Below are 57,671 nucleotides of genomic sequence, written 5' to 3'. Positions count from 1 at the left end.
GACAGAGTATTGGCACATGCCGATATTAAAGCGCAGCTAAATGCATTAGTGCATAAAGGTTTTGTTCGTGAGGTGGGGCTGCAGCGTTTAAGTGATTTACAGCGTTACCTAAAAGCCATTGAGCGACGCTTAGAAAAACTAGCCATCGATTCTCATAAAGATAGATTGGCGCTACAACAAATCGAAACCGCTACCGAACGTTACCAAGAGTTGGCGTTGCCGGTTTATAGCCAAGAAGGGCAAGAACTGCGCTGGATGATTGAAGAGCTAAGGGTGTCTTTGTTTGCCCAACAATTAGGTACTAAATATCCAGTATCATTGAAGCGGGTGCTTAATCATATTAGCGAATTGCAAAAAAGGAAGTAACGGTAGTGGAACAGCAAGACTTAGTGTTACCCAAAGTTGAGATATATTACTGCAGTTTATGTGGGTGGTTATTAAGGGCTTCCTGGCTTAGCCAAGAGCTGTTAACAACCTTTTCGCAAGAGTTATCGGAAGTCGCGCTTAAACCTGCTTCAAGTGGGCGTTTTCAGATTTATCTGGATGGTGAATTAATTTGGTGTCGAAAGGCCGACAATGGATTTCCAGAGGCAAAAATTCTTAAGCAGCGGGTAAGGGACAAAATTGCACCTGAGATGGACTTAGGTCATAGCGATAGCAAGTAAGTTGCTAGGGCCTGTTGATCTTTGGTGTCGAAATTTTATTCAAGATAAGCGGGCTTTAATCGCGGCGAGCACTTTGAAACCTAGTGGGCTAAGTGAAAAGTATTCAACGAAGAGTAAAGTTCGCTTATCTGAACCCTTCGGGCAGCATTTCTTAGCCATTTATTCACCGTTAGCGAGTGATTATTAAGCCCACTTAACTTCACACTCACTGCCTTGCCTAAATGGCTAAGAAATTGCTGTAAAAACCATCAGCAAAGATCAACAGGCCCTAAACATTAAGCATAAAAAAGGGCGCATTAAGCGCCCTTTTTACATCGCTAGCTTTTATGCAAAGTTAGCTGAAGCAAATTCCCAGTTTACTAATGCCCAGAAAGCATTTAGGTAATCAGGGCGAACATTGCGGTAATCAATGTAGTAAGCGTGTTCCCATAGGTCACAGGTAAGAAGCGGAGTTACGCCTTCATCTGTAAGTGGGGTAGCAGCGTTGCTAGTGTTAACAATGGCTAGGCTACCGTCAGCGTTTTTAACTAACCAAGTCCAGCTAGAACCAAAGTTGTTAATCGCGCTGTCGGTGAATTTAGCTTTGAACTCTTCAAAAGAACCGAAGCTAGCATCGATAGCAGCTGCTAGAGCACCAGTTGGTTGGCCACCAGCATTTGGCGCTAAACAGTTCCAGTAGAAGGTGTGGTTCCAAACCTGGGCTGCGTTGTTAAATACGCCACCAGTAGAAGACTTAACGATCTCTTCTAAACTTTTTTCTGCTAGGTCAGTGCCTTCAATTAAACCGTTTAGTTTTACTACGTAGGTATTGTGGTGCTTACTGTAGTGGAAAGACAAAGTCTCAGCTGAGATGTGTGGCTCAAGTGCGTCTTGTGCGTATGGTAATTCAGGTAATGTAAATGCCATGTGTTTCTCTCCTTGTAATAATTGGCTTTATTAGCGCAATCTTTTATATAGTAAAAACTTTACAAAAGAGTTTAGCACTAGTGCTTTATCACGCAAAGCAAAAATACTAAAAAAAATTGATCTAGAGCAAAGTGGTGAAATTGGCAACTATTGTTGCTAGGATACGCCCAACACCTAGAATAGACTTAGTGCAAAAATTAGAGAAGTTTAAAATGGAAACGATTGAAAAAATCAAACAGCAAATCGCTGAAAACCCAATTCTACTTTACATGAAAGGTTCGCCAAAATTCCCAAGCTGTGGTTTCTCTGCCCAAACAGTTGAAGCTGTAATGCAGTGTGGTGAGCGCTTTGCTTATGTAGATATTCTACAAAATCCAGACATTCGCGCTGAGCTACCAAACTACGCAGATTGGCCAACCTTCCCACAACTATGGGTTGAAGGTGAGTTAATTGGTGGTTGTGACATCGTAATGGAAATGTTCCGCAGCGGTGAGCTACAACCTTTAATTAAAGAAACTGCAGCTAAGCACCCAGCGCCTGAAGCAGAATAGAAATTTCTTCTATACTAAAGAAAACAAACCGCTCGCTAGAGCGGTTTTTTATTGGTCCATATCAAGATGGTCAATGTTTTTCTATAAAAAGCTAAAATCAATGAGACTTTTTGTGATCAAAAGCGTATAGTGCGCATCCTTTAAATAATTGTGGGCCAAATATGACAGAATCCAGCAGTTCAAGTTTTGAGCAATTCGCTCTACCTGAAACGATTTTAAACGCTATTTCCGAGATTGGATTTGAGACGCCGTCTCCGATTCAGGAAAAGACCATTCCGTTACTGCTGGAAGGACATGATGTACTTGGCTTGGCACAAACTGGTACCGGTAAAACGGCCGCGTTTTCTCTTCCTTTAATTGCCAAACTTGATCCAAAGCTTAATGCTCCGCAAATGTTGGTTCTTGCACCAACGCGTGAGCTAGCAAATCAAGTTGCTGATGCAATTAAAGACTTTAGCCGCAATATTCCTGGTTTACGTGTATTAGCTATTTATGGCGGTGCAGATTACGGTCAGCAAATTAAAGAGCTACGTCGTGGCCCGCAAATTGTTGTAGGTACGCCTGGTCGTACTATCGACCACCTAGATCGCGGTAAGTTGAAACTAGATCAACTTAAAGCCTTAGTATTAGACGAAGCTGACGAAATGCTTCGTATGGGCTTTATTGACGATGTAGAACGCATTATGCGTGATATGCCTAAGCAGCGCCAAACAGCGTTGTTCTCGGCAACTATGCCGCCGGCAATCAAAAACATCACCAAAAATTACATGTCTGAGCCAAAAGAAGTAAAAATTGCGGCTAAGACTCAAACAGTATCAAATATCGATCAGTTCTACTGGCATGTTGCCGGTTTAAACAAGATAGAAGCGTTGGCCCGCATTCTAGAAGTTAACTGTGATAGCGCTTCAATTATTTTTGCTCGAACTAAAACGTCTACCACCGATATTGCAGAACGCCTAGAAGCAAAAGGCTTTAGTGTTGCCGCATTAAACGGTGATATGAACCAGAGCATGCGTGAGCGCACCATTACACGCTTAAAATCTGGCAAGTTAGACATTGTTGTCGCTACGGATGTTGCTGCACGTGGCTTAGATGTAGAACGTATTGGTTTAGTGGTTAACTTTGACATTCCTTACGATGCAGAAGCCTATGTTCACCGTATTGGCCGTACTGGTCGTGCTGGACGTAGTGGTAAAGCAGTCATGTTTGTTGGTTACCGCGAGCAACGTTTGTTACGCAATATTGAACGTGTAACTCGTCATAAAATTGAGCAAATGCAGCTACCTACTCGTGAAGAAATCGAGAAGAAGCGCGTTTCTAGCTTCCAAGACAAGCTAGCAGCAGCGGTAGAAAATGCCAAGCTTGAAGATTACCAAAGCATTGCATCTGAACTTGCGACCAACCTAGGCATGAGCGAACTTGAACTCGCTACTGCGTTGTTGTTCCAAGCGCAAACAGCGCGACCGTTCAAATTACCTGCTGATCCAGAGCCTCGCTCTGCGCGCTTTAGCAAAGATAAAGAACGTGGTCACCGAGGCCAACGCGGTGAGCGTGGCGAGCGCAACCATCGCGGTCAACGTGGCGAGCGCAACGAACGTGGTGAAGGCGGTGCTAAACGCAAACGCCGTACTGCAGACGTGGAAATGAATACTTACCGTGTTGATGCCGGTAAAGAACACGGTGTGCAAACTAAGCATATTGTTGGTGCTATTGCTAACGAAGCAAACATTAGCAGTGATTACATTGGTAGTGTTAAGTTGTTTGATAGCTACTCAACGGTTGAGCTACCAAGTGGAATGCCTGAAAAGACATTTAATCACTTAAAACGCAGCTTTGTTCGCCAACGTGCGATGCGCTTAGAGTTAATTGCTCAGTAAGCGATTAACTTAGCAAAAGAAAAGGTGAACTTAGGTTCACCTTTTTTTATATACTCGGCATATTGTTTATTAGAGTTTGGCAACTATGCGGGCTATTGTTAGATTTTCAGCTTTCCTTTCTATTGTTCTTACACCCTTTTTTGTCCATGCGATCGTTGAGCCACCTGGTGCCTTGATCAGTTTTGTTAGCCCTGATAGCTCACAACATGCTGATTTACTGTTAACTCCCGCCAGCACACTTAAAGTAGTAACTGCAACCGTTGCCCTTAAACAACTAGGTAAAGATTACCGCTATACCACTAAGTTGAGCATTAAGCCTAGTGATAAAGGCATGCATCTTCGCTTACACATGCGCGGCGATCCGAGTTTTACCAGCAAAGATTTAGTTACACTGCTGAATAAAGCTAAAACGCGTTTTGGTTCTAAAGTCGCGTCTATTCAAGTTGATGACAGCGAGTTTACAGGCCATAACCGAAGCCAAGGGCAAGTATGGAATGACATCGGAATTTGTTTTGCTGCGCCAGCCAGTTCTTTAAATATTGATAACAATTGTATTAACGGTAATTTAAAGCCGGGCAAGGTAGGGCAGTTAAGCCGCCTACATATTAGTGATTCAAGTTTACTCAACATCGACAATCAAATTATTACTGTGAGCCAAAATCATCCCGATTGTGAGCAAAACCTGCGTGTGGGTGATCATAACCAGTATTCGCTGCAAGGCTGTATTAATGCGGATAGCGGCATGATGCCATTACGTTTTTCGATTAACGATGAACAGCGCTATTTTTCAACGAAGTTAAAGCGAAGCTTGGCGAGAGCGGGCTTAAGCTTTAAAGGCAACATTTTGTACCAGCAGCAACTTAGTCCTTATTCTGAGAGCGTTAATCACCTCTCTGCGCCGTTACTTGAGTTATTAGAGTATATGCTGGTTGAATCTGACAACTTAACGGCAGATAGCGTATTTAAAACTTTAGCCAGAGAGCAGCAGCGCGCTGGTACCTATCAGCAAGCCAGTAAAGTTGTAGTTGAACAATTAAGCGCTTTGGGGCTTGATTTAAGCCGTGCACAAATTCGCGATGGTTCAGGCTTATCTAGAGAGAACCTGATTAGTGCAAACCTGCTTTATCAGATTATGCAGTTATGGCAATCAGATCCACAGTTACAAGCCTTAATTAAACGCCTACCTATTGCTGGAAAAACCGGCACCTTAAAGTATCGCCGTAGCCTGACTCGTGCGCCTTTAAAAGCGCAGGTGCTGGCTAAAAGTGGTTATGTAAATGGGGTAATCAACTTAGTTGGCTTTATCGAAAAAGGTGATCAGTTAAGGCCATTTGTATTGATGGCAAATGGGGTTTCTTTAAACGAACAAGAAGCAACTGCAGTAAAGAAAAGACAAACCTTACATCCCATACTACGCTATGAAAAGGAATGGTTAGAGCAACAGTGGCAAGCGTTTAATTGATGTTTAATGCAATAGTTCAGAATGACTATTCAGGTGGATTAACTTGTTGTTGAGCTATTTGTAGATTGCTTGTGCCGACAGACCGCATAATTTCAGCATAAAGATTCATTTTGGCTGTAATTTTCCCTTTGTTTATGCTTATATTGGCGCCCTAAAATCATGGACGCAATTAGCAAACACAATATAAAAGAGAAAATCATGAGTAATAACACTTCGGTGAGTAATCGCTGGTCAAGTAACTTTGCTTACATTTTGGCTGCCACCGGCGCAGCTGTAGGCCTCGGTAACATTTGGAAATTCCCTTATATTATGGGTGAGAACGGCGGTGGTGCCTTTGTTCTTGTCTATCTTCTTTGTATTTTATTCATTGGTATCCCAGTGATGATGGCCGAGGTTTACTTAGGTAAACAAGGTCGTTCTACTCCTGCCAACGCGGTCGCTAAAGTTGCTATAGAAAATGGTCGTTCTAAGAACTGGGCATTTATTGGTGGCATGGGCGTATTAGCGGGCTTTTTGGTATTAAGCTTTTACATTGTTATTGCTGGTTGGGCAGTTGCGTATGTATTCAAATCTGCGGGTGGCGATATTAGCGCTGCAGCGGGTGACGCAAAACAAATTGGCGCTTTATTCGACGCATTAACCTCTGATCCTAAGCAGCTTGTTTTATGGGCTACTTTGGTAATTGTGGGCACTGTAGTTGTTTTAGCTAAAGGCGTAACCAAAGGTTTAGAGCGCATTGTTACTTTACTAATGCCTGCACTGTTTGTATTGCTAACCATCATTATGATTTATGCAGCAGTAACCGGTGATTTTGGCGCTGCAGTTAGCTTTATGTTCAGCCCTGACTTCTCGAAGTTGACGATTAATGGTGTGCTTATGGCACTGGGTCATGCATTCTTCACCTTGAGTTTGTCATCGGGCATTATGATGGTTTACGGCGCTTACCTTCCGGAAGGTGCTTCAATTGCTAAAACCTCTATTTACATCGCAATTGCCGATACCGTTGTGGCGCTAATGGCTGGTTTGGCTATTTACCCAATTGTATTTGCCAACGGTATTGAGCCAAGCGCAGGTCCTGGTTTACTGTTTGTATCATTGCCAATTGCCTTTGGTACGATGCCACTAGGTGGCGTAATTTCTACGGTATTCTTCGTAATGGTAACCGTTGCTGCCTTTACTTCAGCCTTGGCGTTGCTTGAATCAACTTCTGCTTACTTAGTAGAGCGTAAAGGTTTCCGCCGTAACGTTGCTGCAGTTGTTTCTGGTAGTGCGGTTTGGTTATTAAGCTTAGGTACTATTGGCTCATTTGCTGGCTGGGAAATCTTCCAGTTTGAAGAAAGCCCAATGGGTAAAAACTTCTTCGAAGTTTTAGATTACATTACTGCTAATATTCTACTGCCTTTAGGCGGCTTGTTTATTGCTGTATTTGTTGGCTGGATTGTTCAAGCTGACAAAGTGAAGCAAGGCATGGGCTTAGAGAGCCAAGCTTTCCAAATGTTCTCGAAGAGCGTTCGCTTTATCTCACCAATTGCCATTGCGGTAGTTTTCTTAAATGCGATTGGCTTATTATCTTTTTAAGCTGAACGTATCTAAAAGCCGGCTTAGGCCGGCTTTTTTGTTTTTAAAGCAGCAACAAAGCGTTAGCTGCGCATACTATTATCTTTTACAATAAAATCTGCTTACAAGAATTTCTCTTTTCTCAAATAAGGAAGTGTCATGGCCGACTCATCAGCTCAACCTACAGCCAAGTACCGTTCAGATTATCAAGCGCCTGATTACACTATCGAAAATGTTGCCTTAGAGTTCGATTTAGATCCTAGTGCTACCAAAGTTATCGCTGTATCAAGGGTGGTTAGGCAGACAAATGACATTACCGACCTAGTGCTTGATGGTGAAAAACTGGAGCTGCTGAGTATTAAAGTTAATCAGCAAACTCATGATGCTTATCAAGTGAGTGAAGGGCAGTTAGTTATTAGTGAATTGCCAGCGCGTTTTGAGTTAGAAGTAGTGACTCGAGTTAACCCTAAAGAAAATAAAGCCTTTGAAGGTTTGTATCAATCGGGTGATGCTTTTTGTACTCAGTGTGAAGCCGAGGGCTTTCGCCGAATCACTTACTTTTTAGACCGACCGGACGTGTTGGCCACTTACAGCACTAAAATTATTGCAGATAAAGCCCAATATCCATTTTTGCTATCGAATGGTAACAAGGTTGATCAAGGCGAGTTAGCCGATGGGAAACACTGGGTAAGCTGGCAAGACCCATTCCCTAAACCAAGCTACTTATTTGCTTTGGTTGCTGGTGATTTTGACTTGTTAGAAGATAGTTTTGTTACCCAATCGGGCAGAACTATTGCGTTAGAGCTATTTGTTGATAAAGGCAATTTAGATCGTACCGAACACGCTATGGCATCGCTAAAAGCGGCAATGCGTTGGGATGAAGAGCGCTTTGGCTTAGAGTACGACCTTGATATCTATATGATAGTCGCCGTCGATTTCTTCAACATGGGCGCAATGGAAAACAAAGGCCTAAACGTATTTAACTCTAAATACGTACTAGCTAATAAACAGAGCGCCACAGACAATGACTTTTTAGGCATTGAAGCGGTAATTGGTCATGAGTACTTCCATAACTGGACCGGCAACCGTATTACTTGTCGAGATTGGTTTCAGTTATCCTTAAAAGAAGGTTTAACGGTTTTTCGCGACCAAGAGTTTAGTTCTGATTTAGGCTCGCGAGCAGTAAATCGAATTAAGAATGTTCGGATATTACGCAGTCACCAATTTGCTGAAGATGCTGGGCCTATGGCGCATCCCATTCGCCCAGATAAGGTGATTGAGATGAATAACTTTTACACCTTAACAGTGTATGAGAAAGGCTCGGAAGTTATTCGTATGCTGCATACCTTGCTAGGCGAAGAGGGTTTTCAAGCGGGTATGAAAACCTACGTGGAGCGCCACGACGGCCAAGCGGTAACTTGCGATGATTTTGTGAATGCGATGCAAGATGCTAGCGGCAAAGATTTAAGCCTGTTCAAACGCTGGTACAGTCAGTCAGGCACACCGGTGCTTAAAGTTAAAAGTGAATACAATGAAGCTAAACAACAATACAGCTTAACCATTCACCAGCATACACCAGCCACCGCTGAACAACGCGAGAAACACCCATTGCATATTCCAGTGTCTGTAGAGTTGTTAAGCAGCAATGGCGAAGCCTTAGGGCTTAGCATGAATGGGCAAGCTGTTTCTCCAGTATTAGAGCTTACTCAGCAGCAACAAACCTGGCACTTTGAAGGCATTAGTGAGCAACCTACATTGGTAATGCTGCAAGAGTTCTCAGCCCCTGTAAAACTAGATATGGAATACAGCACAGACCAACTGTTGTTAATTATCAACCATGCCAGCAATACTTTTGCGCGCTGGGACGGTATGCAAAAGCTAGTTAGCGCGTGGATGAAACAAGCCGTAGCGCAAGTTCAAGCAGGTAAAAATCTGCAGCTAGAAGAGGCGATTGTAAATACCTTTAAGCTGCTATTAGAAGATACCTCAATTGATAAAGGTTTATTAGCAGAGTTGCTTACCATTAGTGGTGAGAACGAAATTGCTGATGGCTTTGCCCAAGTAGATATTGATGCAATTGCTCAAGCTCGAGACTTTTTCATTTATAGTTTAGCTGTTGCATTGCCTGAGCAATTTGCAGCCTTAGAGCAAGCTTGTGCAAAAGCCGATAAACAGAGCTTGGCCCATGATGATATTAATTCACGCTCGCTACGTGCCGCATGTTTACAGTATGTGGCGCATACTCAGCCAGAGTTAGTTTCAGCTGCATATTTTGATAGCCCAACTATGACTAATAAATTGGCTGCTATGTCGGCTGCTAACAATGCTGGTATCCAGAAGCGTGATGCAATGTTTAAAGACTACGAGCAAAACTGGCAGCATGATGGCTTAGTGATGGATAAGTGGTTTGCTTTAGAAGCCAGTTATGCCAAAGATGGCAGTTTAGCCAGGGTTAAAGCTTTGGCAGAACACCCAAGTTTTAGTATGGAAAATCCTAACCGAGTACGCTCTTTAATTGGTAGCTTCGCTAACAACAATGCGCGTCACTTTCACGCAAAAGATGGTTCTGGTTACCGCTACTTAACCGATATCTTGTGTGTACTAAATACTCAAAACCCGCAAGTTGCATCGCGTTTGATTACCCCGCTGATCCAAACAGTTAAACTGGATGATGAGCGTAAAGCGCTCATTATTGAGCAGTTGCAGCGCTTAGCTGAGCTGGAAGACCTCAGTAAAGATCTATTTGAAAAGGTAACAAACGGCTTGCAACAACTTAAGGCCTAAGTGCAATCGAGCAATGAAGCAGTACTTTTTTAATATTCACATTTCTTATCAGGAGTTTGAGCGGGTATACCGAGGAACAGCCCGCTCTATTATTGCTACCGACAGTAATGGCATGCGCATTCAGATCCCTGCTTTGCGCTTTTTGCCTTTTTTAGACCGAAGCGGAATAAATGGTCGTTTTGTCCTGTCTACTGACAGCAACAATAAATTTCTGTCACTTCAAAAAGTCTAGTCATCTATGTTGTAAATATGTAAAAACGTGGTTTAATTGTTTGTAAGGTGAAAGTGGTTGTTTTGTCGATTATTTTCTAAAGCCAACTACACTGAAATAAACAATAAGCCATTGTTTTACACAATAATAATATTACTCTACTAGGATAAGGAATGCGTTATGACAAGAGCGCAGCAACATGCCTCCGTACTGCTTAAAAAAGTCTATCAAATCGTAAATCAAAAACTGGATAAAACGGCTGCTCCCTTGGCCGAAGAATTTTTCTCACGACTGTTTTCAGGCATGGGCAGTGACGATTTAGCCAATCGCAGCGACAGTGATTTATATGGAGTGGGAGTAGGGCTTTGGAATGCCCTTAATCATACTTCAACCTGCGAACGCCACATTAAGGTTTATAACCCCGAACTGAGCCGCCATGGTTGGCAATCTAGCCATACTATTATCGAGATAGTGGTGCCAGATTCGCCGTTCCTGGTTGACTCCATCCGCATGGCTTTAGGGCGTAGTGGCATTAATACTCACTTGTTAATGCATCAACCGATGCGCTTAGATCGAGATGATAATAACAAAGTGACGGCCGTTCATGATGTAGAGCATGCCCAGCTTGGCAATCAAACAGTATTCATGATTGAGATTGACCGCCAGAGCGATGAAAAAGCCTTACGACGCCTAAATAAAGAACTTAACACGGTATTGGATGAAGTTAACGTAGTGGTGAATGACTGGCAACCGATGCTCAAAAAGCTAAAGTCGGTGGCAGATGAATTGGCTAATAACAGTGGCGCAAAAGACGATCAATCTTTGGCCCAAAGTACCGCTTTTTTGTCTTGGATGTCGGATAACAACTTTACCTTAATGGGCTATCGACACTATTCACTTAAGCAAGTAAAAGGCGATTTGCAGCTAATACCTGATGAAACTGGCAGTTTAGGTTTGTATCGAGAATACGTAACCAGCCAAGTTGTCTCATTGTCTTCTTACACCACCGCAGGGCGAGATTTAGCCACCAACCAAGTCCCTTTGGTGTTAAATAAGAGCAACCACAAGTCACGGGTACATAGACCAGCCTATATTGACCATGTTGGGGTTAAAGTTTTTGATAAAAATGGCAAAGTGGTTGGCGAGCACCGTTTCATTGGTTTGTATGCCTCTTCTATCTACAACCGTAGTGCTCTAGAAATTCCACTGATTAACCAAAAGCTAGCGAAGATAATGGTTAATTCAGATCTTCCTGCCGGCTCTCACGCTTATAAATCTTTGCTAAACATCATGGAAACTTATCCCCGTGATGAGCTTATTCAGGCCACTGAAGAAGAATTACTCAACATTGGCTTAGGCGTAGAACAAATCCAAGAACGTGATTTGGTGAAGTTGTTTGTTCGTAAGGATATATACGGACGCTTTTATTCTTGTTTGGTGTATACCACAAAAGAGCGCTACAACACCGCTTTGCGGATCCATAGCCAGCAAATTCTTAAGGAGCATTTTAAGTCTAAGGAAGACGTGGAGTTCTCAACTTACTTCACCGAAGGTTCAATGGCGCGAACCCATTACTTGGTGCGTGTAGAAAATAACGATCAGGAGTTTGACTTGAGCGACCTACAAACCAATCTTATTGAAGCCGCAAGAACCTGGGAAGACCGCTTAGTTGATTCACTTATTTCTAATTTTGGCGAAGAGCGAGCCATTCAGCTTAGTAATAAATATCAAACTGCTTTTCCTCGTTCTTATAAAGAGAATGTATTACCGGGCTCTGCGGTAGCCGATATTATTCAGTTTGAAGATCTTGATGACGAAAATCAGTTAGGCATGCTGTTCTATCGACCTCAAGAAGAAAACATCGATAGCAACCATGTTCGTTTAAAGCTGTTTCACCTAAATGAGCCTTTGCACCTGTCTGATATTTTACCCATGTTAGAGAACATGGGGTTACGAGTAATAGGTGAAACGCCTTATCGACTTACCACCAGCGATGGAAAAGTATATTGGCTGCTGGATTTTGCTATGACCTTTGTAGCTTCTCAAGAGCTAGATATTGAAAAGAATCGCGATAACTTCCAGCAAGCTTTAGCACAAATTTGGTCTGGTAGTTTGGAAGATGATGGCTTTAACCGTTTAGTCTTGGCTGCTCAGGCGTCTGGTCGAGATGTTGCGTTGTTGCGTGCTTACGCAAAATATATGCGGCAAATCGGTAGCAACTTTAGTCAAAGTTACATTGAAGAAACTTTTGCTAGCTACCCAGATATATCGGTTCTGCTGTTAGAGCTATTCCGTCGTCGTTTTAATCCAAGTCTTAAACGCTCAAATAAAACAGAAGAGAAGATTGAAGCTAAATTAATTTCGCTGTTAGACGCAGTAGAAAACCTTGATGACGACCGAATCATTCGTCGCTATTTAGAGATGATTAAGGCCACCTTAAGAACTAACTTCTACCAGCTAAATCAAGATAAGCAGGTAAAAGATTATATCTCTTTCAAAATGAACCCGAGTGCAATATCAGACATGCCACAACCGGTGCCTATGTTTGAGATTTTTGTTTACTCTCCACGGGTAGAAGGGGTGCATTTACGGGGCGGCAAAGTGGCGCGCGGAGGTTTGCGTTGGTCAGATCGACGAGAAGATTTTAGAACCGAAGTACTTGGCTTAGTAAAAGCTCAGCAAGTTAAAAATACGGTAATTGTGCCAGTTGGAGCAAAAGGTGGGTTTGTATGTAAACGCCTGCCAAGCCCAAGTGATCGAGATGCGTGGTTGGAAGAGGGTAAAGAGTGTTACCGCACCTTTATTCGCGGTTTACTCGACATTACCGACAACAACGTAAAAGGTGAGATTGTTCCGCCTAAGCAAGTGGTTCGTCGTGATGAAGACGACCCATATTTGGTTGTAGCGGCAGATAAGGGTACTGCTACTTTCTCAGATATTGCCAATAAGCTGAGTGAAGAATATCAATTTTGGATGGGGGATGCTTTTGCTTCCGGCGGCAGCAATGGATACGACCATAAAGGCATGGGCATTACTGCACGTGGTGCTTGGGAGTCGGTTAAGCGTCATTTCCGTGAAATAGGTATTGATTGTCAAACTACAGACTTTACCTGTGTGGCTGTGGGCGACATGGCTGGCGATGTATTTGGTAATGGTATGTTGTTATCCGAACATACCTGCCTAGTGGCAGCATTTAACCACATGCACATTATCATCGACCCAAGTCCTGATTCTGCCTCTTCTTACAAAGAACGTAAGCGCTTGTTTGAGCTACCTCGTTCTTCGTGGGCAGATTACGATAAGGGCTTAATTAGTGAAGGTGGTGGCATTTTCCTTCGTAGCGCTAAGTCAATTTCGCTTACACCTCAAATCCAAAAACTGCTAAATACAAAAGAGAAGAGTGTTACACCTAACGCGCTTATTAAACTCATCTTGTGCTCGTCTGTAGACTTGTTTTGGAACGGCGGGATTGGCACATACGTTAAAGCAAGCTCAGAGTCTGACTCAGAAGTTGGTGATAGAGCTAACGACGCGGTGCGAGTTAACGGTAAGCAGCTTGGTGCCAAAATTGTAGGTGAAGGTGGTAACTTGGGTATCACCCAATTAGGGCGAATAGAAATCGCATCTAACGGTGGCCGAATAAATACTGACTTTACCGACAATGTGGGTGGCGTAGATTGCTCAGATAACGAAGTTAACATCAAAATCTTACTAAATGGTTTAGTCAGTAATGGTGATTTAACTGAGAAGCAACGTAACAAACTACTGGTGGACATGACCGAGAACGTTAGCGAGATTGTTTTAGATAACGCTTATCGTCAGGGCCAGTCTATTAGTATTTCTGAACAATTAGGCGCCGCTACCGTTAAGGAAGTTATCCGCTTTATGCATGCTCTAGAGCGCGACAGTCTGCTTGATAGAAATCTAGAGTTTTTGCCCAGCGACGAAGAGCTAATAGAGCGCCAATCTAATGGCCAAGGTTTAACGCGCCCCGAGTTAGCGGTATTAGTGGCCTACGGTAAGATGGTACTTAAAGAGTGGTTTAATGTTGAAGAGGTGACTGAAGATCCCTATTTGAGTCAAACACTCATTACTTCATTCCCATTGTTGTTGCAGCAACGCTACGTAGCCGAGATGCATCAACATCCTTTAAAACAAGAAATTGTGGCAACTCGTTTAGCGAACAAAGTGGTTGACGATGTAGGTTTTAACTTTGTTACCCGTTTAGTTGAAGAAACAGGAGCTACCCCTGCTGAGATTTGTAACTGCTATGTCACGGCCTGCGAAGTGTTTGGTGTGTGGGAACTGTACGAAAAAATTGAAGGCTTAGATAACAAAATCAGTGCTCAGCTACAGCTGAAAATGATGGATAACTTGCGCCGCATTATTCGCCGTGCAACTCGTCGCTTCTTAACCTTGCGTGACCGCTCACTGGGCATTGCTCAACAAATAGAACGCTATCAGCCTAGCTATTTACAGCTGCAAAAGAATCTTATGGATGTATTAGCCGCTGAAGAAGTTAAGCTGGTTAACGATGAGTCTAAACAGCTGCAAGACCAGCAAGTACCTGCAGAAATTGCTTGTGCAATGGCTAAAATGAACTCGCTTTACTCAGTGTTAGACTTAACTGAAGTAGCAGAGCAAGCTGAACAAGACATTGTAGCGGTAGCTAAGTTGTACTTTAACTTAGGGACTAAAATTGGTTTGCATTGGTTCTTGGATCAAATCAACCTACAAAGTGTTGATAATCATTGGCAGGCATTAGCTCGATCTTCTTTTAGAGAGGATCTTGATTGGCAACAGCGTCAGTTAACGGTAAGTGCCTTGAAATGGGCCAGTAAAATGGAAAGCAATGATCCCTTAGATGATTGGTTAGCAGCCCACGAGCCTTTGTTAGACCGCTGGAATCACATGTTAGCTGACTTTAAGACCGGAAATACCCACGAGTTTGCAAAATTTTCGGTTTTATTGAGGGAATTGAACCTATTAAATTTAAACTGCTCCGTAAATTAGTATAAAATACTGCCCCCGAAGCCCTGCATCTTCGGGGGTCTTATACTAGGAGTTCAAATGTATTACCCACTTGCTCGAAAGCTTATCTTTCAACTTGATCCAGAACGCGCACACGATCTTACTATTGAGATGTTCAAACGCACTGGTGGAACCTTATTAGATCGTGTTTACCGCCAGAATATCGTGCCTAATCCGGTAGAGTTGATGGGCTTAACTTTCCCTAATCCAGTTGGTTTAGCGGCAGGGTTGGATAAAAATGGTGAGTGTATTCAAGCCTTTGATGCCATGGGTTTTGGTTTTGTAGAAGTTGGTACTGTTACACCGCGTCCGCAATCTGGGAATGATAAACCAAGAATTTTCCGAGTATTAGATGCCGAAGGTATTATTAACAGAATGGGTTTTAATAACTTAGGGATCGACAATTTAATTAATAATGTTGAGCAAAGCCAATATAAAGGGATCCTTGGGATCAACATTGGTAAAAACTTTGATACTCCGGTAGAGAAGGGTAAAGATGATTATTTAATAGGCATGAATAAAGCGTTCCCGCATGCTTCTTATATCGCTGTTAATATTTCTAGCCCAAATACTCCTGGTTTACGCACACTTCAATATGGTGAAGCATTAGAAGATCTATTGAAGGATCTAACTGAGCGTAAAGATCAACTTTCTCAGCAATATAATAAACATGTTCCTTTATTGATCAAAATAGCGCCAGATTTATCAGAAGCTGAAATAGAACAAATTAGTGACTCTTTATTAAAATATAAGCTCGATGGTGTAATTGCTACTAATACAACGTTAGAGCGCTCAATGGTAGAAGGCATGAACCACGCTAGTGAAGCTGGTGGTTTAAGTGGACGTCCTTTGCAATTAAAGTCCACTGAAGTTATTAGAAAATTAGATCATTACTTAAAATCTGAGATCCCAATTATCGGGGTTGGCGGAATTGATTCAGCAATGGCCGCTAAAGAAAAAATGGATGCCGGCGCAAAATTAGTTCAAATATATAGTGGCTTTATTTATAAAGGCCCAGAATTAATTAAACAAATAGCCAAGGCTGTATAAATTTTAATTAATTTAATTTGTCTTTGTTGAGTTCTCGTAGTACATTTGTTTATTAAGTGAACTCAACATGGACAGTTTTTCTTTTTAGCAATGTTAATTCAACCTAATAAACAATGGCACTGGGTATTTGATACTAACAAGGGAGTAATGACTCTTGAGTTAGGTGAAAATATGCTGTTTGTGTCTAAGTTGTGTAAAAAGCGTTGTGTTCAACATGCTCAAGAAGATGGTCCGTTTACTACCGAGCACACTCAGCTCTATTATCAATTTCTCGAGCAGTTAGAACCCTTTAATTGGTCTGATCCTATTAAAGTGCAGATTTGTCTAAATGCTGTTGCTTCAGCTCAGTTCTTAAAACCGTTAATGCCGCAAAGTTGGTTTTTTACTAGTACTGCAAGTACTCATCAAAACCTCTTACAAGTCGGCGAACTAGCAGTATTGCAAACCGAAAACGCTCAAGCGCGTTGCGTGGTGGTAGAGGTGAGTGAGCAAACTTACACCTTAATGACGATTGAAGGTGGCTTAGTACTGGATGAGCGAAAATCGCTAAGCCAGTTCGAAGCCATTAAAGTGATGCAAGATCGGGTTGTTCCACTTTCTCAGCTATTACAAAACGCTAACGGCTTTGCCCAAACCGGCTAGCCGGCGTTCACTAACTCCTTTAGTTGTTCCCTCATTTTCTGACTGATAAGCGGTTGAGCTTGTTGGTTAGGATGTATTCCATCGTTTTGCATCAGTGACGAGTTAGTGGCTATTTCTTCAATAAAAAACGGTAGATAGTTAATCTGTTGCTGCTCTGCAATTTTGGGGTACAAACCTTCAAAAGCTTGTCGATAGCGTTTGCCGTAATTAGGTGGGATACGAATTTGCATCAACGCAATCTTGATGTCGTTTTGTTTAGCCAAGGCAATAATCGCGTTTAGATTGTTTTCAATGTTGGAAGTAGGGTGGCCTTGTAAACCATCGTTACCGCCTAGTTCAATCAATAACCAGTCGATCTTATGCTGTTGAATCAACGAAGGTAATCGTCTTAAACCACCTGCTGTAGTTTCGCCACTTATACTGGCATTAATGAGATCGATAGCTTGGTCTGTTTCGTTGTAGTATTGCTGGGTTAATGAAACCCAAGCCTGTTCTATTGGCATGCCATATCCAGCACTTAAACTATCACCTAGGATAAGAATCGACTTGGTATTGGCAAAAGCCTTTGAACTCAATGTAAAAAAGAGTAAAACAGATAGTGTAACTAGCGTTAAAACTTTATTTTTGTGTCTAACCATCATTTTTGAGCACCTACTATATGCCAACAGCTAATTCAGATTCAGCGTCTAACATAATCATAAACGCCAGCGGACTCAATCATCATGTTGCAACTCCGGGTGGAAATTTGAATCTGCTGAATGATATTGATTTAACTGTGCAACAGGGCGAATCCCTAGCGATTGTTGGAGCCTCTGGCTCAGGTAAAACCACTTTGTTGAGTATTTTGGCTGGCTTAGACAGTGCCAGTGAGGGCAGTGTGGAACTATGTTCAAAGAACCTAGCTGCGCTTGATGAAGAGCAACGCGCCAGTTTACGTCGCGACAATGTAGGTTTTATTTTTCAGCAGTTTTTATTGGTGCCGGCATTAACTGCGCTAGAAAATGTAATGTTACCTGCGGAGCTTAAGGGTTTACCTAATGCTAAAGAACTCGCAGAGCAGTGGCTGGCTAAAGTGGGCTTGGCTGAACGTCACGATCATTATCCAAATCAACTATCCGGTGGCGAACAGCAAAGAGTAGCTATTGCACGGGCGTTTATTTGTCAGCCAAAAGTGCTGTTTGCCGATGAGCCTTCGGCAAACTTAGACAATAACAACGGCCAAATCATTGAAGATCTGCTGTTTGAGCTAAACCAACAAGCAGGCACAACTTTGGTACTGGTAACTCACGAGCAAAAACTGGCGGCACGTTGCTTAAGACAAATCACATTGCAAGCTGGTCGTATTATTCAGCCTTAAGGAGCCAAGGATGAAGAGTTTAATTTGGCGTTTATTTAAGGCTGAGCTAAAGCGCGGTGAGTTGACCATTATTTCTGCCGCTATTGTATTGGCAGTAAGTTCGGTGTGGTTGTTTACCAGCATAACAGACCGAATGGAGCAGGCCATTTTTAACAAGAGTGGTGACTTTATTGCGGCTGACCGAGTGGTTCGCAGTGCTCATCCTGTAGACTTACCTTTGGCTGCTCAAGCAGAGTCTTTACAGCTTGATTATGCTGAACAGTTGTTGTTTCCCTCCATGATTTATGGCAACGAAAATTTAATACTCGCCAGTGTTAAATCAGTATCCCAAGAGTATCCCCTTAAAGGGCGTTTAAGAATAAGCCGAGAAAAAAATGGCTTAACAAATGAGTCCGCCAAGGGCATTCCTCAGGGTGAGGCTTGGATTGCAGAACGTTTGTTTTATCAACTTGATATAGATATTGGCGACTTAATCGAAATTGGCGAAGCAGAATTTCGAGTGACTGGCCGTATTGTTACCGAACCTGATGCGCCCTTCAGTGTATTTATGACCGCCCCACGAGTGATCATTAACATTAACGATGTTGCACAAACAGAAGTTGTGCAGCCTGGCAGTCGTTTAGGTTATCGCTATATGTTTGCTGGAGATAAAAGCCAGCTAGATGCCTTCGAAAATTGGGTAACACCGCAGCTTGCCGATAACCAACGTATGGTAACCGTACGTAGTGGCAACTCTCCTTTAGCGGGAGCCTTGCAAAGGGCGCAGCAATTTTTGCTATTAGCTGGTCTTATCGGAATTTTGCTTGCCAGCGCCGCCATTGCGGTAGCCAGTCGCCTATATTGCCAGCGTCACTACGACACCGTTGCGATGTTTAAAGTGCTTGGTGCCAGTAAGCCGCAGATCAGAATCATTTATTTGGGACACCTGTTTACTGTTGTATTAGTGTCGATTGTATTGGGTATTGCTTTGGCCACGTTGGTGCAATGGCCAGTGACCCATTATGTTGAAAAGTTACTCAATATTGATTTACCCAGTGCTGGTGCTGCGCCCTACTTAATGGCTGCAGGCAGTGGCTTGATTTGTGGGGTTGCGTTTACGCTGCCAACGCTGTCTCAGCTATTTAACATTGCACCTATGCGAGTAATTCGCCGCAATAGTGATGATGCGGTGGTTAATCCAATATGGATTGCGTTGTGGATGCTAGTGAGTGTATTTGCATTGCTGTTACTTTATAGCGGTTCATTTACCTTGAGTGCAATTTTGCTCGGTGTAGGCTTGATTGCGGTGGCGCTGTTGTTGGTTGTGAGCCAATTGCTGCTCTGGGGCAGTAAGAAGCAAGCTGAGAAATTGAAAAGCCTTAGTTTGAAGATTGCGATTTCGTCTCTTTATAAAAGAGCTAAGCAAAATAGGGTTCAGCTTATTGGCTTTACTGTAGCCATCAAGTTAGCGTTGGTAGTATGGGTTATCCAACAAGATTTGATTAGTGAGTGGCAGCAACAGCTTCCAGAAGGCGCGCCTAATCACTTCATGTACAACATTTCCGAGCAGCAGAAGCCTCAGCTAGCCTCTCGTTTTGCCGATGAAAGTGTCGAACTCACCACCATGTTCCCAATGTTACGAGGTCGGCTGGTTGCCATCAACCAAGAAGCGGTTAGTCAAGAACGAGAAGGGGAGTACTCAGAGAAGACTTCTTCACGACGCCGAGGAGCGGGTCGCGAACTTAATTTAAGCAGTGTATTGGAGCTGCCTTATCGTAATGAGCTGGTAGCAGGTGAATGGCTTACAGCTGGTAGTACTGGTGAGGCTTCGGTAGATGAAGAGTTTGCCGAACGCTTAGATATTAAACTTAACGACACTCTTGAATTTATGATTGGTGCCAGTCGTTTTACGGTTACCGTAACAAGCTTACGCAGTATCGATTGGAATACCATGCAGCCTAATTTTTACGTATTGCTGAGCCCCGATATTTTGCAAGACTTTCCGACTGGCTACTTAACGTCGTTTAATCTGCCCGAAGATAAAGCGGCTTGGATGGCGCAAACCATGGCGCGTTTTCCAACCTTAGTATTAATTAACGTTAAAGCCTTGATTGAACAACTGTCTCAGGTGGTTGATCAGGTCGCGTTAGCACTCAGACTTGTGCTAGTAGTAGTGCTACTTGCCAGCAGCTTAGTGTTATATGCACAAGTACAAAGCTCTTTGGAAGAACGTAGACGGCAAACGGTGATACTGAGAACCTTAGGCGCTAGCGCAAAACTACTGCGTAATGCGGTGATCTATGAGTTCGTAATACTCGGCTTTTTAGCCGGATTTATTGCAGCCAGTGCTGCCCAAACTATTTTGGTGCTACTGCAAGTGTTTGTGTTTGATATCGGCGCTTCCATTAACCTAGGGTTGTGGGTACTTGGGCCGTTGTTAGGCACCTTGTTAGTCGCCTTAATGGGCGCTGGGGCAACCTTGCGTTTGTTAAAACAAAACTCTGCACAATTGGTGAGAAATTTGAACTGATTAGCGCTTAGTAAATATCTGTTATAAAGACGTTTCAATATCTCTGTAATTGATTATATACTTATGAAAAAATGTAATAAGAACTCGCTAACCGGATAGTTAGCGCTATAGTTTTTTCGCGCCAGAGAACTCAACTACATGAAATTGCAGCAGTTACGTTATATCGTCGAAGTAGTAAACAACAACCTCAATGTGTCGGCTACTGCGGAGAGTTTATATACTTCGCAGCCCGGTATTAGTAAACAAATTCGTTTATTGGAGGATGAGCTAGGGGTTCAGATATTCAAGCGTAGCGGCAAGCACCTTAGCCAAGTAACTCCTGCTGGCAAAGAAATCATTCGCATCAGCAATGAGATTATGGCCAAGGTTGAGAGTATTAAAGCGGTAGCTAATCAGCATACTCACCCAGACCAAGGCTCGCTTAATATCTCAACCACTCATACTCAAGCGCGTTATGCGTTGCCTGAAGTTATTCAAGGTTTTATCCATCGTTACCCAAATGTTTCTTTAAACATGCATCAGGGCACGCCTAACCAGATAAATGAAGCAGTGGCTAAGGGCAGTGCAGACTTTGCCATTGCCACTGAGGCACTGCATATTTTCTCCGATTTAGTGATGTTGCCTTGTTATCATTGGAATCGCAGCATATTGGTGCCCAAAGAACATGAGTTAGCGAAAAAACACTTAAACGGTGAAGTCGTTACCATTAACGATTTAGCTAAACACTCCATTGTTACTTACATTTTTGGTTTTACTGGTCGTTCCGATTTAGATGATGCCTTTGGCCGTGCTGGCAAAGTGCCAAAGATTGTCTTCACTGCAACCGATGCCGATGTGATAAAAACCTATGTTCGAATGGGAATTGGCGTTGGTGTGTTGGCGAGTATGGCTATCGACAAGCAACAAGATCAGGATTTGGTAGCGATTGATGCTAGCCATTTATTCAGAGCAAGCACCACTAAGATTTGCTTTAGAAAAGGTACTTTCTTACGTACTTACATGTACGATTTTATTGAACGATTTGCGCCACACCTAACCCGAGATATTGTCGATAGAGCGGTGCAAGCCAAGTCTCTCGATGAAGTGGAAGAGCTGTTCAAAAATATTGACTTACCCGTTATGTAGTTGTTCCTCCTAAAGCAGCCAGATGGCTGCTTTTTTGTTTGCCGCATCCCCAACCATTGTTAATAAAATTAACTATAATTGTGATTTATAAGCCCTTCTGGCGCTAGTGCAGTTAGTAGTGCTCTTGGTTAGCAATGCCAGATAAATTGTAACATTTGGTACCCAACTTGATGATAATTCACTAATTAGAGGTAGATTCGTAGACTTCCTTAGTGTTTATCTTTAAGCTTCTAATAAGTGGTTAATGTTTTGTTACAGGGCTGTACGAACATTAGATTTAACAACTACTCCGATATCGCAAGGAAAGGCGGCCTACGTAAAACCATCATGATTAATTATTTTTTGCGCTGTTTAGGCAAAACTCAACTCGCTTTGGCCTTGGTTTTGTTTTCTGTTTGTACTCTCTCTGTTGCTCAAGCTGAGAGCTTAAGCGCGTTGCACGTAAATGGTTTAGAAGATGGTGTCAGGCTGGGTGAGCATTTTCAGGTATGGCACGATTTAGAAGGCAAGGCTGATCTGGCTGATGCTATCGCTGCTTATCGTTTAGATAAGTTCTCCAGATTACCGAGTAAAGGTTCCACGGGTTTACAGCCAGGAGCTTTTTGGAGCGTTTTCTATCTGCACAATGATAGCGATAAACCGATTACTCTAAATTTAGAATACGTTGACCACCAACTCATCTACTTAAATGCTTATCAACGTAATACCAATGATCCCAGTTTTTTAGAAATTGCCGATCTCGCTTTAAATAATTCTTTTTCAGAGCGCTTAGTCAGTCACCAACGATTTGTAGTGCCAGTAGAGTTAGCAGCAGGTGAAACCCATCAGTTTTACTTTCGCTTTGGCTCTGACGAAAAGGGTTTTGTATTCCCAGATTTAAGGATTTGGCAGCCAGACAAAATGCACTATGTGCAGAGTATTGAGCTAGGTAGTATTGCCTTTTTGGTAGGCGGTCTGGCCTTGATGTCGATTATTTCCTTGGTGACCGGAATTGCCACCAATGATAAAACCTATTACGCATACTTTGTCTATGCGGCTACCAAATTGGCGACATGGCCAACTATATTGGGTTTTACGCATATGTTCTTCATTCGTGAAGACTTCCATTGGAGTTACATGTCCTTAACTGGGGCAATGTCGATAATGACTGGTGTTATTTTTGCCCGCATATTCCTGCAAACAAAAGTGAATACGCCTCGTTTAGATTATGTTTTACGCTTTATGATCTTAAATGCGGCTTTACTTGCCGTGGCGGCACTAACCAGAGAAACCGTATTCTCGGTGGTGCTTATCACCATTGCTTTGTTGCTATACCCGATGTTAGCGATAGCCAGTTTAATTCGTTGGTACCAAGGCTCAAGAGAATCTGCTGTTTACACCTTAGGTTGGACAGTATTAATAGTCGGGCTATTTAGCCAAGCCTTGCGTGATTTAGGCCTTGTTGAACATACCTTTGTCACTTACTACTGGCCGGTTGTAGCCTCATACAGTGAAATGATGGTGATCATGGTTGCTATGGGGATTCACCTGTTTAGATTGCGCCGTCTAAAAGAGCAGGCTGAACTGCGCTATCGCAGCCAACTTGAGCGCGCTAAACAAGAATTAGAAATATTGGTGTCTGAGCGTACTCATGCACTTGAAGTTGCTAAGTCTGAGGCAGAGCGTGAAGCTCGCACCGATCCACTAACAGGCATAAACAATCGACGTAGCTTTATGGCGAAGGCCGAAGCGATGTTTGATAGTTGCCGTAACCGTTCTCACCCCATGACGATGTTAATGTTCGATATTGACCACTTTAAGAAAATTAACGATAACCATGGCCATGCTGCTGGTGATAAGGCTTTGAAGAAGTTTGCCAGTACCTTAGAAAGTGAAATTCGTGATGGTGATGTATTAGGGCGTTTAGGCGGCGAAGAATTTGGCTTAGCCTTATATGCCGATTTAGATACTGCAAAACATACCGCAGAGCGTTTACGTTCTGCAGTTGAACGGATTTATGTGAATACCGGTGTCGTACAAATACGCTTTACCACCAGTATCGGTATTGCGTTGATGCAATCAGAAGAAAATATAGAGCAGTTGATGAGTTTAGCCGACCACGCTTTATACGAAGCTAAAGACAGTGGACGTAATAAAGCCGTCGTGGCAAACGTAGCTTAATCTGGAAAATGAGGATACTGAGCTATTTCATCAATATCTTTGTACCATTCCGCTTTCTCGTTGGTAAAAATATGGTCTTGCGGTTTTAAACTAGGGCAATTGTTTAGGCCGCCAGCCGGCACAATTACCCACTGCTTAGTACTCGATAAATAGGGCACTGCACTACCACATTGCTTACAAAAAGCGTTAGTTATACTGCGTTTAGGAACATCGTATCTAGCGACCAGTTTTTCACCAGCCAGCCACTTAAAAAATTCCGGCCTAATAAATAAGTTTGAGACATGTGCGCTACCGGACATTTTCTTACACTGATCGCAATGACAGAGATGAAATTGCTGAAACTTGTCTTGGGCTTCAAACCGCACAGCTTCACATAGGCAACTTCCGTTGATGTTACTCATTTTTCAAGTCCTCCTAGGTTTAATTTCTATCAAACATCCATACTTTTATATCATATTGGTATAACCAGTTTAATCTTTAAACAAGGCCTTGTTATGAAAATGCTAAACTGCCTATCTGGGTGTTCATGTGGCGATACAGCTTGCCTTTACAAAAAATAGCCTTAAAGCAGTATTTTATTGATGTTTGTGATATTCCTATTAGCAATATAATCTTACCAAAGCTAATTTATTGTTATTAACAAGTAATTAGCAACTATTGCTGGTTAAGAGCTAAGCCTTAAGCGTTATCTCGCTTTTGGTTATAAGGCAAAGGATTTGCCGCTTTCAAACAAGGACATATTTTGAATCAATTCACTTTTTCTGCACTTGCTTGCACCTTATCTGTATGCCTTATGACAGGTTGTAGCCAATCACTCGAGCAACCTAACTCCGCCTACGATTTAGCAGTTAAGCAGGCTGCATTTCCTCAACCTGAAGATGTTAGCACTAATTTGTTTGCCGTAAATGCTAACAACGAACTGCTGCAATGGAATGAACAAGGCGACAAACTGCTGGTACTCACTTGGAAAAGCCAGGGTGCCATCGACAAATTCATTTTGCCAAATACCCACAGTTCTACCAATCCAAATTATCCCATATGGGTGAGCCTCGCTCCGCAACTTCAGCAGTTCTGCAGTAAGTACCTGTCTGATAATGAAACCGTTTCGCAAAGCCAGCTTGAGCTGCGTTTAAAGCAATACCTAGGTTTAGATCCAAGCTGGGATTACGATGCTTTTGTAGAGTTGTATGTTGCGCCAGAAGATCTATTTAGGCCTTGTGTCGACCCTGAAATTGACGACCAGAGTTGTAAGTTAGATGCCAGCCAAATAGCCAATGAGGTGAAGGGGATTAACGATTATCCGGGCTTCTACCAAGCTTTATACTTCAAGAGCTTTCGAGAGTCTGCAGGTGTTCCATGGACAGGCTTAGGTTACACCTACGATTGGGGAAACCTTGAATCTAAACAAGGTGTTAGTGAATACATTATTGCGCCGGGGGCAGAGTATCAGGTACATGCTGTTATCCCAACGGAGCAGTATTGCCGATGATTATGCCGGAAAAGCTACAAGTTTTAAGTCAGTTTTTAAAAAGTAACCCCGCTTTTTCTGGCTGCCAGAAAGAAGACCTAGCTCGGTTGTTAGCAAACATTACAGTTGTAAAGTTAGCGCCTGGTGAGGTTGTTTGCCGCTCGGGAGAAAACGCCAACAATCTATATTACTTACTAGAAGGTGAGCTACAAACCACCAATAAAGATCAGGTAAAAGGGCCTATTAGTGGATTCTTCGGTGAAGAGTCGGCATTAGGTATGCGCAGTTATATCTACGATATTGAGGTAGTAGAGAGTGCCGAGCTGGTAGTTTTACCCTTGGCGGCGATACTTACTCTAGAAGCCTACAGTAGTTTTAAGCAGTCATTGCTCGACAGCTTCCACTCTCGCCTTGCGGGGCAAACGCATATTGAAGTCGACTTAAGCCCTAAACATGACATTGAAGTAGGCTATCGCCAGATCATTGGTTGGTTGTTTGCGATAATCACGCCTTTAATGATTTATTGGGGTTTAATACTTAGCCAGCAACCATTGCATCAAGATGCAATCTACTTTGCGTCAATCCTTGGCATTTGTTCGGTAATGTGGATCTTTCGTTTGCTGCCAGATTATGTGCCCGGGCTATTTGCTGTATTAAGTGCCGTATTGCTGGGAATTACCACCAGTGAGTCGGCGTTTTCCGGCTTCTCGAGCAACAGCTTTTTTATGGCTTTGAGCATACTTGGCTTGAGCGCGGTAATCCGCTCATCGGGTTTAAGTTATCGCATGTTGTTGCATCTACTGTTAATCGGTCCTGCTTCCAAAATTTGGTACAACATCAGCTTTTTTAGTGTTGGCGCATTGCTTACACCGGTTGTGCCTACCGTTAATGGTAGGGTAACCATTGTTGCGCCGTTCTTAAAAGATTTGTTGAGTGGTGCGAGTAAAGAAGCGCGTGAGCAAGAGGGACCAAGGTTAAAGGCCAGCTTGCTATTTGGCGCAAGCTTACTGTCGCCAATATTTGTTAGTAGTAAGTCGGTAAACTTCATCGTACTAGGCATGTTGCCACAGCAAGTTCAGCAGTATTTTCAATGGCTAGATTGGCTACTCGCAGCATTGGTTTGTGGCATGGTGTTGTTAGCGCTGTACGCAGTTTCTTTGTGCTGGGTTTATCGCAATAAGCAAAGTTTAAAGCTGCCAAAAACTACAAGCCTGCAGCAGCTTAAAACCCTTGGTTCGCTAAACCCTGCCGAGTGGTCGTCAATTCTTGGTCTAATCGTGCTTATATCGGCTCTGTTATTTGCCAATATTCACCGTATCGAAGTTGCTTGGGTTGCCTTAGCCATTCTGTTCTATTTGATGATGTTTGGTTTTTTAGATCCCAACCAGTTTAGAACCAAAATTGATTGGAGCTTTCTTGTGTTCTTAGGCTCGCTAATTGGTGTGGTCGACATTATTCATCAAGTAGAGCTAGATACTTGGCTTACTGGAAAAATCTATTGGTTGGCAGCTTACATGCAAGAAAGTCTGGCACTGTTTGTGGTGTTGTTAGCTGTTATCGTGAGTCTTATTCGTTTAATACTGCCAATCAATGCAACGGTGATTATTCTAGCCACCTTACTTATTCCTGCTTCCATAGAAGTAGGAGTAAATCCTTGGGTCATTGGTTTTCTAATACTGTTCCTTTCAGAAAGCTTCTTTTGGCCATTCCAAGCTTCTTATTACATGCAGTTTTTAAGTTTAACCACCGGCATTGTGAGTAATGATGAAGCCAAGTTGATGAAAATGAATGTACTGATATACCTGTTTAAACTTGTAGCGGTTTATCTCAGCATTCCTTATTGGCAGAGCATGGGGCTTATATAATGAAAAAGTTATTGTTAAGCGTCATTATGCTGAGCTTTCTCGTTGCCACTATCGGCGTGATAGTCGTGGAGGGGGCTTCAAGGCCAAGAATCCTCATTCTTCATAGCTACGAAACCGACTATGCCTGGACCCGCACAGTTAACCAAGGCATAGACAGAGCCAAACGCGCACACATGAATGTTGACATTCGCTATCACTACATGAATACCAAAAATCAATCTAGCGAAGCCGCCAAAAAACGCGCTGCTACGGTTGCTAAACGGGTAGTCGATAACTACCAACCCAATGTATTACTGGTTATTGACGACGATGCTCAGCGCTTAGTTGCTACCGACTATATTGGCAACGAAGCGATTCAGATTGTGTTTGCCGGCGTAAACGCCGAGCTTGAAGCCTATGGTTATCAGGACGCTAACAATGTAACCGGCATACTTGAACGTAAATCGGTGTCCGCAATTAAAGAAGTATTAAGATTATTGGTAGAAAGCCAGCCTAGAATTGGCAGCTTGAAAGGGAGTGTTGTTTACCTCTCCGATAGTTCAACGTCGGCCAAGCTTGATGCGGGTTACCTAGCAAAGCAAGAGTGGGCGCCACTCGAATACCAAGGGCACCTTGGGGTTAAAACCTTCGAGCAGTGGAAGCAAGCTGTTCTATCACTTAACGGCAAGTACCAATTTTTGCTAGTTGGCGGCTACCGTAAACTGTTTAGTGACGGTAGCGAAAGCTTTGTCTCTGCTAAAGAAGTGGCGCAATGGACCGAAGCAAATTCAACGTTGCCGATTGTAGGTATCAATGCATTTAACTCTGAAGACGGGGTCATGCTCTCGATTGGAGCTTCACCCTTTGAGCAGGGAGAGATAGCTTTCGAGCGGGCTATTCGCTTAGTGGAAGATCCCGCTAGTTTGTCACAGATGCCAGTGGCTATATCGAAACAATACGTGGTAGCTCTGCGTCATCAAGCACTTGAAGCTCGCGATATCAAAGTGCCAAAAGTACTAGAAGCTTTTGCCCGCGCCACCAATAACTACTTTGAATAAAACCGTTAAGGAAGACTGTTTTGGCTATTAGATGGAATTTACGTAGACGCATACTTGCGCTTGCTTGTTTATGTGTTGTCGCAAGCGCCTTAGTTACTAGTTATGAGCACTTGCAGCGGTGGATAAGCGACAGTGGAACAAATAGTGTAATACTGGCGGTGGTTGGGCCAATGTCGGGTAATGAAGCCGACAAAGGTTTATCAATGGTTCACGGTGCTCAACTTTATGCTGATCTCCATAATAGCCAGCGGCAAGATAACCAAGTAGCCATTGTTGTTCAGCAATACGATGATGCAAATGACAAAAGCAAAGCACAGCTAATTGCGAAGCAGTTAGCTGCAACTAACAATGTAGTTGCCGTATTAGGGCACCGAGCATCGGCTACCTCGATTAAGGCCGCCAGTATTTACCAACGTGCTGGTTTGCCCATGGTTGGGGGCTCAGCCACTGCAACTGAGATCACCCAGAATAATGACTGGGCTTTTAGGGTTATTCCAGATAACCATTTACAAGGTAAGTTTGTTGCCGACTACGTTGCAAGCTTAGCTAAAGGCAAAGCGGTATTAATCTATAGCCAAGATAAATTTGGCGAGTCGTTAGCAGATTCCTTTCTTAATAGAGCTGAACTGCTAGCGATTCAAACGCTGAGTTTAGGGGTGGATTTAAAAAGAGACATCGCTAAACAAGCGGAGCTAATAAGCCAAAAAATTAGTGAGTTTGGCCACACCGGAGCAGTGTTCTTAGCGGTGCATGATGTAGAAGGTGAAACGCTAGTTAGCCACTTAAAGCAGCAACATCCAAATTGGCTGTTTATTGGCAGTTCTTCTATTGGTAAGCAGAGTTTTCCCGAGCGCTTTAAACATCGAAGCCAAGAGAGAGAAGTGTCTGGTTATTATACTAATGGGGTGTTCGCCGTTAGCCCTATCTTATTTGATGTAGCCAGTGAATCAACTCAACTTTTTTATCAAAGCTTTCATAAAGGTTTTGGTTATGAGCCAAGTGGTGTTTCGGCCGCATACTATGATGCGGCAACTATCGTATCGGCCGCAATAGATGCAGCAAGCGGTGAAGCAGGCGGAGACGATGACTTTAGCCAGCTTAATATAGCTAGCCAAAGAGCAGCGATAAAAAATCACTTAACTGGTTTTGATTCACCCAATAATGCTGTTCAGGGTTTAACCCACTCTTTGTATTTTGATTCACAAGGCAACGTATTACGCCCTATGCAAGTGGGCTTGTTTAGTGGTGGGGCTTTTGTTTCTGCGCCGATCCAGCTGCAGGATGTTAATGACGAAAATCTTGCGGTGCGCCGAACTGATGTGGTGTATACCGGCATTGAAATGCAAAACATTAGTGAGTTTTCCACCATAGATATGACCTTCAAAGCTAAATTTAAGCTTTGGTTTAGAAGCACGCCTGGGGTAAAAGCCGAAGACATCGTGTTTTTAAACTCGGTAGGTGATTTGGGCTTACAACAACCAATAGAGTCTAATTTTACAAGCCAAAGTACTTACCAGCTTTATCAGGTTGAAGGCACTTTTCTCGCAGATGCAAAACCCGGTAGAGCAGCCTTTGGAGAATACCAACTGGGCGTAAGTTTTAGGCATACTACGCTGCCAAGAAGTGAGCTTATTTATGTATCAGATATTGTTGGGCTCGGCCAAACCAGCCTACATAAAAACCAAGCCAACCAGCACAAGGTTCAATTTGACACCAGCCAGTGGCGCCAAGGCAGCACTTTGTCTTTTCAAGATACCTTACGTAAACGCAGTTTAGGTGATCCCAAGTATTTACATTCAGACAGACAAGCCGTGGAGTTCTCTCGGTTTAATTCTCTAACGCCGGTACAAGAAAATGTATTAAGCCTAAGGGGGCGTATTCCTGCACAGTGGCAGCAGATAATCTTTTATAGCAGTGTATTGGCGTGGTTACTTTACGCATTGGTTTTAGACTTTAAGATACTGGGTCAGCTATCTAGAGCTTATGGCTTAGGGAACAAGCTTTTATACGCCTTGTTTATAGCTTCCGCTGAGCCCTTGTTTTTAGATTGGTTAGCGCAAACTTATCCTAATACTAATCAGCTGTTTGCTAGCAATTGTTTCGACGTATTGTGGTGGCTACTGTTGGCCTCGACCTTAGCTTTGTTAATCGATGTACTGCTTTGGGACCCCATAGAAAAGCGCAGTGGCCGCCAAGTTCCACGAATTATGCGCCACTTAACCCGAGGTTTGGCCTACATTGGAGCGATATTTGCGATTCTCTCTTTTGTATACCAACGAGAGCTAACCAGCTTATTAGCAACGTCTGGCTTAGTGGCAATGATCCTAGGCTTGGCCTTGCAATCAAACCTTGTGAATATTTTCTCGGGCATTGCTATTAGCTTGGAGAAGCCGTTTAAGCTTGGAGATTGGATTAGCCTAGGTGGCTATGGCGGGCCAATTGTAGGCGAAGTGATCGACATGAACTGGCGCACAACCAAGGTAAAAACGGCTGACAATACACTCTATTCTATCCCTAACAATACTTTGGCAAACGCCAATTTAAACAATGTGAGTAGCAGTGGACAGATTGTGACAGGTGGTTTTTCTGCCTCAGTAAATAAACAGTTAGAACCCTTGCAGGTGATCCCGCGGATAGAAGCCGCCCTTATGGCTATTGACGCCGTTAATCGGGTTTATATTGATGTAGCTAGCATAGGCTCTGACAATGTGGATTATCAAATAAAGCTGGTGCATGGGGTAGATGATACCGCTACAACTACCGATTTAGTTTGGCAAGCTATTTGGCGTTTAGATGCTGAAATTAAGCAGGAACTTGTGGTAATAGAACCAGAGTTGGAAACCCCGTTACTTAATGATGCATAGTGGCGTTTGTTCCTTTATAGAAGTTTGTTAAGCTGGGGCAAACTCAACGAGGGAACAGCCGATGCAATTACACATTACCAACGGCGATAGCGTGGGAGACATGCTTAAGCAATCAAGTATTGTCCAGGGTGAGATACTGTGTTGGCGAGACGTATTGCATGATGGGCCAATTGTGGCTGCAGAAGGGCAAGCTTATCTAAAAGCTCGAGCTAGTTTCATTCATGAAACAATAAGTTTGCCCAGCCCTTTGCCTACAATGGATATTAGTGAACAGCAGATCTTGGATGATTTTGTTCAGCGCCAAGCTGTTTTAGAAAAGCTAAGCCAGTATAAAGAGATTGTGTTGTGGTTTGAACACGATCTCTATGATCAATTGCAGTTAGCGGAATGTTTATTTCATTTAGCTAAAAATCCCCAACTTACCGAGCAATTTCGAATTATTTGTATTGGTGAGCATCCAGATCTTGATTATTTCCATGGCCTAGGAAACCTTTCGATTAGCCAGCTTGAAGCACTTTATCCAAATAGACAAACGCTTAGTGTTGAGCAATTAGAATTAGGCAAAAGGGTATGGCAAGCACTTGCAGCCAACACGCCTGAGCAACTCAATCATTTACTCCTAGAACCTTTATCACCACTACCATTTATGGCGAATGCTTTGCTGCGTTTTGCCCAAGAGTATCCTTGGCTTGATAAGGGGCTAAGCCTTACACAATTACGCATTCTTGAGTCTTTGGCTAAACCAATGCAAGAGTTACCTATTTTGCGAAGCAATCTTTGTCAGCAAGCTAAATATCAGGATGAAGCAGAGTTAGTCGCGGATCAGCGTTATCAACAAATTATGGAAGACTCTGAGATAAAACTAGGGCGACTATTTGTGAACTTGCAAACCTTAGAAGATGCGCCTTTTCTTGGGGATGCTTGGTTAAGCAAAGAGCTTTACTGTTTGTCTCATTTAACTCCACCTTGTGTAAAAATTGACAACAAGGATGACAAACACTGGAGCATGGATGCTAGTTACACTATCACCGATGCTGGGCTTTACGCGCTTGAGGGCACAATAGTAAAAGAGCTTTCTTCTCAGCTAAGTTTTTGGCGAGGTGGAGTTAACATCAGCCAAGATAATTACTGGTGCTGGGACCACAAGCAAGGCCAGATAGTGATGCAGTAATAGCGAGGCAAAGAGCGGCAATAAAAAACCACGCTTAGCGTGGTTTTTAGTTTTATTTACAGTTGCTGTTTAACCTTTCACCATCAATGGGTTTAGCGTAACCATCAAAACAGCGGGGCAATGGCCAAGAGGGTTTGCTCACAACTAAACCCTGGTTAGGGTCGCAAACTTCTCCTTCGCTAGCTAAGCACCATGAGTTGGGTTCTGGCGTTGCTGCTTTGTTTTGCTGATGACGATATTTAGATACCGCTTGATAAACAACACGTCGGGCTTTGTTTAAGCTGCTTAAGGGTTCCCAGCCTTCTACTGCTCGCCACGGATTCATCGATATATTTTCACAAAACTGCTGTTGCTGCTCGCTATATAAATGCTGCGGAGGAATGTTAATCGTTGCAATGCTAATGAATGGCGAGGCTTGCTCAGACCAAATAGCGGTAGCATCGTCTACCGGCATGTAATAGCCCGGCAGTTTTTCTTGTACCATAAACTCAAAACATGCTCCGCCGTTTGCTAATTGAGTTTCTAATTGATTGCTTAAATAATCAGGATCTGATTTATCTACCTTGCTAGGGAAGGTCATTCCGGCACAAGGTTTAGTAGAAAACTTAATGGTGCTGTTGCCTAAACGGTAGGGCAGCATAGAAAAATACTGTGCTTCAAGTGGCGTATTGATAACCGATGAGACGGTTTGAATCGCCCGATAAAACTGTTTGGGGTGCAAACGTGGTGGAAACAAGCTAATAAACCACTTGGTGCGTTGAAACTTCGCCAAGTAAGTCATGTCGTCTGCGTAATCAAAAATGTTGCGGTTAAAAAATGCCGGCGTATTGGTCATAATGAAATCTTGGTTATGACTCTCTCCGAGTTCGGGGGCAATGGCTTTACCTGGTACGTTCATTACTTTTACCGCCATTCCTCGCGCGTCGCCTTTACTATCAGCTTGTACTAGCATGTCGCCATTGGAGAAACGGATCCAAGCTTTATATTGCTGATTTTCTTGCGCAAACAGCCCAGCTTTAAAACGCTCTGGAATGTCCGGATTTACCGAGAAGGTAGCTCTAGCACAACCGGTTGCTTTGGCATGCGCGTCCCGTCTATAAGGCAAGCCGTTATATTGCTCTGCACGTTTAGATATTTCGCGCGCCGAGTTAATCGCCGACATAATGGCTTCTTGCTCTGGCTTGGTAATGCCCATTTCTTTATATAAGTCGTTAGCATTAGCAGCATTAAAACTTAAACCAAGCAAACAAAGGGCTAAAGGTGATTTAGTAAATAGTTTTTTCATCTTAGTGCACCTTTGCTGGATTGTTTTTCGCGGCGTTAAAGCTGTCTAAACAAGCTTGCTGTTCAGAGCCAAACTGTGGCGCTTGAGTGTATTTAGACCAATCAAGTGGGTCTCCACCAAGCTTGTCGCTAAATTCTGGGTTGCCCATTACTTTCAAGTATTCTAATAAAGCGGCACGCTCCTGCATGCTAAGCAAACGACCGATTCGGCCCGGCATATCAACATCAGTGAATAGGTGCCCTTGGTTACCGTTGCCCTTAATATTGGTATCGTGTTTAAAACTACCTGGGCGTTGTTCGGTAATAAAACCTAGATGGTCTGGGTTGTACTCACGATTACCAATATAAAATTGCTTTGGTCGCTCGCGAAGTGGCGATAACAGGTGATACAAAGTAGGCACTGAACCATTATGCAAAAATGGTGGGGTAGCCCACACTCCATGTAATGGGCGCGGTTTATAAGCACGCATATTGGCGATTCTAAAAGGTACATTTAAACCATCGTAGTCAGCAATCAAGGCTTTATCGATGTTGTTGTCTTGATAAAGCTTTGGCACTAAACGATTAAGCAGTATTTGTAAGCCATCGCCTGCATTTACCGGGGCCGAGCCTGGAATAATTTTGCTACCATCGTAGCGGTGATCCATGTAGTTATCTGCAGCAGTAGAGTCAGTGCCGATCACCGAGGTTTTAACCCAAGGCATTGCCCAAATTACCTCGCGCCAATCTTCGCGTACCGCTTGTTGGCCAACAAAAGTAATGTCTCCGTCCATATCCCATTGCCAGTTTACATCTATTTGCTTGTCTGGATTTTCGCCAGGTTTGCTGGCTACTTTCCATTGGTAGGGTTGGACTTTATGCGGTCCATGACAAGCCTGACATTGGTCTAGGAATAAGTCTTTACCTTGGGTGGCAAGCTGGGTATCAATGTTTCCTAGAATAGCTTCTGGCCAACGCGGCGGCTCTAGTGAGCGTAAGGTGCCTTCAACGCAGTGCATGCCGGCTAAATCAATAACTGATTCACCAAACTCTTCGCTAGTTAATAATTCACCTTCATCATTCACTAGTTTGATTGGCGCTAATACGCCTAGGCTTTCGCCCACATTCCGAGCCATTGCTTGGTTGGTAAAACCAGTGTATTGCACCCAATCAAAACGCCATATATCCCAAAGGAAGGGATAGCTCACGGGTGCATTAGCGACACGATAGTTAGCGGGTTCGTCGAGATCGTAGCCAAATACCACATTGGCTATTCGGCCTACTGCGTCTGTTCGGCCGCGGCCTTCTTCAACAGGGTAGAGTTTAGGAGCACCAGCGCCCGATACAAATTGCTTAATATTACCCAAGAAGCCCCAAATTTGCTTGCGTAGTTGCTTACGCTGTGCAGGATCTTGTCCTGCAACGCGGTCAGCAAAACGGCTCCATTTACTTGGATTAATGAGGGTTGCGACTACAGAGGCGGCGAGGGTAGTAATAAACTCGCCACGTTTGGCGTTAGAAATGCTTTGCACTGCCTGACCACCATCGATGCGCAGCGCGTTACCTTGGTAGTGAAGCTCACCGGTATGACACATGGCACAGGTAAGATCTAAGCGCTCCTTACCGGATTTAGGGTCAATGTGCCGACCTAAACCTACTGGAAGGTTGCCAGGGTTTAAGGTGGTAGGCTGCTGGCCAGGGGTTACAATAAAGCCCCAGCCGCGCATATTGTCGGGGCTGGTTAATAAATCTTTGGAAAGCGGCAGCTCGAGGTTGATAAACCAATCATACTCTAGCCCTAATAGCTCGGTACCTTGCGGGGTAAAGTAAAAACGCTCCCGTTGCTCGTCGGTCCAACCTTTGTTGAGGTAGTGAACTTGATTCACTGTCTCTATGGTTAGGTTAGGTTTGAGGAAAGCTTTTAGCCCTAAATATCCAGCTGTGATCAAGGCAATGCCGAGAAAAGAATAGCGTAACCAACGTGGTCCTAATGCTAGCCAAACCTGCCAAATTGCTTTTACTAAACCCAAAATCCAGTTTAACAAGCGGGTGGTGGCCTTAATAATTAGCTTAAAAGGCAGTAAGACGATTTTTAAGACGAGCAAAAGTAGCCCAGACAGGAGCTGTTTTAGCATAGTTTCAAATCCATTTGTAAGAATGCAAGCGGCCTGCGTCGTGCAGGCCGTAAATGTTGGTTAAATGTTATAGGTATTTTAAGTGGATTGCACTTAACTATTACTAAAACAAAGAGATAGATCTAGGGGCTGTATATCTTTCGAGCTGATTTTTGCAGCAGTTTGTGGCTGATTTATACAAGGCAGAAGCTTTGATGTGTAGCGAGCCTACATGAGAAGCTGAGAACGCAGTAGAAATAAGCCACAGAGGCTGCCCAAAGGGTTCGGCTAAAATCGCTTTATGCTTTGTTAAGGTGTGTTTACCTAGAATGCTAGGCTACACACTCTTTGCCGCGCCTAAAGCGATTTTATCGCGAACAAAATTTAACCGCGAAAGATAAACAGCCCCTAATAACAGCATATTTACACTTAGCTGTGAATTAACATTCGATAATGTTTACTGCTAAGCCACCACGAGCAGTTTCTTTATATTTGCTCTTCATATCGCAGCCAGTTTCCCACATGGTTTTGATGGCTTTATCTAAAGAAACTTTGTGCTCACCACTGCCTCTTAATGCCAATCGTGCGGCATTTATCGCTTTAAGCGCGCCCATGGCATTACGTTCAATGCACGGAACTTGCACCAAACCGCCGATCGGATCGCAGGTCAAGCCAAGGTTGTGCTCTATGCCAATTTCAGCGGCGTTTTCAATTTGTTCGGGGTTACCACCAAATATTGCCACCAAGCCTGCTGCAGCCATCGAGCAGGCTACGCCCACTTCGCCTTGGCAGCCAACCTCAGCACCAGATATAGACGCGTTGGTTTTGTATAAAGAGCCAATGGCAGTAGCGGTTAGAAAAAACTGATTGATTGAATCTTGATCAAGCTCTTGAACGTGATTGTGGTAGTAGTGCAATACCGCTGGGATAATACCTGCGGCGCCGTTGGTTGGTGCGGTAACTACTCGGCCACCGCCAGCATTTTCTTCACTAACCGCTAATGCATATAGGTTAACCCAATCCATCACATTTAATGGATCAGAGCTCAAGTTTCGCTGCGAAGCCAACTGCCGATTTAAAGTTGGTGCCCGTCTAGCCAGTTTTAAGCCGCCCGGTAATATGCCTTCTTCACTAATGCCGCGTTTTACACATGCTTGCATTGTAAGCCAAATTTGTTGGGTGTATTGGCTAATGGTTCGGGTGGAACAGTGAACTTGCTCATTAGCCGAGACCACGGCCGCAATGCTTTTGCCGCTCTCTTTGCAGCGTTGTAATAAGCTCTCGGCGTTCTCGAAGGGATAGGGGTAATTGTGACTCGACGTATCGTTTTCTTGGCCTTCTTCGACAATGTAACCGCCGCCTATAGAGTAATAGGTGGCCGAGATGCTTTTGCCATTGTCTAGGTAGGCATGAAAACTTAAGGCATTGCTGTGGGCTGGTAGCTGCTTACGACGATGAAATACAATGGCACCTGTTTTAGCGAAGTTAATGGTCTTCTTAGCTAACAGCGACAACTCTTCGGTTTGCTCAACCTTTAGCAGCACCTGATCAACGGTATCAACATCCACTAACTCGGGCGACTCACCCAACAAGCCCAAAATAACGGCCTTGCCTGTGCCATGGCCTTTGCCTGTTGCACCTAATGAACCAAACAGTTCTACTTTAATGTGATCAACTCGATTTAGCTCAGCGTTGCTGTCTAAACGCTCTGCAAACAGCTTAGCTGCTTTCATTGGCCCAACTGTGTGAGAGCTGGAAGGCCCAATACCTATTGAGAATAGGTCAAATATACTTACCATGTTTAATCCTAGCTAAAGCTGCTTAAGCCACTAAGTTGTTAATTCTGAGATTATAAGTATATTTAGTTATCTGCAACAATGAGAAGCGAAATCACGCAATATTTTAGCGGTGGCTCCCCATATCACATGTTTTTCTACTTCTATAAAGTACACTTCCTCGAGCTTTCCTCTGCGTTTGAAGGCATAGCCGTGGTAATTATCTAGTCGCAAAAAGGGCTGTAGTGGCAATACCATTACCTGAGCCACTTCGTCGTAGTTAAGTTTAAACGACAACGCTTGGTTGGTGGTGGCTATAAAAGGGCGTACCGAAAAATTACTTACTGTGGTTTGTTTTGGCAATTGACCATGAATAGTAAATGCAGTGGGATGAATGCCAATCTCTTCGTAGGTTTCCCTAAGCGCAGTGTGGCTAAGGTTAATGTCTTCGGGATCGTGTTTGCCACCAGGTAAACTTATTTGTGAAGGGTGGTGGCGCAGATGGGCGCTGCGTTGAGTTAGCACTATTTGTTCTGCTTGCCCTGGTTGAACAATAATTGGTAACAGTACTGCCGCGGCATGTTTAGCGCTGCGAGGCGAATCTTGTTTAGCGAGTTGCAGGAGAAAGCGTTGTAAAAAATGTGTGGTTTCTTTTTGGGACAACGGTTTTCTCCAACTTAGGTTATTCGAGTACCGGAAGAATTCGACTTAATTTGTCGAAGGTTTCTTGATATTCGGCGTCAACTTTGGAATCTGTGACAACACCGCCACCAGCCCAACTGTATATTTTTTGATTTTCGCACACTAAGGTGCGAATGGTGATATTGGTATCCATATCACCACTACTTGATATATAACCAATAGCACCACAATAAGCGCTACGGCGGCTCTCTTCAAGCTCCTCAATAATTTGCATCGCTCGAATTTTTGGGGCTCCGGTTATCGAACCTCCAGGAAAACAAGCTGCTAATAACTGTTCTGCAGAGTAGTTCGGAGCAAGTGTTGCGCGGATTGTGCTCACCAAGTGATGCACCGCTGGGAAAGATTCGATGGCAAATAGTTTGGGGACTTCTACTGAGCCAGGGCTCGCGACCCGGCCAATATCGTTACGCAGTAGGTCAACAATCATGAGGTTTTCGGCTTGGTCTTTCTCGGCACTGAGTAACTCGTCGGCCAGTTGTTGATCACGCTGCTTATCCGTACTTCTTGGGCGCGTACCTTTAATTGGTTTAGTTTCTATTTCACCATTTTTTAAGCTAATAAAGCGCTCTGGAGAAACGCTAAGAATACAACTGCAGGGTAATCGCATAAATGCGGAGAAAGGCGCTTGGTTAGCTGCAATAAGGCGCTGGTAAGCTTCGGCTTCTGTTCCTTGGTAGCTTGCACTAAAACGCTGCGCCAGATTGATTTGGTAGCAATCACCACTCAACAAAAACTCTTGTACTTGTTCAAATTTGCCATGGTAGGCCGCTTGGTTCATATTACTTTGCCAGGCGCTGGTTAGTTCAAATTTAGGTAACTCTTGGCTTGTTTGAATGCTTAGCCAAAGCTCACGCTGCTTTAAACGCTCAAGGGCAGCTTTGTCGTCGCCAATCTCATGCCATTGAATTAGTGTTGTGCGTTTTGCGTGATGGTCAAAAATAAGTGCCCAATCATAAAAGCCTACTGCCATATCGGGAGTGCTTAAATCTTTGGCTAAGCGCTCTGGTAAAACTTCTAAGCTTCTTCCTAAATCATAGGACCACAAGCCTAAGGCGCCACCTTCAAAAGGAAATACTGAAGTACTAGCGTGCTCTTCGGGGAACAGTTGCTTGCGCAAAGACTCAAGTAACTCAAAGGGTGCTTGTTGGCTTTGGTAGTGCTGCTCGCCAACCCTAACTTTGGACGTGTCATCGCTATAAGAAATAGTGGCAATAGGATCGGCGACTAAAATATCAAACTGGTTATTTTCGTGAGAGTCGGCAGCCGATTGTAAAAAACAACACCAGTCTTGCTGTGCTAGTTGCTCAAAGAGTTGTACTGGGGAAATAGAAAAAGTTTTACTAACAATCATATAGGTAGTTTTGCGTGACCATTCACTATTCAGAATTGAAGATGTAGATAAATTGTAAAAACTTAGCTTTAGGTTATAGCAGGCTTTGTGACGCAAGGGTATCATAGGCGCTGAAGGATAACGACAACAACCCTAACAGCCGTAACAACAGCCCCGATAAAAGTTGTTGATAATAAAAGGCAATAATAAGGAAACGTGGAGACTTTATGACCATCATCCGTAAACAGGACTTTATTGACAGTGTCGCAGAATCGCTGCAATTCATTTCTTACTACCATCCCCTCGATTTTGTCACCGCAATGGCGGAAGCGTACGAAAAAGAACAGAGTATTGCTGCCAAAGATGCCATCGCCCAAATCTTAATTAACTCACGCATGTGTGCTCAAGGTTTGCGTCCTATCTGTCAGGATACCGGCATTATCACTGCGTTTGTAAAAGTAGGGATGAATGTTCAATGGGACAGTGATCTCACGGTTCAAGAAATGGTTGATGAAGGGGTTCGTCGTGCTTATACCAACCCAGATAATCCTTTACGTGCTTCTATTGTTGCTGACCCTAACGGGGCACGTAAAAACACCAAAGACAATACTCCCGCGGTAGTCCACATAGACTTAGTAGCAGGTGACAAAGTCGAGATTATGGTTGCAGCCAAAGGTGGCGGCAGTGAAAACAAATCTAAAATGGTAATGCTAAATCCATCTGATTCTGTTGCGGAGTGGGTTCTAAAAACCTTACCAACAATGGGTGCTGGTTGGTGTCCACCGGGCATGGTAGGCATTGGTATTGGCGGCACTGCAGAAAAAGCTGCAGTAATGGCCAAAGAATCGCTAATGGATCCGGTTGATATTCAAGACCTCATCGCTAAAGGCGCAGAAAATGCCGACGAAGAACTACGTTTAGAGTTGATGGATGGCATTAACAAACTGGGTATAGGTGCTCAGGGCCTTGGCGGTTTAACCACGGTGCTTGATGTAAAAGTAAAATCTTGCCCAACGCACGCAGCTTCTAAACCGGTTGTAATGATCCCCAATTGTGCAGCTACACGTCACGCGCATTTTCATTTAGATGGCAGTGGCCCAGCGGTATTAACGCCACCTAAGCTTGAAGACTGGCCAGAGATCACTTGGGATGTTGGTGATAATGTTCGCCGAGTAGATGTAAATAAAGTGACCAAAGAAGAAGTAGCCACCTGGAAAATGGGTGAAACGGTATTGCTTAACGGCAAAATCCTTACTGGTCGCGATGCTGCCCATAAGCGCATTAAAGAATACCTAGAGCAGGGTAAACCATTCCCTAATGGCGTAGATTTTAACGGCCGATTTATTTACTACGTAGGTCCGGTAGACGCAGTACGAGATGAAGCAGTTGGTCCAGCGGGTCCTACAACGTCTACTCGTATGGACAAGTTCACAGACATGATGCTCGAAGAAACGGGTTTAATGGGCATGATTGGTAAGGCGGAACGTGGCCCAGCAACGGTGGATTCTATTGCTAAACATCAGTCGGTTTATTTAATGGCGGTAGGTGGTGCTGCTTACTTAGTATCTAAAGCGATTAAGAATGCCAAAGTAGTGGCTTTCGAAGATTTAGGCATGGAAGCTATCTATGAGTTTGAAGTAGAAGATATGCCGGTTACTGTAGCAGTTGATGCTGACGGTAACTCTGCTCACCAGCAAGGACCAGCAATTTGGAAGGCTAAAATTGAAGAACTAGATGCAAAACTAAGCAAGTAATATATTTAGTTTTGCTTAGGGTCTGTTGATTTATCGCTGCAATAATCAGCTCGGAAGATCAATAGACCCTAATGAAAGCGGCTTAGGCCGCTTTTTTTTGTGCCATTTTTTTGTTTAACAGGTAATCGGCAGAAAATGGACCCGCTCCCCAAATAACATTAATTAATATCATTAAGCCCCATAGCTGGTGGTCGTAAAAACCACCGGGCCAAAGTACTGGGTAAGACACTACAGCGATGATATTAAACAAGAACAACTTCAAAGCAAAAATACGGGTAAACAAGCCTAGTACCAGAAATACCGGCAAAATTAGCTCGGCTGCAGTTCCTAGATAGGCTGCTAGCTCCCAAGGTAAAATTGGCACTTGGTACTCAAGTTCAAATAGATAAAGCGTTGAATCCCAGCTGGTAAGTTTTAAATAACCTGAGCGGAAAAATACAATGGCTACCCATATTCGAGTAAACGTGAGTAATAGAGGGATAAGCAGAAACTGCATCATCTCTACGGCTTTTAGGTAGATATTATAAAGTGGCATCATTTGACTCTCCTATCTCTGATGCAAAACTAAAATGGGATAAACGTTGTAATTGAATAGATTCGCCAAGGAGGGTTTCTAGTTCTGCCAAACAGTGTTGAGGCAACTCACCCAATGGACGTAGTTGCTGGCAATGGTTAAGAAACGCATAACTAAGCGGGGATATTTGTTCTAGCTGAACTTCAAAATCAGCTTGCTTAGTAAATAGTACAAAATCTTGTTCATCTAACTCGATGGCTTCAACTTGGTTTGCTTGAACCATTTGGTAGATAGAAAAAACAGGGTATTGGCTGGCTAGTAAAGACTGATGAGGCGCTAAATGCAGCACAGCATTACCTAATTGCTCTGCTGGTATCGATTGGATAACTTCTACAGTAAAAAACTGGTTTGTTAATGGTTGGCCAGCCGTCTGTTCAATTTGCCAATCTAGCAGCGCGATATCTGCTAAATAGGGTAGTGTAGATAGTGCGTCTTGTTGTTGTAAGAACTGATTAAAACCTAAGCCAAAGAGGTTGAGGTCACCTTGATTATGACCATGCTGTAAAATGAAGTTTTTAGCGACAAACTTAAAGTATTCTTCACCCACTAGCTTTTGCACTGTTGGGTAACTGGCACTCAATGCTTCGCTAAGGCTTAGCACATAGTTATTTTGGTAGATTTGTATCGACTCTTCAGCGCTTAATGCGATATTGGCTAAGCGAGATTCAAGGCTGGTATCTGTTTGATTTAGTGAGCGAGAAAACTCTTGCTGTAGTTGTTTAAGCACAGTTCACCTCGCTTATTGCAAGATCAATATGTTTAGCTTGTGCCACTTCTTCAATGAGCACCTCTAAGGATGGAAAATCGCTGTCCCATTCAATAAGAGTGGGGATGCTATTGGCATAGTATTGCTGAAATTGGCGATACAGTTGCCATACCGGCTCACTAACTTTTTGGTTGTGGCTATCAATAAGCACTGTTTTGTTGTCGAGTTGTTTTTCGGTATAACCCGCTAAGTGGATCTCTTTAACTGCCGCTAGATTTAGTGTCTCTAAGTATTCTTGGTTATCCCAACCTAGGTTATGTCCGCTGACATAGACATTGTTAATGTCTAACAGCAAACCGCAGCCAGTAGCTTCAACCAACCGGTTCAAAAACTCCGGCTCATGAATGTGGCTTTCATGATAGGCCAAATACGCCGAAGGATTTTCGATAAGCAGTTGTCGCCCCAAAAAATCTTGTGCTTGGTTAACGTGTTCTATAAATACCTGTAAGCACTCTTCCGTGTAAGGTAGGGGCAGTAGGTCGTTATAAAAACGCCCGTTAATGCTGCTCCAGCTTAAATGCTCAGAGACGATAAAAGGATTAACATCATCAATTAATGCTTTTAGTTTCTCTAAATGTGTTTTGCTTAATGCATCGAAGGACCCTAGTGACAAACCAACCCCGTGCACACTAATAGGGCTGTGCTCAGCGATTTGCTTAAGTAGATGATAATCGTAAGAGTGAGGGTTGAAGTAGTTCTCAGCGTGTATCTCTAGCCAATCCAATTGCTGGTGTTTGTTTAGCAACTGTTCTGCATAAGCTGAGCGCAAACCAAGCCCGTATTGTTTTTTTGTCATAGTGTTGTTCGTTTAAGCGAGGGAGTAGGGAGGCTGCCGAACCAAGTTTAGCTGGTTCGGCAGTTACAAATTAGCTAGATTGTTTGCTACCACCAGCTAGTTTGTCACATAAGCCTTTTGGTAATACAACAAAAGCGTCTGATTGGTTGTCAGCTGTCGCTGTGCCAGCACATGAGCTATTTTTGGTAGCACAGTCATTTTTACCCGCTTTGGCAACGCCGTAACATTTCTCTTTACCTGCAGCAACAGCTGGAGTGGCGGTAAGAGTACCCAATGCGATTAAACCAGTTACTGCTGTAGCGATTGCAATGTTTGAACCTTTCATAATATTTCCTTTATCAAATTGTGTCGTGTTAAGTACAACTTGTTCACTTAGTTGTAGCTAAGGAAACCGCATTACTAAAGAAAAAATTTCGTGAGTTGTGAAAAAATATCAACAATAGAGCAAAGGTTTTTACAATTTTATATTAAGTGGCTTTTTGTTAGTGCTAGGCATGGCGAGGCTTAGGCCTTGATTTTGTTAGCTTTAAAAAAGTTATTTATTTTTTTTATTTTTTTAGTGAAAGATTAGGTTGCAGCTATGTAAAATTAGCTCGCTAGTCACTAGCGAAATACTTACCAAAACTAACTAAGATTTGTCCTTACGTTACTGTCGAAAATTATGCTGCTACGTTTTAAACGAACTCTAGGCAGCATATTGTTATCAGCTTAAGGAAACTTCTTGGTATGTGGCTTGTCTACAACAGCGCTTGTAACAGTTACGTGCTTTTTTCTAGAAATTAGTTAATTATATCAATACATTGTTTTAACAGGTTGAATTTATGAAACAGCTTATCTTGGCTAGCGCCTTGACACTATTGGCTAGCGCCTGCACAACGGTAGTTGAAGAAGAGCAAACTCAGCGCAAAGAACAACAATATCGCGATACTATTATTGTGAGTGCAGAGCCTGGTTTTACTGTGTTTAAGCAACAAACAGTATGCGGTCATCCATTACTAGAAGAAGCCTTGCGAAACCCCCAACGCTCTGATGTGCATGCTTATGATGCGTTTCATGAAGCCTTTGCTCAAAAATTTGAAGACTTAGGTATCCACTATTTATCTCAAGCTGATGATAGCTGTGATTACTGGATGGCGTTTGCATTGCCTACTAGTCAAAAATTAAGTGATGAGCAATTGATGACTTTGTTTGGGGTATCGCCAGGATTGGCGGATGACGGCAACCAAGACTTTCAACGTGCCACCCTAATGATGAGTTTGTATACCGCCCAGTCTAATTACAAAATGTGGCAAGTAAGTTTGCAAGCCTTCGCCCAAGTTGAAACCGATGAAATGGGACGCCGCCAAATAGCCATTAAACCAGAAGGTGTGAATTACGCGGTAAATCGTGTATTTGCTTATTTAAGTGTTAAAGACGCGCTGTAAATTGCAGGCAAAAAAAAGCCCAGCTACAGGGGGCGCTGGGCGTTCAATTTAAGTATTTAATTGCAGTGGCATAGATTAAGACCCAGCGTTTTCGATAAAGTTTCAAAAATCTTCATTTTTTTCTTAAAAAAATCCAAGCTCAGTTCTCGTTTTTAGTTTCACCCGCAAATTATACCTAGCGAATGATTGACATCTGAAGGCCTTAAACGTAGATTTTAAACAGGTGTTTTATTTTTAAGGTGTCATAGTGAGACAAGGAACTAAAAGTAAGATCCTCGATGCAGCTGAACGTTTATTCGCTGAACGAGGATTTGCCGATACCTCGTTGAGGTTAATTACTTCTCATGCTGAGGTTAATCTTGCCTCGGTAAACTACCATTTTGGTTCTAAGAAAGAACTTATCCAAGCCGTTCTTATGCGCTACCTAGAGCAATTTATGCCCTTGGTAGACAAAGCGATGTTAGAACATATAGAAGGTGATACACCGCCTAATCTTGACCAAGTGTTCTCTTCGTTTATTGACCCCTTGCTTGAAATGAACCAAGTGAAGAAACACGGTACCGCAATGTTCCTACTATTATTAGGACGAGGGTATACCGACAGCCAAGGGCACCTACGTAAATTTATTACTCATCACTTTGGAGAAGTGCTCAGCCGTTTTCAGGAAGCGGTGAGATTAGCTTATCCAGATTTATCTGACAGCGATATATTTTGGCGTTTGCATTTCACCTTAGGAACAGTGGTGTTCACCATGGCATCGAGCACTGCCCTAAAAGATATTGCCAGCGCCGACTTTAATGAAGATTTAAATACCGAAGGATTAATCAGAAAAGTAATCCCCTATTTGGCAGCCGGTGTGGGTGCGCCAACCTAAACAATAAAAACTATAAAGTACGTGAAATAAGGATTTGACCATGACTATTTTGTTAATGTTAATAACCGCAGCGGTGGTGCTGTTGTGCATACCCGATACGCGTAAAAAGCTGGTAACTCGACCTGCTTTTAAAGTGTTTAAGAAAATTCTTCCTCCCTTATCTCAAACCGAGAAAGAGGCGATGGAAGCCGGTTCTGTATGGTGGGATGGCGAATTGTTTGGCGGCAAGCCAGATTGGAATAAACTGCACAATTATCCCAAAGCTACTTTAAGTGAAGACGAACAAGCCTTTATGGATGTTCAAGTGGCCACGCTTTTAGACATGCTGGATGACTTTGATATTGTGCAAAATCAACGTGATCTACCACAGCAAGTATGGGACTACTTAAAAGCCGAAGGTTTCTTCGCACTTATTATTCCTAAATCTTACGGTGGCAGAGAGTTCTCGGCCATTGCCAACTCAACCATCGTAAGCACCATCGCTACTCGCAGTTTGTCTGCGGCTGTAACTGTAATGGTTCCTAACTCCTTGGGCCCTGGTGAGTTGTTGCTTCACTATGGTACTCAAGAGCAAAAAGATCATTGGTTGCCAGGATTAGCTGACGGTACTCATGTTCCTTGTTTCGCCTTAACCGGTCCCGAAGCTGGCTCTGACGCAGGTGCAATTCCCGATAAAGGCATAATTTGTAAAGGTGAATTTAACGGCGAAGAAGTGGTTGGTATTCGGTTAAACTGGAACAAGCGTTACATTACCTTAGCCCCGGTGGCTACTGTAGTGGGTTTGGCGTTTAAACTTTATGACCCAGAAGGCCTGTTAGGTGATCAAGAAGAGTTAGGTATTACTTGTGCGCTTATTCCTGCCGACCACCCTGGTGTTCGCACTGGTGACCGCCACTTCCCACTGGGCTTAGCGTTTATGAACGGCCCAACTTTTGGTGAAGATGTATTTATCCCGCTAGATTGGATTATCGGCGGCGCGGATTACGCGGGTAAAGGCTGGCGTATGTTGGTTGAATGTTTATCTGCTGGTCGCGGTATTTCTTTGCCAGCCCTTGGCACCGCTGTGGGCCATATGAGCTCGCGTACAACCAGTGCATACGCTTACGTTCGTAAGCAGTTTGGCTTATCAATTGGTCGCTTTGAAGGGGTCGAAGAAGCGCTTGCTCGAATAGGTGGCATGACTTACCAGCTAGAAGCGGCTCGTCGTTTAACTGCAGGCGCTTTAGATTTAGATCAAAGCCCAGCCATCGTTACCGCTATTGCTAAATATCACATGACCGAAATGGCGCGTACAGTATTAGACGACGCCATGGATATTCACTCTGGCCGTGCGATTCAGTTAGGTGCCATGAACTATCTTGGCCACGCTTATAATGGTGTACCTGTAGCAATTACTGTAGAAGGCGCAAATATTCTAACCCGTAACTTGATGATCTTTGGTCAAGGTGCAACTCGTTGTCATCCATATGTACTTAAAGAGCTACAGGCTGCGGCAAATCCTGATGAAGAAGCAGGTTTGGCAGAATTTGATAGTTTGCTTCTAAAACACATTGGTTTTGGTGTTGGCAACTTTGCGGGTAGTTTATTCCAAGGTTTAACTGGTGCTGCGTTTAACTCAAGCCCAGTATCGGGCGACACTGCGGTTTATTATCGCCAGTTAACCAGAATGAGCCGCGGATTAGCGCTATGTGCCGATATGTCTATGCTAATTCTAGGTGGCGATCTTAAACGTAAAGAGCGTATCTCTGCCCGTTTAGGTGATGTGTTAAGTAATCTTTATCTAGCTTCTGCCACCTTAAAGCATTATGAAGATCAAGGCCGTCCAGCAGAAGATCTACCTTTTGTTAAGTGGGCAGTTGAGCGTAACTTGCATGAGATTGGCGTTGCTTTTGAAGGCTTCTTCCAAAACTTCTCAAACCGTGTTGTCGCCCGTGTGCTTAAAACTGTTGTCTTCCCTTATGGCAATCGCTTTAAGTTGGCCGATGATCAAATAAGTCATCAAATTTGTGAAACCATGATGACGCCAGGAGCTGCACGCGAACGCTTAAGTCACTTGTGTGTAACTACTGGCGGTGAAGGTGACGCAGTAGCGATTATTGAGCAAGCATTCTTAGCTATGTATAAGGTTCGTCCTTTAGAGCGCAAAATTGCTAAGGCACAAAAAGCTGGCCAGTTACCGCGTAAAGTTGCCCTAGCTGAGATTGTTGAAAAAGCTCTAGCGCAAGACATTCTTTCTAAAGAAGAAGCAAGTAACTTGCTAGAAGCAGATAAGTTGCGTTACCAAGCTATTCAAGTTGATCACTTTGAACCTGGTGTATTAGAAGCGAAAAATGCACCTATAGAGTCTGAAGTTAATGTAGCTTAGCGTTACAGCAGTTTGTAGATAAAAAGGATGCTTTGAGCATCCTTTTTTATTGCCTGATATCTAACAGTTAATCTTCAAAGAAGTCCAATAGCGTAGATGTAAGACTTAGGTGGTTATCAGAGTTCTCTTGTAGATTTTACGCGCTAGGTTAAAATAAGTGATGCTGCAGTTAACGTATCGAGCGGGTAATAGAATACTTAGTGCGGAACTGTTTAACGCTAATGGCGCTGGAGAGCGTTAAACGAAAATGCTGACAAACAGGCACAAAAAAGCCAGCTTTCGCTGGCTCCTAGTAGACATTCTACAATGATTTATCAGTGCGCGAGTCTTTAAGGCTTTGTTTTACTTTACGTAGATTCTCTCGGAATTTTTCGCCTCGGCGTAGGGTAAAGCCGGTAGCCAATACGTCAATCAGTGCCATTTGCGCAATGCGTGATGCCATAGGCATGTAAACGTCTGTGTCTTCTGGTACATCCATAGACAATACAAGGTTACATTCTTTGGCCAGCGGTGAGTCTTTACTGGTAATGCCAATAACCGTTGAGTCGTTTTGTTGAGCAAGTACCGCGATATCAATCATCGCTTTAGTACGGCCAGTATGCGAAATCAATATAATCACATCTTCTTCGGTAGCCACAATGCAGCTCATACGCATCATTACTACATCGTCAAAGTAACTAACGGGCACATTAAAGCGGAAGAACTTGTTTAGTGCGTCTTGAGCAACCGATGCAGAAGCGCCTAGACCAAAGAACGAAATTTTCTTGGCTTGGGTCAATAAATCTACAGCGCGATTTACTGCATTAGGGTCTAAACTATTTTTTGCTGCTTCGAGGCTCGCCATAGACGATTCGAAAATCTTAGAGGTATAAGCTTCTGGGCCATCTTCTTCGTCAACATGGCGGTTAACGTAAGGCGTGCCGTTAGCTAAGCTTTGAGCTAAGTGCAATTTAAAGTCTGGGAAACCTTTAGTGTCTAAGCGCCGACAAAAGCGGTTTACTGTCGGTTCACTTACGTCAGCGAGTTTTGCTAATGCAGCAATACTTGAATGAATCGCCGTTTGAGGGGAGGCGATAATTACCTCAGCAACCTTACGTTCTGATTTGCTGAAGTTTTCTAAATTTTTAGTAATTTTTTCAAGCGTATTCATAATATCCGTTATTTTTAGCGCATTTGTTATGTCGACGTTGTCAAATGTAATAATTTTTCAACAAAATTATATGTCATACAATTACACAGACACTTTAGTAAAACAAGCTGAATTATGAGCAATCATAGACTAGAGAGGGATTTTATAGTTTGAGCTAGGTCTAATATCTTTGAAAATGAGTATGCAATTAGTAATTTACTAACGAAATTTCAGAACAAAAGCGGTAAAATTCGACAACATAAATATAGTACAGCCATCTTAATCTGAGTTTGTTAGGATGCGTAATAATATTTTTCTATTTTTTGAACTTGGTATGAAGGAAAACAAAATGGCCGGTTTTGGTTTAATTGCCGACGTAGGTGGTACAAATATTCGTTTAGCACTTGTTGAACTTAAAACAGGTGAAATAGGGCGTTTAAAAAAGTATTTATGTGCTGACTACCCAAGCATCGCTGATGTGATTTCCCTGTACCTTAAAGAGCAGCAAGAGACTGTAACTCAAGCTTGTGTTGCCATTGCTTGTCCTACCGACAAAGATTGGATCGCGATGACCAATCACAGCTGGGCCTTCTCTAAGAAAGAAGTACAAGAACAATTAGGCTTTGAAGGTTTCCACGTAATTAATGATTACACTGGCATTGCTATGTCGATCCCAACATTGACTGATGAGCAAAAAATCCAAGTGGGCGGTGGCGAAGCTAAAACAGGCGCACCAATCGCAGTATACGGTCCTGGTACTGGTTTAGGAGTAGCTCACTTAATTCACCACGACAGCGAGTATGTATGTATTCCGGGTGAGGGCGGCCATGTAGAGTTTGCCGCAAATGATGAAAAAGAAGCACACGTTTTAGCATTTTTGCAAAAACGTCTGGGCCATGTTTCGGCAGAGCGCCTACTTTCCGGCCCTGGTCTAGTAAACATTTACGAGGGTCTAATGGATATGCATGGTAAAACAGCAGAAAACTTTGAGCCTTCAGATGTAACGTCTCGCGGTTTAGACGGCAGCTGTCCAGTGTGTGTAGAAGCAATGGAAGTGTTCTGCCGTGCTTTAGGCTCGTTTGGCGGTAACTTAGCGCTTAACATGTCTACCTTCGGCGGCGTATACATTGCTGGCGGTATCATTACACGCTTTATGGATTTCTTTAATAACAGTGAGTTCCGCAAGCGTTTTGAAGATAAAGGGCGTTTTGTAGATTTTGTGGCAAAAGTGCCTGTTTACATCATTACTGAAGAACAGCCTGGCTTGCAGGGTGCAGCTGCTTACTTACGTCAAAGTAACGGCTACCGTATCTAGGTCCAACAGCTGTTTAATGAAAAAGAAGCTTCGGCTTCTTTTTTTGTTTGAGTCAGCAAAAATTGTTTAAGAACTCGGCAGTTGCCAGTATTTGGCCAAAAAGTTATTGACCCAAACATAAGTGATCCGTAATCTAGCGCCTCATTATTGCTAAGCGCAATAAATCAAATAAGGTGACGTGTCCGAGTGGCTGAAGGAGCACGCCTGGAAAGTGTGTAAGGGGCAACCCTTCGAGAGTTCGAATCTCTCCGTCACCGCCATCTTCATGTTTAAAGACGTCCAAGGGCGTCTTTTTCCTTTTCTAATATCCAATGCAAACAATAAGATAACGATCCAATATCGTTCATTAGCATTGATTGATATCGCTGTAAAACAAGATTGTAACACTACCATTTGGAAGCATTGCTCTATATTGCGGACACCACTTTTTGAATCGACGCATCTACTGTTTCATTATTTGGTGCGACTTTGTAATGCTGCTTTTCTCCCTCCTTCTTTTGAATGATTCAATCCATCAAACCTGATTAATACGTTTCTTAAATCCTCTTTATGATTGGTTCCAGTTACACGCAAAGCGTATTACTCATACGGATTATTTAGCGTCGTATAACTTTGAATTGGCGCTAAGCAACACAACTGAGTTCTACATATTTTAATTGTTATCATATTTAGGATATTCCATGACACACGATAAACACGCAGACCTAAGCCCTTACGAGCAATTTAATGTTGAGCTTCCTCAGCAGTTCCCTGAACAAGGCATGGCAGCCCGTGCTGCAGCAGCTTTAGTTAAAAGTGAATGTTGGACCGATGCAAACCCAATGCTTAATTTGTCATCATTCGTTACTACATTTGTAGAGCCTGAAGCCGCTGAGATTTTTAAGGACGGTTCATTCCGTAACTTTGCAGATCCAGATATGTATCCTCACACTAAAGCAACTGAAGAAAAGTGTGTTAATTGGTTACATGATTTATGGAATGGCCCTAAAGATGTTGAACCTTATGGTGCGGCAACAATTGGTTCTTCAGAAGCATGCATGTTGGCTGGATTAGCACACAAGTGGAACTGGCGCCAAGCACGAGAAAAAGCAGGTAAAGATGCCACAAGACCAAATATGGTAACTGGCGGTAACGTTCAGATTGTTTGGAAAAAGTTCCTTAAGTACTTCGATGTAGAGCCTCGCATTGTTCCTTTAAAGCCTGGTCAATACCGACTAACTGCAGAGCAACTTGACGAGTACGTTGATGAAAACACCATCTGTGTAGTAGGTATTGCAGGTCAAACTTTCACCGGTGAAGATGATGATTTTCAAGCTATTCACGATTGGTTAGATGCCTACGAAGAAAAAACGGGTATTTCTATCCCAATGCACATTGATGCGGCTTCTGGTGGCTTTGTTAATCCTTTCTTATATCCAGAATATGAATGGGATTTCCGTTTGCCACGTGTGCAATCTATTAATGCATCTGGTCATAAATTTGGTTTAGTGCCTCCAGGACTAGGGTGGGTAATCTTTCGTGAGCGCGCCGTTTTCAATGAAGATTTAGTTTTCTACGTAAATTACCTTGGTGGTGAGGCCGCAACAGCAACGCTTAACTTTAGTAAGAGCTCCGCTACGGTTATGGCTCAATACTACAACTTCATTCGTTTAGGCAAAGATGGCTACACCCGCATCATGAAGCAAACTGTTGAAAATGCCGAGTATTTACGTGACCGTTTATTAGCCACCGGTAAATTTAAAGTAATGAACGAAACCCAGCGTATACCAGTTGTTGCGCTAACACTAGATGAATCAGTGACTAACTACAACGAGTTTGATATCTCAAACAAAGTACGTGAGCGTGGCTGGATATTATCGGCTTACTCTATGCCTGCCAATGCTCAGGAAGTGAACAGTTTACGTATCGTTGTTCGTCCTCACTTAAACCGCGATGCCGCGGAAATATTAGCCAAAGATATTGAAATGGCCTGCGAGTATTTAGAAGAGCATGGTGGTAATGCTACACCTCCAAAACTTCATGATTTACATAAAGTGTCGCCAGGCAAGTGTTAAGTATCGGCACATTATGAAGTAGTGGAATAGAAGAAGTAGTGCTTACTTCTTCTATTTTGTTTTAAATGAAGGTGGTTTCTAATTATGAATGTTCGAACGAAACTGGCGGGCGTATTGGCTGCGCCTCCAAAATACATTTTAAGCCTTATACTGGGCTTATGTTTTTTATTAACTCTGTTTGTTGGTAACGCTTATGCGTCAACAATTGAATCAGAGGCTTCCAGCGGTATTGCTTGGGCTTTAAGTTATTTAGCGAGTAACCCTTTTGCTTATCTGTTTTTAACCTTAGCGATTGGATACCCCATTGGCCGAATTACCGTTGGAGGAATCAATTTAGGTGCTACAGCGGGCACTTTGGTCACAGGTATATTAATTGCTCTGGCCTCTAGTGCACTTTATGGGATTACCTATGATATCCCAGGCTTAGTAGAAGATATTTTTCTGATGCTGTTTATGTATGCCTTAGGTATGCGAGTTGGTCCTCAGTTCTTTTCTGGCTTGGCAAGAGGTGGTGTTGACTTCTTAGTTATTGGTTTAATTGTTGTTTTCTCCAACTTCTTAATCGTTTTCTTTGGCGTGAAAGTGTTAGACCTAGGGCCTGGTTATGCAGCAGGTATTATTTCGGGAAGTTATACAGTGACCGCCGTAATGGGTGTGGCTCAATCAGCAGTAACTAGCGGAGCTTTCCAATTACCTGAAGGTGTAACAGCTGATACGGTAGGTGCCAATATGGCTGCAGGCTATGCCATTAGCTACGTATTATCTTCAATATTCATTATCTTGTTGATTAAATACTTACCTAAGATGTTTGGCAAAGATGCTGTGCTTGAAGCCCAAAAAGCAGAACAAGAATTTAGTGGCGGTGAAGATGGTGGTGCTCTACCTGGTACAGCAGGTACATCTATTTTAGGGTTCACCGATAAGCAGATCCGCTCGTATAAAGTTGAACACGCAGAGTTGGTTGGCAAATCCGTTAGCCAATTGTTCAAAATGAATCCTCATGCAGCAATTTTAAAAGTAGTGCGCGGTGACGAAGTGATTGATGCTGAAAAAGATCCTTCTTTACAGTTAGGCGATATTGTTGGTGTGTTGGGCGATTACAACCTACTACTCAATGGCAAAGATAAAGTTGGTAAAGAAGTCTCGGAACCTCGCGCCAGAATGGTAGATATAGAAGTTGCGGATATTCATGTAGGAAAAACAGAGTTTGCAGGAAAAACGCTGGCAGAAGTGGGCCGAAAGATTGGTTTTGGTTTACATCTAAAGTCGTTGTTTAGAGCTGGTGTGGCAATACCACATCTTCCTAAAACTATTGTAGAAAAAGGCGATGTATTACGTCTTGCTGGTCCTACATGGTGTGTAGAACAAGCCGCTAAATCGCTTAAAGCTACACCTATAGTTGAAAGCGCTTATACCGAAGTATCATTTATGTCATTAGCCTTGTTTATTGGTTTTGTGATTGGCCATGCTAGTGTTGAAATTGGTGGAATTCCATTTGCATTAGGTACTTCTGCAGGCTGTATGTTGATGGGGATTTTGGTGTCTTGGTTGCGTACGCGCAATCCAGATTTTGGTGGCCCTACTAGTGAAGGGGCTAGAGCCTTCCTAAATGACATTGGTTTAAGCTTATTTGTGGCGGTTCTAGCTGCTGGAGTTGGACCTAAAATTATGTCTTCATTCCAAGGTACTATCGTGCTTTGGATAGCAGTACTAGGTTTGTTAGGCGCTTTAGTGCCACCATTCTTAGCTTGGCTCTACGGTTACTACATTAGAAAGATGAACCCGGTCATATTAGCTGGAGCTTGTGCTGGAGGACGAAATAGTACGCCTGCGCTAAATGGTATTCAGGACATTTCGCAAAGTGGTATTGCTGCGGTAGCTTACCCAGTACCTTATGCGCTTACCTCTGCAATAGTCTTGATCTTAGGTTACATGGCTATGGTGTTCTCATAACCCTTAACGATTAAGCATGCGCTTATCATTTGTAAAGCCTTAATAGCAGCTTGCTATTAAGGCTTTTTACTCATAAGACTACAGGTACCTTTAATGACACAACCTACAGGTATACGTATTGCGATTAACGTGATGCGAGCTCGCCTAACGATTGTGGGCTTTATCATCGCTATTGTATCTTTTCAGATTTCGACCTTATTCAATATTGATGGTGGAATAGCGCTGCCAGGCGTAAATCATGGTATTCATATCAGAGCTGATATGGCGTTATTTGTAGCACTCGCTTTATCGGTTATTTCGTTAATTTGTTTTATTGGTTCATCAACGATGGACGAGTTAGGAGCTTGCGACCATTGGTTATTCGTAGTGGGCGATTTACTGATGTATCTAGCTCTAGCGAGCGCGATTACCGGCTTTTTTATGCCTTTAACTGAACAACTTTCGCTTATCGCAATGCAAGCGCCCATGCAGAAAAGCCAGCTAGCCATGTTTCGCTTAGCCATTGTTACGCTAGGCTCTATCGCGTGGTTTGCTGCTGTATATCTTGGTCCAATAGTCTCGTTGCTACGCTCACCATTTACAAAAAAAACTAATATAAGTTTGAGATTTGGGTATCTTGCTTTATTAGTTGGCTTGTTTTGGTTTAACCACCAAGTATTGTTATTTGAAGCTAGTTACTTACCTAAGCCTCTACCTGGCCAAGTTAACTATTGGTATGAATTACTACAGCCACTAACTTGGTGACCTTAATTCTTTTTCACAGAATCCATCACTTCATCACTCTATAACTCTTATGCCGTAGGGCTAAAATCTTGTGAGCGCGTAAATGCTCTACAAGCCACCTTCGTTAGTGCATTAACTTGTGTTGGCTAAAACAAGGCATCCAGTTGCTGGCTTATATTGAATAGGTAGGACTTGATCCATCAATGCTGATTAACGTTGCTCGAACACTTCTAATAATATGCCTGTATCCAAATAGGGCTGGGTATTCCAGTTTAGTTTAAGGCGGTGTCATAGCCTTCCCATTTTAACTAAGTAGAGAAGTCGCATCATGAAAGGCATTATTTCTGTTCAATCACATGTTGTTTATGGCCATGCTGGAAACAGCTCGGCGGTGTTTCCACTGCAACGTATGGGTTTTGAAGTTTGGCCCGTTCATACCGTACAGTTTTCTAATCATACGCAATATGCTCAAGGGTGGACTGGCCAATGCTTTCCGGCAGATGCCATCTCTGATTTAGTGAAGGGAATTGATGCAATAGGGCAGTTACAACAATGCCAAGCTATTGTGTCTGGTTATTTGGGCGATGCCGCTCAGGCGAAATCACTAATCGCCGCCGTAGATATGGTTAAACAGGTTAATCCAAAGGCGATATACGTTTGCGATCCCGTTATGGGTGACCCTGATAAAGGCTGTATTTTAGCAGAAGGTATTAGCGAGTATTTGGTTGAACAGGTTATGCCTAAAGCAGATGTGATAGTGCCTAATCAATTTGAACTAAGCCGCTTTGTAGGGATGGAAATAACCACCTTAAATGAAGCTATCGAAGCATGTCAGAAGGCTTTAACAAAAGGACCCAAAGTGGTGTTGGTTAAACATCTACATAGTTTATCAAAGCAGCAGTTTTGCATGATGATGGCTGATTCAAGTGGCTGCTATTTGGTTAAACGTCCTAATCTAGAGTTTGATAAAGCCCCTGTGGGCGTGGGCGATCTGATTTCGGCGCTATTTACCGGAGGTTTATTGAAAGGTTGGCCACCCATTATGGCTTTAGAGCATGCTAACAACGCGAGTTTTGGTGTATTAGAGGCTACTCGGCAATGTGGTGAGTGGGAGCTGCAAACTGTTTTTGCACAAGATCAGCTAAGCGAGCCTCGCCACAGCTTTGCTGCTTCTAAAGTGGCTTGAGGTAGAGACGATGTTTAATACAAAAACCTTAGTGCAGATTGTTTTGGCTACGTTAGTATTAAGTGCTTGTAGTTCGCATCATGAGCTAGACAAACGCGTAACCGAAAAGAACTATCAACAAGTAGCGTTAATAGCCGAGCAATCATTGAGTGAACCGTTGCGCTTTTGGGGCAATGAGGCACCAAATTTCCTATATAACAAAGACACTCATACTACAGTATTACGTACCTCATCTAGTTCGCTAAATATTCTTGCCTTATCTGGCGGGGGAGCAAACGGTGCCTATGGTGCTGGCATTATTAATGGGATGTATGAAAGCGGCAACTTACCTGATTTTGCTGTGGTCACAGGTGTAAGTGCTGGCGCTCTTATTGCGCCATTTGTCTTTGTAGGTGGCGACGACATTGTCACTATGAAAAACATCATGTTAGGTATTAGCGATAAGCGCATTTTGTCGAAGCGCAATTATTTAAATGCCTTATTTAAAGACGGGGTTAGTAATGGGCAAGGCTTAAACGAGTTTATTGCTGCAACGTTTGATGAGCAAATGATCGCTAAAATTGCTGCTACACATAACAGTGGTAAGCGCTTGTTTATAGGCACAACGCATTTTGATTCTGGTAGACAAGTTGTTTGGAACTTAGGTCAAATTGCGGCAAGTGATCATCCCAATAAGGATCAGCTGATTCATCAAGTGCTAAGTGCTAGCTCATCTATACCCGGCATTTTTCCTCCGCAGTTTATTGAAGTAAACGCTAGTGGCGAAAGCTTAGAAGAGATGCATGTAGATGGCGGTCTTAGTGCACAAATGTTTGCCGACCCAGCCGGGTTTGATTACAACAACATAGCCCAGGCATTAGGCATTGATAGCTCACCAAATATATATGTGGTGCGTAATGGCAGACTAGATCTACCTTATCAACATTTGAAGGACAGAGGTGTAGAGTTGCTTGGGCGTAGCGTTCAAAGCTTAACCCTTAATCAAAATCGTGGTGATCTATATCGAATCTTATATTTTAGTGAAAAGCATAACTTTAACACCAAATTCACCTACGTTACTGCAAACTTTACTGAGAAGAAAAAGGGTAAAAAAATGTTTGATGAAGACTATATGTTGGCGCTTTATAATTACGGTTTTACGAAAGCAATTGACCAGCAACAGTGGCACACAGAGTTACCCTAATAGTGCTCGCTTGCTTAATATGAGGCGAAGACAAGTTCATCTTGCTTCGCCCTTGCCACCAGATAGCTTGTTCTCGTTATCTAGCTCTTCGTTCGTTAA

44 protein-coding genes and 1 tRNA gene (2 of these 45 running past the window's edge) are annotated in these 57,671 nt (G+C 43.1%); 31 read left to right on the top strand and 14 right to left on the bottom strand.

Going from position 1 to position 57,671, the window contains the following annotated elements; all coding sequences use genetic code 11:
- Together hrpA and ACYFDN_RS00770 are read left to right on the top strand one after the other, a co-directional pair.
- Positions 1-366, top strand: the 3' end of a protein-coding gene (gene hrpA / locus ACYFDN_RS00775; RefSeq protein WP_483509686.1) for an ATP-dependent RNA helicase HrpA. The gene continues 3,495 nt to the left of window position 1, outside the view; only the last 366 of its 3,861 coding nucleotides appear in the window; the start codon falls outside the window, past its left edge; it ends in the stop codon at positions 364-366.
- 5 nt (positions 367-371) lie between these two features.
- Positions 372-665, top strand: coding sequence for an Rdx family protein (locus ACYFDN_RS00770; protein WP_483509685.1), 294 nt, complete (start codon positions 372-374; stop codon positions 663-665).
- Positions 666-989: 324 nt separating this feature from the next.
- On the opposite strand, the gene sodB is transcribed toward ACYFDN_RS00770, so the two are convergent.
- A complete protein-coding gene (gene sodB, locus ACYFDN_RS00765; RefSeq protein ID WP_016401880.1) occupies positions 990-1,571 on the bottom strand; it encodes a superoxide dismutase [Fe] in 582 nt (193 codons plus the stop codon).
- A 212-nt stretch (positions 1,572-1,783) separates the two neighbouring features.
- Between sodB and ACYFDN_RS00760 the strand changes: the two genes are divergently transcribed.
- The 9 genes from ACYFDN_RS00760 (at position 1,784) to ACYFDN_RS00720 (ending at position 16,736) form a co-directional block, all read left to right on the top strand.
- Positions 1,784-2,122 carry a Grx4 family monothiol glutaredoxin gene (locus ACYFDN_RS00760; protein WP_040307201.1) on the top strand — a complete coding sequence of 113 codons (339 nt, stop codon included), beginning with the start codon at positions 1,784-1,786 and terminating at the stop codon, positions 2,120-2,122.
- 161 nt (positions 2,123-2,283) lie between these two features.
- Positions 2,284-3,999: a DEAD/DEAH box helicase gene (locus tag ACYFDN_RS00755; protein ID WP_040307184.1), complete on the top strand. Its 1,716-nt coding sequence runs from the start codon at positions 2,284-2,286 to the stop codon at positions 3,997-3,999.
- Positions 4,000-4,171: 172 nt separating this feature from the next.
- Positions 4,172-5,461: a D-alanyl-D-alanine carboxypeptidase/D-alanyl-D-alanine endopeptidase gene (dacB, locus tag ACYFDN_RS00750; RefSeq protein ID WP_483509684.1), complete on the top strand. Its 1,290-nt coding sequence runs from the start codon at positions 4,172-4,174 to the stop codon at positions 5,459-5,461.
- A 198-nt stretch (positions 5,462-5,659) separates the two neighbouring features.
- A complete protein-coding gene (locus ACYFDN_RS00745) occupies positions 5,660-7,039 on the top strand; it encodes a sodium-dependent transporter (RefSeq protein ID WP_152780864.1) in 1,380 nt (459 codons plus the stop codon).
- Positions 7,040-7,177: 138 nt separating this feature from the next.
- The gene (gene pepN, locus ACYFDN_RS00740) at positions 7,178-9,802 is read left to right on the top strand and encodes an aminopeptidase N (protein WP_483509683.1); all 2,625 of its coding nucleotides are present in this window, start codon (positions 7,178-7,180) and stop codon (positions 9,800-9,802) included.
- Between the two features lie 13 nt (positions 9,803-9,815).
- Positions 9,816-10,034, top strand: coding sequence for a DUF2835 domain-containing protein (locus ACYFDN_RS00735; protein WP_016401874.1), 219 nt, complete (start codon positions 9,816-9,818; stop codon positions 10,032-10,034).
- Between the two features lie 159 nt (positions 10,035-10,193).
- Entirely contained in the window at positions 10,194-15,026 is a 4,833-nt protein-coding gene (locus tag ACYFDN_RS00730; RefSeq protein ID WP_483509682.1) for an NAD-glutamate dehydrogenase, read from the top strand.
- 57 nt (positions 15,027-15,083) lie between these two features.
- Complete coding sequence (pyrD, locus tag ACYFDN_RS00725) at positions 15,084-16,094, top strand: quinone-dependent dihydroorotate dehydrogenase (RefSeq protein WP_483509681.1); 1,011 nt, start codon at positions 15,084-15,086, stop codon at positions 16,092-16,094.
- Positions 16,095-16,184: 90 nt separating this feature from the next.
- Positions 16,185-16,736, top strand: coding sequence for a cell division protein ZapC domain-containing protein (locus tag ACYFDN_RS00720; protein ID WP_406611242.1), 552 nt, complete (start codon positions 16,185-16,187; stop codon positions 16,734-16,736).
- Here ACYFDN_RS00720 and ACYFDN_RS00715 read toward each other — a convergent pair.
- Positions 16,733-17,374, bottom strand: a complete 642-nt coding sequence (locus tag ACYFDN_RS00715) for an arylesterase (RefSeq protein ID WP_152782076.1) — start codon at positions 17,372-17,374, stop codon at positions 16,733-16,735. The two genes, ACYFDN_RS00720 and ACYFDN_RS00715, sit on opposite strands and share 4 nt — an antisense overlap.
- 20 nt (positions 17,375-17,394) lie before the next feature.
- On the opposite strand from ACYFDN_RS00715, the gene ACYFDN_RS00710 reads away from it, so the two are divergent.
- From ACYFDN_RS00710 to ACYFDN_RS00695, 4 genes are all read left to right on the top strand, one after another.
- The gene (locus tag ACYFDN_RS00710; protein ID WP_483509680.1) at positions 17,395-18,093 is read left to right on the top strand and encodes an ABC transporter ATP-binding protein; all 699 of its coding nucleotides are present in this window, start codon (positions 17,395-17,397) and stop codon (positions 18,091-18,093) included.
- 10 nt (positions 18,094-18,103) lie between these two features.
- Positions 18,104-20,602 (top strand): ABC transporter permease, encoded by a 2,499-nt coding sequence (locus tag ACYFDN_RS00705; protein ID WP_483509679.1) that lies wholly within the window; start codon positions 18,104-18,106, stop codon positions 20,600-20,602.
- Between the two features lie 138 nt (positions 20,603-20,740).
- Positions 20,741-21,727, top strand: coding sequence for an HTH-type transcriptional regulator CysB (gene cysB, locus ACYFDN_RS00700; protein WP_016401866.1), 987 nt, complete (start codon positions 20,741-20,743; stop codon positions 21,725-21,727).
- A gap of 327 nt (positions 21,728-22,054) precedes the next feature.
- Entirely contained in the window at positions 22,055-23,887 is a 1,833-nt protein-coding gene (locus ACYFDN_RS00695; protein WP_152780851.1) for a sensor domain-containing diguanylate cyclase, read from the top strand.
- On the opposite strand, the gene ACYFDN_RS00690 is transcribed toward ACYFDN_RS00695, so the two are convergent.
- Positions 23,884-24,288: a GFA family protein gene (locus tag ACYFDN_RS00690; RefSeq protein ID WP_483509678.1), complete on the bottom strand. Its 405-nt coding sequence runs from the start codon at positions 24,286-24,288 to the stop codon at positions 23,884-23,886. The genes ACYFDN_RS00695 and ACYFDN_RS00690 overlap by 4 nt on opposite strands.
- Before the next feature lie 341 nt (positions 24,289-24,629).
- Between ACYFDN_RS00690 and ACYFDN_RS00685 the strand changes: the two genes are divergently transcribed.
- The 5 genes from ACYFDN_RS00685 to ACYFDN_RS00665 all read left to right on the top strand — a co-directional run bounded on the left by ACYFDN_RS00685 (position 24,630) and on the right by ACYFDN_RS00665 (position 32,292).
- Positions 24,630-25,376: a hypothetical protein gene (locus ACYFDN_RS00685; RefSeq protein ID WP_483509677.1), complete on the top strand. Its 747-nt coding sequence runs from the start codon at positions 24,630-24,632 to the stop codon at positions 25,374-25,376.
- Complete coding sequence (locus ACYFDN_RS00680; protein ID WP_406611423.1) at positions 25,373-27,220, top strand: SLC13 family permease; 1,848 nt, start codon at positions 25,373-25,375, stop codon at positions 27,218-27,220. The genes ACYFDN_RS00685 and ACYFDN_RS00680 overlap by 4 nt, the downstream gene beginning before the upstream one ends.
- On the top strand, positions 27,220-28,257 hold the full coding sequence (locus ACYFDN_RS00675) for an ABC transporter substrate-binding protein (protein WP_483509676.1): 1,038 nt from the start codon (positions 27,220-27,222) through the stop codon (positions 28,255-28,257). The genes ACYFDN_RS00680 and ACYFDN_RS00675 overlap by 1 nt, the downstream gene beginning before the upstream one ends.
- A gap of 20 nt (positions 28,258-28,277) precedes the next feature.
- On the top strand, positions 28,278-31,121 hold the full coding sequence (locus tag ACYFDN_RS00670) for an ABC transporter substrate-binding protein (RefSeq protein WP_483509675.1): 2,844 nt from the start codon (positions 28,278-28,280) through the stop codon (positions 31,119-31,121).
- Between the two features lie 61 nt (positions 31,122-31,182).
- Complete coding sequence (locus ACYFDN_RS00665) at positions 31,183-32,292, top strand: DUF1835 domain-containing protein (RefSeq protein WP_483509674.1); 1,110 nt, start codon at positions 31,183-31,185, stop codon at positions 32,290-32,292.
- Positions 32,293-32,344: 52 nt separating this feature from the next.
- On the opposite strand, the gene ACYFDN_RS00660 is transcribed toward ACYFDN_RS00665, so the two are convergent.
- The 5 genes from ACYFDN_RS00660 to pabB form a co-directional block, all read right to left on the bottom strand.
- On the bottom strand, positions 32,345-33,577 hold the full coding sequence (locus ACYFDN_RS00660; protein WP_483509673.1) for a catalase family protein: 1,233 nt from the start codon (positions 33,575-33,577) through the stop codon (positions 32,345-32,347).
- A gap of 1 nt (position 33,578) precedes the next feature.
- Positions 33,579-35,690: a di-heme-cytochrome C peroxidase gene (locus ACYFDN_RS00655; RefSeq protein WP_483509672.1), complete on the bottom strand. Its 2,112-nt coding sequence runs from the start codon at positions 35,688-35,690 to the stop codon at positions 33,579-33,581.
- A 419-nt stretch (positions 35,691-36,109) separates the two neighbouring features.
- Complete coding sequence (locus ACYFDN_RS00650; protein WP_338626155.1) at positions 36,110-37,468, bottom strand: L-serine ammonia-lyase; 1,359 nt, start codon at positions 37,466-37,468, stop codon at positions 36,110-36,112.
- Positions 37,469-37,534: 66 nt separating this feature from the next.
- Positions 37,535-38,107: a CoA pyrophosphatase gene (locus ACYFDN_RS00645; RefSeq protein ID WP_483509671.1), complete on the bottom strand. Its 573-nt coding sequence runs from the start codon at positions 38,105-38,107 to the stop codon at positions 37,535-37,537.
- Between the two features lie 19 nt (positions 38,108-38,126).
- Entirely contained in the window at positions 38,127-39,497 is a 1,371-nt protein-coding gene (pabB, locus tag ACYFDN_RS00640; RefSeq protein WP_483509670.1) for an aminodeoxychorismate synthase component I, read from the bottom strand.
- Positions 39,498-39,703: 206 nt separating this feature from the next.
- Here pabB and ACYFDN_RS00635 point away from each other — a divergent pair, with 206 nt between their 5' ends.
- Complete coding sequence (locus tag ACYFDN_RS00635) at positions 39,704-41,230, top strand: fumarate hydratase (RefSeq protein WP_016401852.1); 1,527 nt, start codon at positions 39,704-39,706, stop codon at positions 41,228-41,230.
- Between the two features lie 82 nt (positions 41,231-41,312).
- On the opposite strand, the gene ACYFDN_RS00630 is transcribed toward ACYFDN_RS00635, so the two are convergent.
- The 4 genes from ACYFDN_RS00630 to ACYFDN_RS00615 form a co-directional block, all read right to left on the bottom strand.
- Positions 41,313-41,768, bottom strand: coding sequence for a DoxX family protein (locus ACYFDN_RS00630; protein ID WP_152780827.1), 456 nt, complete (start codon positions 41,766-41,768; stop codon positions 41,313-41,315).
- A complete protein-coding gene (locus tag ACYFDN_RS00625) occupies positions 41,752-42,531 on the bottom strand; it encodes an HvfC/BufC family peptide modification chaperone (protein ID WP_483509669.1) in 780 nt (259 codons plus the stop codon). The genes ACYFDN_RS00630 and ACYFDN_RS00625 overlap by 17 nt, the downstream gene beginning before the upstream one ends.
- Entirely contained in the window at positions 42,524-43,366 is an 843-nt protein-coding gene (gene bufB / locus ACYFDN_RS00620; protein ID WP_016401849.1) for an MNIO family bufferin maturase, read from the bottom strand. Before bufB ends, ACYFDN_RS00625 begins: the two co-directional genes overlap by 8 nt.
- Positions 43,367-43,436: 70 nt before the next feature.
- Complete coding sequence (locus ACYFDN_RS00615) at positions 43,437-43,691, bottom strand: BufA1 family periplasmic bufferin-type metallophore (protein ID WP_016401848.1); 255 nt, start codon at positions 43,689-43,691, stop codon at positions 43,437-43,439.
- Between the two features lie 496 nt (positions 43,692-44,187).
- Between ACYFDN_RS00615 and ACYFDN_RS00610 the strand changes: the two genes are divergently transcribed.
- The 3 genes from ACYFDN_RS00610 to ACYFDN_RS00600 all read left to right on the top strand — a co-directional run bounded on the left by ACYFDN_RS00610 (position 44,188) and on the right by ACYFDN_RS00600 (position 48,029).
- Positions 44,188-44,790 (top strand): hypothetical protein, encoded by a 603-nt coding sequence (locus tag ACYFDN_RS00610; RefSeq protein WP_483509668.1) that lies wholly within the window; start codon positions 44,188-44,190, stop codon positions 44,788-44,790.
- A 247-nt stretch (positions 44,791-45,037) separates the two neighbouring features.
- On the top strand, positions 45,038-45,664 hold the full coding sequence (psrA, locus tag ACYFDN_RS00605; protein ID WP_483509667.1) for a TetR family transcriptional repressor PsrA: 627 nt from the start codon (positions 45,038-45,040) through the stop codon (positions 45,662-45,664).
- Between the two features lie 40 nt (positions 45,665-45,704).
- Entirely contained in the window at positions 45,705-48,029 is a 2,325-nt protein-coding gene (locus ACYFDN_RS00600) for an acyl-CoA dehydrogenase (protein WP_472591085.1), read from the top strand.
- A 301-nt stretch (positions 48,030-48,330) separates the two neighbouring features.
- Here the strand turns inward: ACYFDN_RS00600 and ACYFDN_RS00595 are convergent, their stop codons facing one another.
- A complete protein-coding gene (locus ACYFDN_RS00595; RefSeq protein WP_016401844.1) occupies positions 48,331-49,179 on the bottom strand; it encodes a MurR/RpiR family transcriptional regulator in 849 nt (282 codons plus the stop codon).
- Between the two features lie 328 nt (positions 49,180-49,507).
- Here ACYFDN_RS00595 and ACYFDN_RS00590 point away from each other — a divergent pair, with 328 nt between their 5' ends.
- The 7 genes from ACYFDN_RS00590 (at position 49,508) to ACYFDN_RS00560 (ending at position 57,572) form a co-directional block, all read left to right on the top strand.
- Positions 49,508-50,473 carry a glucokinase gene (locus ACYFDN_RS00590; RefSeq protein ID WP_483509666.1) on the top strand — a complete coding sequence of 322 codons (966 nt, stop codon included), beginning with the start codon at positions 49,508-49,510 and terminating at the stop codon, positions 50,471-50,473.
- A 172-nt stretch (positions 50,474-50,645) separates the two neighbouring features.
- A tRNA-Ser gene (locus tag ACYFDN_RS00585) sits at positions 50,646-50,733 on the top strand.
- A 420-nt stretch (positions 50,734-51,153) separates the two neighbouring features.
- Positions 51,154-52,527, top strand: coding sequence for a glutamate decarboxylase (gene gad, locus ACYFDN_RS00580; RefSeq protein ID WP_483509665.1), 1,374 nt, complete (start codon positions 51,154-51,156; stop codon positions 52,525-52,527).
- Positions 52,528-52,611: 84 nt separating this feature from the next.
- Positions 52,612-54,480 (top strand): aspartate:alanine exchanger family transporter, encoded by a 1,869-nt coding sequence (locus tag ACYFDN_RS00575; protein WP_483509664.1) that lies wholly within the window; start codon positions 52,612-52,614, stop codon positions 54,478-54,480.
- A 93-nt stretch (positions 54,481-54,573) separates the two neighbouring features.
- On the top strand, positions 54,574-55,224 hold the full coding sequence (locus ACYFDN_RS00570; protein ID WP_483509663.1) for a hypothetical protein: 651 nt from the start codon (positions 54,574-54,576) through the stop codon (positions 55,222-55,224).
- 307 nt (positions 55,225-55,531) lie between these two features.
- A complete protein-coding gene (pdxY, locus tag ACYFDN_RS00565; RefSeq protein WP_483509662.1) occupies positions 55,532-56,389 on the top strand; it encodes a pyridoxal kinase PdxY in 858 nt (285 codons plus the stop codon).
- 10 nt (positions 56,390-56,399) lie between these two features.
- Positions 56,400-57,572 (top strand): patatin-like phospholipase family protein, encoded by a 1,173-nt coding sequence (locus tag ACYFDN_RS00560; protein WP_483509661.1) that lies wholly within the window; start codon positions 56,400-56,402, stop codon positions 57,570-57,572.
- Between the two features lie 76 nt (positions 57,573-57,648).
- On the opposite strand, the gene ACYFDN_RS00555 is transcribed toward ACYFDN_RS00560, so the two are convergent.
- A protein-coding gene (locus ACYFDN_RS00555) for a LysR family transcriptional regulator (protein WP_483509660.1) crosses the window boundary here: on the bottom strand, positions 57,649-57,671 show its final stretch. 880 nt of this gene lie beyond the right edge of the window; the window shows 23 of its 903 coding nt (coding positions 881-903); its start codon lies off the right edge, out of view; it ends in the stop codon at positions 57,649-57,651.

The organism is Agarivorans sp. D1326 (genome assembly GCF_056958115.1).
The sequence above is the reverse complement of the archived record's forward strand: the minus strand, read 5'-3'. Positions and strand labels throughout refer to the sequence as shown.

Excerpts from the sequence above, each read along its gene's own strand:
- sodB (WP_016401880.1), bottom strand. The coding sequence starts at position 1,571 with ATGGCATTTACATTACCTGAATTACCATACGCACAAGACGCACTTGAG.
- ACYFDN_RS00760 (WP_040307201.1), top strand. The coding sequence starts at position 1,784 with ATGGAAACGATTGAAAAAATCAAACAGCAAATCGCTGAAAACCCAATT.
- ACYFDN_RS00755 (WP_040307184.1), top strand. The coding sequence starts at position 2,284 with ATGACAGAATCCAGCAGTTCAAGTTTTGAGCAATTCGCTCTACCTGAA.
- ACYFDN_RS00745 (WP_152780864.1), top strand. The coding sequence starts at position 5,660 with ATGAGTAATAACACTTCGGTGAGTAATCGCTGGTCAAGTAACTTTGCT.
- pepN (WP_483509683.1), top strand. The coding sequence starts at position 7,178 with ATGGCCGACTCATCAGCTCAACCTACAGCCAAGTACCGTTCAGATTAT.
- ACYFDN_RS00735 (WP_016401874.1), top strand. The coding sequence starts at position 9,816 with ATGAAGCAGTACTTTTTTAATATTCACATTTCTTATCAGGAGTTTGAG.
- ACYFDN_RS00730 (WP_483509682.1), top strand. The coding sequence starts at position 10,194 with ATGACAAGAGCGCAGCAACATGCCTCCGTACTGCTTAAAAAAGTCTAT.
- pyrD (WP_483509681.1), top strand. The coding sequence starts at position 15,084 with ATGTATTACCCACTTGCTCGAAAGCTTATCTTTCAACTTGATCCAGAA.
- ACYFDN_RS00720 (WP_406611242.1), top strand. The coding sequence starts at position 16,185 with ATGTTAATTCAACCTAATAAACAATGGCACTGGGTATTTGATACTAAC.
- ACYFDN_RS00715 (WP_152782076.1), bottom strand. The coding sequence starts at position 17,374 with ATGGTTAGACACAAAAATAAAGTTTTAACGCTAGTTACACTATCTGTT.
- ACYFDN_RS00710 (WP_483509680.1), top strand. The coding sequence starts at position 17,395 with ATGCCAACAGCTAATTCAGATTCAGCGTCTAACATAATCATAAACGCC.
- ACYFDN_RS00705 (WP_483509679.1), top strand. The coding sequence starts at position 18,104 with ATGAAGAGTTTAATTTGGCGTTTATTTAAGGCTGAGCTAAAGCGCGGT.
- cysB (WP_016401866.1), top strand. The coding sequence starts at position 20,741 with ATGAAATTGCAGCAGTTACGTTATATCGTCGAAGTAGTAAACAACAAC.
- ACYFDN_RS00695 (WP_152780851.1), top strand. The coding sequence starts at position 22,055 with ATGATTAATTATTTTTTGCGCTGTTTAGGCAAAACTCAACTCGCTTTG.
- ACYFDN_RS00690 (WP_483509678.1), bottom strand. The coding sequence starts at position 24,288 with ATGAGTAACATCAACGGAAGTTGCCTATGTGAAGCTGTGCGGTTTGAA.
- ACYFDN_RS00680 (WP_406611423.1), top strand. The coding sequence starts at position 25,373 with ATGATTATGCCGGAAAAGCTACAAGTTTTAAGTCAGTTTTTAAAAAGT.
- ACYFDN_RS00675 (WP_483509676.1), top strand. The coding sequence starts at position 27,220 with ATGAAAAAGTTATTGTTAAGCGTCATTATGCTGAGCTTTCTCGTTGCC.
- ACYFDN_RS00665 (WP_483509674.1), top strand. The coding sequence starts at position 31,183 with ATGCAATTACACATTACCAACGGCGATAGCGTGGGAGACATGCTTAAG.
- ACYFDN_RS00660 (WP_483509673.1), bottom strand. The coding sequence starts at position 33,577 with ATGAAAAAACTATTTACTAAATCACCTTTAGCCCTTTGTTTGCTTGGT.
- ACYFDN_RS00655 (WP_483509672.1), bottom strand. The coding sequence starts at position 35,690 with ATGCTAAAACAGCTCCTGTCTGGGCTACTTTTGCTCGTCTTAAAAATC.
- ACYFDN_RS00650 (WP_338626155.1), bottom strand. The coding sequence starts at position 37,468 with ATGGTAAGTATATTTGACCTATTCTCAATAGGTATTGGGCCTTCCAGC.
- pabB (WP_483509670.1), bottom strand. The coding sequence starts at position 39,497 with ATGATTGTTAGTAAAACTTTTTCTATTTCCCCAGTACAACTCTTTGAG.
- ACYFDN_RS00635 (WP_016401852.1), top strand. The coding sequence starts at position 39,704 with ATGACCATCATCCGTAAACAGGACTTTATTGACAGTGTCGCAGAATCG.
- ACYFDN_RS00630 (WP_152780827.1), bottom strand. The coding sequence starts at position 41,768 with ATGATGCCACTTTATAATATCTACCTAAAAGCCGTAGAGATGATGCAG.
- bufB (WP_016401849.1), bottom strand. The coding sequence starts at position 43,366 with ATGACAAAAAAACAATACGGGCTTGGTTTGCGCTCAGCTTATGCAGAA.
- ACYFDN_RS00615 (WP_016401848.1), bottom strand. The coding sequence starts at position 43,691 with ATGAAAGGTTCAAACATTGCAATCGCTACAGCAGTAACTGGTTTAATC.
- ACYFDN_RS00610 (WP_483509668.1), top strand. The coding sequence starts at position 44,188 with ATGAAACAGCTTATCTTGGCTAGCGCCTTGACACTATTGGCTAGCGCC.
- ACYFDN_RS00600 (WP_472591085.1), top strand. The coding sequence starts at position 45,705 with ATGACTATTTTGTTAATGTTAATAACCGCAGCGGTGGTGCTGTTGTGC.
- ACYFDN_RS00595 (WP_016401844.1), bottom strand. The coding sequence starts at position 49,179 with ATGAATACGCTTGAAAAAATTACTAAAAATTTAGAAAACTTCAGCAAA.
- ACYFDN_RS00590 (WP_483509666.1), top strand. The coding sequence starts at position 49,508 with ATGGCCGGTTTTGGTTTAATTGCCGACGTAGGTGGTACAAATATTCGT.
- gad (WP_483509665.1), top strand. The coding sequence starts at position 51,154 with ATGACACACGATAAACACGCAGACCTAAGCCCTTACGAGCAATTTAAT.
- ACYFDN_RS00575 (WP_483509664.1), top strand. The coding sequence starts at position 52,612 with ATGAATGTTCGAACGAAACTGGCGGGCGTATTGGCTGCGCCTCCAAAA.
- ACYFDN_RS00570 (WP_483509663.1), top strand. The coding sequence starts at position 54,574 with ATGACACAACCTACAGGTATACGTATTGCGATTAACGTGATGCGAGCT.
- pdxY (WP_483509662.1), top strand. The coding sequence starts at position 55,532 with ATGAAAGGCATTATTTCTGTTCAATCACATGTTGTTTATGGCCATGCT.
- ACYFDN_RS00560 (WP_483509661.1), top strand. The coding sequence starts at position 56,400 with ATGTTTAATACAAAAACCTTAGTGCAGATTGTTTTGGCTACGTTAGTA.